Source organism: Jatrophihabitans sp. YIM 134969 (assembly GCF_054456675.1).
In genome coordinates this window covers 1-56,678 of record NZ_JBTJEQ010000027.1, presented here as the reverse complement: position 1 = coordinate 56,678, position 56,678 = coordinate 1, and the positions used below count along the sequence as shown (strand labels likewise).

General features: G+C 72.4%; 54 protein-coding genes, 1 tRNA gene and 1 pseudogene (1 of these 56 running past the window's edge). 22 read left to right on the top strand and 34 right to left on the bottom strand.

The genetic code is table 11. From position 1 onward, the window contains the following. The 3 genes in view from recD to recC are tightly spaced (each overlapping or abutting the next) and all read right to left on the bottom strand, a layout consistent with a single transcriptional unit that may run on beyond the window. Nucleotides 1–608, bottom strand: partial view of an exodeoxyribonuclease V subunit alpha gene (recD, locus tag ACXR2U_RS14960; protein ID WP_458825859.1) — the beginning only. It extends 1,213 nt beyond the left edge of the window; the window shows 608 of its 1,821 coding nt (coding positions 1–608); its start codon is at nt 606–608; its stop codon lies beyond the left edge, outside the window. Continuing rightward, entirely contained in the window at nt 605–3,907 is a 3,303-nt protein-coding gene (locus tag ACXR2U_RS14955; RefSeq protein WP_458825858.1) for a UvrD-helicase domain-containing protein, read from the bottom strand. Before ACXR2U_RS14955 ends, recD begins: the two co-directional genes overlap by 4 nt. Then, nucleotides 3,904–7,179, bottom strand: a complete 3,276-nt coding sequence (gene recC / locus ACXR2U_RS14950; RefSeq protein WP_458825857.1) for an exodeoxyribonuclease V subunit gamma — start codon at nt 7,177–7,179, stop codon at nt 3,904–3,906. The genes ACXR2U_RS14955 and recC overlap by 4 nt, the downstream gene beginning before the upstream one ends. 102 nt (nt 7,180–7,281) lie before the next feature. Between recC and ACXR2U_RS14945 the strand changes: the two genes are divergently transcribed. The 5 genes from ACXR2U_RS14945 (at nt 7,282) to ACXR2U_RS14925 (ending at nt 12,177) form a co-directional block, all read left to right on the top strand. After that, nucleotides 7,282–7,572, top strand: a complete 291-nt coding sequence (locus tag ACXR2U_RS14945; RefSeq protein WP_458825856.1) for a hypothetical protein — start codon at nt 7,282–7,284, stop codon at nt 7,570–7,572. Nucleotides 7,573–7,656: 84 nt separating this feature from the next. After that, the gene (locus tag ACXR2U_RS14940) at nt 7,657–9,423 is read left to right on the top strand and encodes a GAF domain-containing SpoIIE family protein phosphatase (RefSeq protein ID WP_458825855.1); all 1,767 of its coding nucleotides are present in this window, start codon (nt 7,657–7,659) and stop codon (nt 9,421–9,423) included. Continuing rightward, nucleotides 9,420–9,914: a polyketide cyclase gene (locus ACXR2U_RS14935; protein WP_458825854.1), complete on the top strand. Its 495-nt coding sequence runs from the start codon at nt 9,420–9,422 to the stop codon at nt 9,912–9,914. The genes ACXR2U_RS14940 and ACXR2U_RS14935 overlap by 4 nt, the downstream gene beginning before the upstream one ends. A 316-nt stretch (nt 9,915–10,230) precedes the next feature. Then, nucleotides 10,231–11,610: an HNH endonuclease signature motif containing protein gene (locus ACXR2U_RS14930; protein WP_458825853.1), complete on the top strand. Its 1,380-nt coding sequence runs from the start codon at nt 10,231–10,233 to the stop codon at nt 11,608–11,610. 342 nt (nt 11,611–11,952) lie between these two features. Further along, nucleotides 11,953–12,177 carry a hypothetical protein gene (locus ACXR2U_RS14925; protein WP_458825852.1) on the top strand — a complete coding sequence of 75 codons (225 nt, stop codon included), beginning with the start codon at nt 11,953–11,955 and terminating at the stop codon, nt 12,175–12,177. Nucleotides 12,178–12,191: 14 nt separating this feature from the next. Here ACXR2U_RS14925 and ACXR2U_RS14920 read toward each other — a convergent pair whose 3' ends face one another. Then, entirely contained in the window at nt 12,192–12,698 is a 507-nt protein-coding gene (locus tag ACXR2U_RS14920; protein ID WP_458825851.1) for a DUF4188 domain-containing protein, read from the bottom strand. 75 nt (nt 12,699–12,773) lie between these two features. On the opposite strand from ACXR2U_RS14920, the gene ACXR2U_RS14915 reads away from it, so the two are divergent. Continuing rightward, nucleotides 12,774–13,499 carry a hypothetical protein gene (locus ACXR2U_RS14915; RefSeq protein WP_458825850.1) on the top strand — a complete coding sequence of 242 codons (726 nt, stop codon included), beginning with the start codon at nt 12,774–12,776 and terminating at the stop codon, nt 13,497–13,499. Here the strand turns inward: ACXR2U_RS14915 and ACXR2U_RS14910 are convergent. Together ACXR2U_RS14910 and ACXR2U_RS14905 are read right to left on the bottom strand one after the other, a co-directional pair. Beyond that, a complete protein-coding gene (locus tag ACXR2U_RS14910) occupies nt 13,496–13,897 on the bottom strand; it encodes a hypothetical protein (protein WP_458825849.1) in 402 nt (133 codons plus the stop codon). The genes ACXR2U_RS14915 and ACXR2U_RS14910 overlap by 4 nt on opposite strands. Beyond that, nucleotides 13,890–14,252: a hypothetical protein gene (locus tag ACXR2U_RS14905; RefSeq protein ID WP_458825848.1), complete on the bottom strand. Its 363-nt coding sequence runs from the start codon at nt 14,250–14,252 to the stop codon at nt 13,890–13,892. Before ACXR2U_RS14905 ends, ACXR2U_RS14910 begins: the two co-directional genes overlap by 8 nt. A gap of 55 nt (nt 14,253–14,307) precedes the next feature. Between ACXR2U_RS14905 and ACXR2U_RS14900 the strand changes: the two genes are divergently transcribed. Next, a complete protein-coding gene (locus ACXR2U_RS14900; RefSeq protein ID WP_458825847.1) occupies nt 14,308–15,078 on the top strand; it encodes a siderophore-interacting protein in 771 nt (256 codons plus the stop codon). A gap of 29 nt (nt 15,079–15,107) precedes the next feature. Here ACXR2U_RS14900 and ACXR2U_RS14895 read toward each other — a convergent pair whose 3' ends face one another. Further along, a complete protein-coding gene (locus ACXR2U_RS14895; protein WP_458825846.1) occupies nt 15,108–15,428 on the bottom strand; it encodes a chorismate mutase in 321 nt (106 codons plus the stop codon). Between the two features lie 157 nt (nt 15,429–15,585). Between ACXR2U_RS14895 and ACXR2U_RS14890 the strand changes: the two genes are divergently transcribed. Beyond that, on the top strand, nt 15,586–16,887 hold the full coding sequence (locus tag ACXR2U_RS14890; RefSeq protein WP_458825845.1) for a multidrug effflux MFS transporter: 1,302 nt from the start codon (nt 15,586–15,588) through the stop codon (nt 16,885–16,887). Here the strand turns inward: ACXR2U_RS14890 and ACXR2U_RS14885 are convergent. Genes ACXR2U_RS14885 through ACXR2U_RS14875 form a run of 3 tightly spaced genes read right to left on the bottom strand, consistent with a single transcriptional unit; the run spans nt 16,809 to nt 19,303 of the window. Then, nucleotides 16,809–18,071: a divalent metal cation transporter gene (locus ACXR2U_RS14885; RefSeq protein ID WP_458825844.1), complete on the bottom strand. Its 1,263-nt coding sequence runs from the start codon at nt 18,069–18,071 to the stop codon at nt 16,809–16,811. The two genes, ACXR2U_RS14890 and ACXR2U_RS14885, sit on opposite strands and share 79 nt — an antisense overlap. Continuing rightward, on the bottom strand, nt 18,068–18,343 hold the full coding sequence (locus ACXR2U_RS14880; protein ID WP_458825843.1) for a hypothetical protein: 276 nt from the start codon (nt 18,341–18,343) through the stop codon (nt 18,068–18,070). The genes ACXR2U_RS14885 and ACXR2U_RS14880 overlap by 4 nt, the downstream gene beginning before the upstream one ends. A 39-nt stretch (nt 18,344–18,382) precedes the next feature. Next, nucleotides 18,383–19,303, bottom strand: coding sequence for a manganese catalase (locus ACXR2U_RS14875; protein ID WP_458825842.1), 921 nt, complete (start codon nt 19,301–19,303; stop codon nt 18,383–18,385). Nucleotides 19,304–19,539: 236 nt separating this feature from the next. On the opposite strand from ACXR2U_RS14875, the gene ACXR2U_RS14870 reads away from it, so the two are divergent. From ACXR2U_RS14870 to ACXR2U_RS14845, 6 genes are all read left to right on the top strand, one after another. Next, nucleotides 19,540–20,232 (top strand): AfsR/SARP family transcriptional regulator, encoded by a 693-nt coding sequence (locus ACXR2U_RS14870; protein WP_458825841.1) that lies wholly within the window; start codon nt 19,540–19,542, stop codon nt 20,230–20,232. 126 nt (nt 20,233–20,358) lie between these two features. Next, a complete protein-coding gene (locus ACXR2U_RS14865; RefSeq protein WP_458825840.1) occupies nt 20,359–21,720 on the top strand; it encodes an ABC transporter substrate-binding protein in 1,362 nt (453 codons plus the stop codon). Beyond that, nucleotides 21,717–22,670 (top strand): carbohydrate ABC transporter permease, encoded by a 954-nt coding sequence (locus tag ACXR2U_RS14860; RefSeq protein WP_458825839.1) that lies wholly within the window; start codon nt 21,717–21,719, stop codon nt 22,668–22,670. The genes ACXR2U_RS14865 and ACXR2U_RS14860 overlap by 4 nt, the downstream gene beginning before the upstream one ends. Continuing rightward, entirely contained in the window at nt 22,667–23,599 is a 933-nt protein-coding gene (locus ACXR2U_RS14855; protein WP_458825838.1) for a carbohydrate ABC transporter permease, read from the top strand. The genes ACXR2U_RS14860 and ACXR2U_RS14855 overlap by 4 nt, the downstream gene beginning before the upstream one ends. Before the next feature lie 92 nt (nt 23,600–23,691). After that, nucleotides 23,692–23,934, top strand: a complete 243-nt coding sequence (locus ACXR2U_RS14850; RefSeq protein WP_458825837.1) for a DUF6480 family protein — start codon at nt 23,692–23,694, stop codon at nt 23,932–23,934. Between the two features lie 43 nt (nt 23,935–23,977). After that, a complete protein-coding gene (locus ACXR2U_RS14845) occupies nt 23,978–24,817 on the top strand; it encodes an SDR family oxidoreductase (protein WP_458825836.1) in 840 nt (279 codons plus the stop codon). Nucleotides 24,818–24,826: 9 nt separating this feature from the next. Here the strand turns inward: ACXR2U_RS14845 and ACXR2U_RS14840 are convergent, their stop codons facing one another. Continuing rightward, nucleotides 24,827–25,528: a GAF and ANTAR domain-containing protein gene (locus tag ACXR2U_RS14840; RefSeq protein ID WP_458825835.1), complete on the bottom strand. Its 702-nt coding sequence runs from the start codon at nt 25,526–25,528 to the stop codon at nt 24,827–24,829. Nucleotides 25,529–25,717: 189 nt separating this feature from the next. Between ACXR2U_RS14840 and ACXR2U_RS14835 the strand changes: the two genes are divergently transcribed. Beyond that, entirely contained in the window at nt 25,718–26,902 is a 1,185-nt protein-coding gene (locus ACXR2U_RS14835; protein ID WP_458825834.1) for a zinc-dependent alcohol dehydrogenase, read from the top strand. Nucleotides 26,903–26,984: 82 nt separating this feature from the next. On the opposite strand, the gene ACXR2U_RS14830 is transcribed toward ACXR2U_RS14835, so the two are convergent. From ACXR2U_RS14830 to ACXR2U_RS14820, 3 genes are read right to left on the bottom strand one after another with little or no spacing between them, the layout of a single operon-like run. Next, nucleotides 26,985–27,626: a DUF3618 domain-containing protein gene (locus tag ACXR2U_RS14830; RefSeq protein WP_458825833.1), complete on the bottom strand. Its 642-nt coding sequence runs from the start codon at nt 27,624–27,626 to the stop codon at nt 26,985–26,987. Beyond that, entirely contained in the window at nt 27,623–28,030 is a 408-nt protein-coding gene (locus ACXR2U_RS14825; RefSeq protein ID WP_458825832.1) for a phage holin family protein, read from the bottom strand. The genes ACXR2U_RS14830 and ACXR2U_RS14825 overlap by 4 nt, the downstream gene beginning before the upstream one ends. Next, complete coding sequence (locus ACXR2U_RS14820; protein WP_458825831.1) at nt 28,027–28,725, bottom strand: ATP synthase subunit B family protein; 699 nt, start codon at nt 28,723–28,725, stop codon at nt 28,027–28,029. Before ACXR2U_RS14820 ends, ACXR2U_RS14825 begins: the two co-directional genes overlap by 4 nt. 304 nt (nt 28,726–29,029) lie before the next feature. On the opposite strand from ACXR2U_RS14820, the gene ACXR2U_RS14815 reads away from it, so the two are divergent. After that, nucleotides 29,030–30,199 (top strand): glycerate kinase, encoded by a 1,170-nt coding sequence (locus ACXR2U_RS14815; RefSeq protein ID WP_458825830.1) that lies wholly within the window; start codon nt 29,030–29,032, stop codon nt 30,197–30,199. Nucleotides 30,200–30,242: 43 nt separating this feature from the next. Here ACXR2U_RS14815 and ACXR2U_RS14810 read toward each other — a convergent pair whose 3' ends face one another. The 5 genes from ACXR2U_RS14810 to ACXR2U_RS14790 form a co-directional block, all read right to left on the bottom strand. After that, nucleotides 30,243–30,656 carry a hypothetical protein gene (locus ACXR2U_RS14810; protein ID WP_458825829.1) on the bottom strand — a complete coding sequence of 138 codons (414 nt, stop codon included), beginning with the start codon at nt 30,654–30,656 and terminating at the stop codon, nt 30,243–30,245. Next, nucleotides 30,653–32,089 (bottom strand): sensor histidine kinase, encoded by a 1,437-nt coding sequence (locus tag ACXR2U_RS14805; RefSeq protein ID WP_458825828.1) that lies wholly within the window; start codon nt 32,087–32,089, stop codon nt 30,653–30,655. Before ACXR2U_RS14805 ends, ACXR2U_RS14810 begins: the two co-directional genes overlap by 4 nt. Continuing rightward, entirely contained in the window at nt 32,086–32,832 is a 747-nt protein-coding gene (locus tag ACXR2U_RS14800) for a response regulator transcription factor (protein WP_458825827.1), read from the bottom strand. Before ACXR2U_RS14800 ends, ACXR2U_RS14805 begins: the two co-directional genes overlap by 4 nt. Nucleotides 32,833–32,844: 12 nt before the next feature. Continuing rightward, complete coding sequence (locus ACXR2U_RS14795) at nt 32,845–36,768, bottom strand: hypothetical protein (RefSeq protein WP_458825826.1); 3,924 nt, start codon at nt 36,766–36,768, stop codon at nt 32,845–32,847. Nucleotides 36,769–36,966: 198 nt separating this feature from the next. Beyond that, complete coding sequence (locus tag ACXR2U_RS14790) at nt 36,967–37,242, bottom strand: HU family DNA-binding protein (RefSeq protein ID WP_458825825.1); 276 nt, start codon at nt 37,240–37,242, stop codon at nt 36,967–36,969. A gap of 239 nt (nt 37,243–37,481) precedes the next feature. Here ACXR2U_RS14790 and ACXR2U_RS14785 point away from each other — a divergent pair. Continuing rightward, nucleotides 37,482–37,554: transfer RNA gene (locus ACXR2U_RS14785), tRNA-Ala, on the top strand. Nucleotides 37,555–37,968: 414 nt separating this feature from the next. Here the strand turns inward: ACXR2U_RS14785 and ACXR2U_RS14780 are convergent. Both ACXR2U_RS14780 and ACXR2U_RS14775 read right to left on the bottom strand, forming a co-directional pair. Then, on the bottom strand, nt 37,969–39,318 hold the full coding sequence (locus ACXR2U_RS14780; RefSeq protein WP_458825824.1) for a PP2C family protein-serine/threonine phosphatase: 1,350 nt from the start codon (nt 39,316–39,318) through the stop codon (nt 37,969–37,971). 20 nt (nt 39,319–39,338) lie between these two features. Continuing rightward, nucleotides 39,339–39,764, bottom strand: coding sequence for an ATP-binding protein (locus tag ACXR2U_RS14775; protein WP_458825823.1), 426 nt, complete (start codon nt 39,762–39,764; stop codon nt 39,339–39,341). A gap of 306 nt (nt 39,765–40,070) precedes the next feature. Here ACXR2U_RS14775 and ACXR2U_RS14770 point away from each other — a divergent pair, with 306 nt between their 5' ends. Continuing rightward, the gene (locus tag ACXR2U_RS14770) at nt 40,071–40,934 is read left to right on the top strand and encodes a 3-hydroxybutyryl-CoA dehydrogenase (RefSeq protein ID WP_458825822.1); all 864 of its coding nucleotides are present in this window, start codon (nt 40,071–40,073) and stop codon (nt 40,932–40,934) included. Nucleotides 40,935–40,956: 22 nt separating this feature from the next. Here the strand turns inward: ACXR2U_RS14770 and ACXR2U_RS14765 are convergent, their stop codons facing one another. Then, nucleotides 40,957–41,490 carry a cysteine hydrolase family protein gene (locus tag ACXR2U_RS14765; RefSeq protein ID WP_458825821.1) on the bottom strand — a complete coding sequence of 178 codons (534 nt, stop codon included), beginning with the start codon at nt 41,488–41,490 and terminating at the stop codon, nt 40,957–40,959. A 162-nt stretch (nt 41,491–41,652) separates the two neighbouring features. Between ACXR2U_RS14765 and ACXR2U_RS14760 the strand changes: the two genes are divergently transcribed. Together ACXR2U_RS14760 and ACXR2U_RS14755 are read left to right on the top strand one after the other, a co-directional pair. Continuing rightward, nucleotides 41,653–42,918 carry a glycoside hydrolase family 5 protein gene (locus ACXR2U_RS14760; RefSeq protein ID WP_458825820.1) on the top strand — a complete coding sequence of 422 codons (1,266 nt, stop codon included), beginning with the start codon at nt 41,653–41,655 and terminating at the stop codon, nt 42,916–42,918. Between the two features lie 36 nt (nt 42,919–42,954). Continuing rightward, the gene (locus tag ACXR2U_RS14755; RefSeq protein WP_458825819.1) at nt 42,955–43,266 is read left to right on the top strand and encodes an EthD family reductase; all 312 of its coding nucleotides are present in this window, start codon (nt 42,955–42,957) and stop codon (nt 43,264–43,266) included. A gap of 44 nt (nt 43,267–43,310) precedes the next feature. Here ACXR2U_RS14755 and ACXR2U_RS14750 read toward each other — a convergent pair whose 3' ends face one another. The 7 genes from ACXR2U_RS14750 to ACXR2U_RS14720 all read right to left on the bottom strand — a co-directional run bounded on the left by ACXR2U_RS14750 (nt 43,311) and on the right by ACXR2U_RS14720 (nt 47,968). Continuing rightward, on the bottom strand, nt 43,311–43,706 hold the full coding sequence (locus ACXR2U_RS14750) for a HEAT repeat domain-containing protein (protein ID WP_458825818.1): 396 nt from the start codon (nt 43,704–43,706) through the stop codon (nt 43,311–43,313). Then, nucleotides 43,703–45,019 (bottom strand): polymorphic toxin type 24 domain-containing protein, encoded by a 1,317-nt coding sequence (locus ACXR2U_RS14745; protein ID WP_458825817.1) that lies wholly within the window; start codon nt 45,017–45,019, stop codon nt 43,703–43,705. The genes ACXR2U_RS14750 and ACXR2U_RS14745 overlap by 4 nt, the downstream gene beginning before the upstream one ends. Before the next feature lie 5 nt (nt 45,020–45,024). Next, entirely contained in the window at nt 45,025–45,312 is a 288-nt protein-coding gene (locus ACXR2U_RS14740; RefSeq protein ID WP_458825816.1) for a WXG100 family type VII secretion target, read from the bottom strand. After that, nucleotides 45,309–45,620 carry a WXG100 family type VII secretion target gene (locus ACXR2U_RS14735; protein WP_458825815.1) on the bottom strand — a complete coding sequence of 104 codons (312 nt, stop codon included), beginning with the start codon at nt 45,618–45,620 and terminating at the stop codon, nt 45,309–45,311. The genes ACXR2U_RS14740 and ACXR2U_RS14735 overlap by 4 nt, the downstream gene beginning before the upstream one ends. 134 nt (nt 45,621–45,754) lie before the next feature. After that, a complete protein-coding gene (locus tag ACXR2U_RS14730) occupies nt 45,755–47,110 on the bottom strand; it encodes a MauE/DoxX family redox-associated membrane protein (protein ID WP_458825814.1) in 1,356 nt (451 codons plus the stop codon). A gap of 20 nt (nt 47,111–47,130) precedes the next feature. Next, a complete protein-coding gene (locus ACXR2U_RS14725; protein WP_458825813.1) occupies nt 47,131–47,475 on the bottom strand; it encodes a DUF3817 domain-containing protein in 345 nt (114 codons plus the stop codon). Nucleotides 47,476–47,485: 10 nt separating this feature from the next. Next, a complete protein-coding gene (locus ACXR2U_RS14720) occupies nt 47,486–47,968 on the bottom strand; it encodes a hypothetical protein (RefSeq protein WP_458825812.1) in 483 nt (160 codons plus the stop codon). Nucleotides 47,969–48,036: 68 nt separating this feature from the next. Here ACXR2U_RS14720 and ACXR2U_RS14715 point away from each other — a divergent pair, with 68 nt between their 5' ends. After that, the gene (locus tag ACXR2U_RS14715; RefSeq protein ID WP_458825811.1) at nt 48,037–48,717 is read left to right on the top strand and encodes a hypothetical protein; all 681 of its coding nucleotides are present in this window, start codon (nt 48,037–48,039) and stop codon (nt 48,715–48,717) included. On the opposite strand, the gene ACXR2U_RS14710 is transcribed toward ACXR2U_RS14715, so the two are convergent. Genes ACXR2U_RS14710 through ACXR2U_RS14695 form a run of 4 tightly spaced genes read right to left on the bottom strand, consistent with a single transcriptional unit; the run spans nt 48,714 to nt 53,953 of the window. Beyond that, nucleotides 48,714–49,589: an oxidoreductase gene (locus ACXR2U_RS14710; RefSeq protein WP_458825810.1), complete on the bottom strand. Its 876-nt coding sequence runs from the start codon at nt 49,587–49,589 to the stop codon at nt 48,714–48,716. The genes ACXR2U_RS14715 and ACXR2U_RS14710 overlap by 4 nt on opposite strands. 10 nt (nt 49,590–49,599) lie before the next feature. Next, entirely contained in the window at nt 49,600–50,418 is an 819-nt protein-coding gene (locus ACXR2U_RS14705; protein ID WP_458825809.1) for an HAD family hydrolase, read from the bottom strand. After that, the gene (locus ACXR2U_RS14700; RefSeq protein ID WP_458825808.1) at nt 50,415–52,799 is read right to left on the bottom strand and encodes a phosphoribosyltransferase; all 2,385 of its coding nucleotides are present in this window, start codon (nt 52,797–52,799) and stop codon (nt 50,415–50,417) included. Before ACXR2U_RS14700 ends, ACXR2U_RS14705 begins: the two co-directional genes overlap by 4 nt. After that, nucleotides 52,796–53,953, bottom strand: coding sequence for an HpcH/HpaI aldolase/citrate lyase family protein (locus ACXR2U_RS14695; RefSeq protein WP_458825807.1), 1,158 nt, complete (start codon nt 53,951–53,953; stop codon nt 52,796–52,798). The genes ACXR2U_RS14700 and ACXR2U_RS14695 overlap by 4 nt, the downstream gene beginning before the upstream one ends. Nucleotides 53,954–54,147: 194 nt before the next feature. Here ACXR2U_RS14695 and ACXR2U_RS14690 point away from each other — a divergent pair, with 194 nt between their 5' ends. After that, nucleotides 54,148–55,491, top strand: coding sequence for a VWA domain-containing protein (locus ACXR2U_RS14690; protein WP_458825806.1), 1,344 nt, complete (start codon nt 54,148–54,150; stop codon nt 55,489–55,491). An 8-nt stretch (nt 55,492–55,499) separates the two neighbouring features. Here ACXR2U_RS14690 and ACXR2U_RS14685 read toward each other — a convergent pair. Next, nucleotides 55,500–56,678, bottom strand: a pseudogene (locus ACXR2U_RS14685) (hypothetical protein); the annotation flags it as partial.

Below are 56,678 nucleotides of genomic sequence, written 5' to 3'. Positions count from 1 at the left end.
GTGGTGGTCTTGCCGGTGCCGGGCCCGCCCGCGACCACGCCGAACGGCCGCGACGCGACGACGTCGCACGCCGCGCGCTGGTCCTGCTCGTCCGCGCCCGGGAACAGGGCGGCGAGGTCGGCGCGCAGCCGGTCGAGATCGAGGTCGAGGAACAGGCGCGCGGCGCGGGCCCGGAGCTCGCCGGCGACCTGCTTCTCCTGCTGCCAGTAGCGGTCGAGCCACAACCGCGGCCCGACCTGACGGACGGGGGCGTCGTCCGGGTCGTCGCCGCCGCGGGTCAACGGACTGGTGCTGCAGGCAACGGTCCACGGCTCGGGGTCCGGCCAGGGCAGGTCGGCCGCGGCGGTGACCACTCCGGGCGCGGGTTCGGCGTCGGTGTCGACGTCAGCGGTGACCGTGGCGGCCGCGGTCTCGAGGTCGAGCACGACCGACCCGCTGCGCGTGCCGCGGACGGTGAGCGCGACGGCGAGCAGGACCCGGTCGTCGGTCTCACCGGCCAGCGCTCCGAGCCGACGCGCGACGTGGACGTCGGCCGGCGCGAGGATCCCGGCCGCCGCGAACTCCCCGAGCAGACCGGGGGCGTCACGGGCCAGCAGCGGCGTGCTCATCCCGCGGCCCCCGCCAACACGTCCGACGCCGCCACGACCAACCCGGCCGGCGGCCGCCAGTCGAAGACGCCGGGGACGCTGCCGTCGTCGAAGACGACCCCTTCGCCGGTCATCCCACGCAGGAACAGGTAGGCCACCCCGCCGAGGTGGACCTCGGGGTCGTAGTCCGCCACCCGCCACCGCAGGAAGCGGTGCAGCGCCACCTCGTAGAGCAGCGCCTGCAACGGGTAGTGGGCCTGGACCATCGCGTCGGCCATGGCGTCCGGGCGGTAGTCCCAGGCCGTCAACGGAACCTCGGGCACGCCGAGTCGGTTGGTCTTGTAGTCGACGACCACGTACCGCCCGTTCACCCGCAGCACGGCGTCGATGCTGCCGGTGAGGTAGCCGCGCAGGTCGGCCGCCCCCAGAACGGGATCGGCCAGCAGTTCGGCGTAGCGACGGAGAGGGTCCTCAGGGCCGACGTGGTCACGCCAGACGCGGGCGAGGTCACGCAGGGTCGACGACCGCCGTGGCCGTTCCCCGCCGCCGAGCGGCAGCTCGAACTCCAACTCGGCCAGCCGGTCGGCGGGCGCGATCCGCGCGAGCGAGCGACCGTCCAGCAGCGGACCGAGCGGGGTCCGCACGGCGGTGGCGAGCGCGGCGGCGAGCACCTCGGCGTCGATCGCGCCCACTCCGTGACGGGCGAGCGCCGCGCCGACCCGGGTGCGGACCTCGGCATCGAGATCCGCGGCCTCGGTGTCGAGTTCCTCGAGGGCGGCGTGCACGGTCGTGCCGAACGCGGCCCCACCGGGCAGGTCGGCCCACGGAGACGGCACGTCCCGCAGGTCCGAGGTCGTGGCCTCGCTCGGCGCGGGCGTCTCGGGCTCGTCGTCCTTCTCCGGGAACTCCGGTTCGCTCCCGATCGCCGGCCGGGAGTCGTGCACCGCGGCGGTGAGGGACGTGTAGGACGTCCGGCGCCACGCGGTGTCGAGGCCGCGGCCGAGCCGGGCCAGCTCCAGCGCCTGCGTGGTGTCGCCCGGTGGCTGCCACCGGGCGGCCGGGCGGGGCTCGACCTGGACGACCGACAAGGCGCCCTCGACCGCGAGGGTCGACGCCGCGGTGAAGGCCGCGGTGTCGTTCGGGACCGTCACCTGCTCCGGCGGACCGACGGCGGGGTCGGGGCAGAACAGCAGCCGGTGCAACGGTGCGTACGGGGTGTTCTTGCGCGACGGCGCCCACCACGCGGTCACCTGCGCCTGCGCCCTGGTCATGGCCACGTACGTCAGCCGCAGGTCCTCGCCGAACTCCTCGGCCCGGTGGCGGCGCAGGCTGTCGGGGAACCCACGGTGTCGGAACCCGCCGACGTCGCGGACCCGACGGCCGGCGTCGTCGTGGAACAGCGGGATGTCCTCGCGGTCGGGGACGAAGCGGTCCCACCCGAAGGGGACGTAGACGACGGGGAACTCCAGACCCTTGCTCGAGTGGATGGTCACGCACTGCACCGCGGCGGCGTCGGAGTCCAGCCGCCGGCTGCGTTCGACCGCCGAGTCGGTACCGGACTCCTCGACGTGGTGCCGCAACCACTCCAGACCGGCCGTGAGGCCGAGCTGCTCGGCCATCGATGCAGCATGCAACACTTCGCTGATGTGCCGGAGATCGGTGAAGTCCCGTTCGCCGTCGACCTGCGCCAGCAGACGGGCCGCGAGCGAGCGGTCGCGGCTGACGGTCTCGAACAACGCGGCCACGCCCCGCTCGGCGTGGACCTGGATCCAGCGTCGGAGCTGCTCCCCCAGCGCGTCGACGGCCGGTCGGTCCAACAACGCCGCGGCGTCCCACCCGACGAACGACGACACCGCGAGCCGCCGCAACCGGGCCGGGCGGTGCGGTTGCTCGAGCGCCTCCAGCAGCACCACCCAGTCGCGGGCGGCCGACGACCGGAACACGCTCGAGGTCGCCCGCCGGACCGCAGGCACCCCCGCCTCGCGCAGGGCGTCGTGCACCAGGTCCAGCTGAGCTCCCGTCCGCACGATCACGGCCAGGTCCCCCGGCCGCACCGGACGCGCCTGACCGCGTCCGCGCGGGGTCAGCGACGCGCGGGAGTCGAGCAGCGCGACGACCTCGGCGACCAGGTCGGCCGTGACGAGTTCGCGCAGCGGGCCGACGGCCGTCTCCGCGCCGGAGCGCAGCAGCCGCAACCGCACCGGGGCGCCGCCCACGGCGAGCGAGCGCCCGGCGCGTCCTGCGGCGACGTCGGACACGACGATCCGCGGATCGCCGAGGGCCGCGCCGCGGAACACCCCCGCGAGACCGCGTAGGACGTCGGGGTCGCTGCGCCAGTTGTGGTCGAGCGTGCGACGCTCGCCCGCCGTGGCCTCGGCCTCGAGGTAGGCGTAGACGTCGGCGCCGCGGAACGCGTAGATCGCCTGCTTGGGATCGCCGACCAGCACGAGGGTGGCGCGGCCGTGGAACGCCGTACGCAGGATGTCCCACTGCACCGGGTCGGTGTCCTGGAACTCGTCGACGAGCACGGTGCTGAACCGCTGGCGCAGCCGGGCCTTCGCGGGCGGCCCGGTGCGCGGATCGGCCAGGGTGGTCTGCAAGCGGGTGAGCAGGTCGTCGAAGCCGATGACCCGCCGCTGCCGCTTGCGGCGTTCCACCTCCTCACGCACGCCCCGGGCGAACGCGTACCGGGTCCGGGCGGTGTCGTCGTCGCTGGCGTCCGGGACGAGCGCGGCGCTCGGGTCACCGACGACGCGCCGGGCGAGCTCGAGGGCCTCGGCGAGCGTGATGACCGGCGGCGGGGCGTTCGGCACGCCCCACTTGCGCACGTAGAAGTCCTCGACCACCTCGACCGTGAGGTCGTCGAGGTCCTCGACGAGCACGACGTCGTCGTCGACGTCGCCCGCGGTGCCGAGGCTGCGCAGCACCTGCTCGCAGAACCCGTGCGTGGTGACGACCGTGGCGGAGTCGTAACGGGCGCACGACTCGACGAGTCGGTGGTGCCGTTCGGCGACGTCCGCCGCGGCGCCGGTCGCGAGGTACGCGGCGAGGGTGTCCCCGGTGGCGGCGCGGGCGGCCGCCGGATCGGCGAGGGCGTCGCGGGCGGTGACCAGCCGTTCGCGCACCCGCTCCCGCAGTTCCTGCGTGGCGGCGCGGCCGAAGGTCACGACCAGCAGCTGCTCGAGGGGGGTCACGCCCTCGGCGACCAGCCGCGTGACCAGTCCGGCGATGGTGAACGTCTTGCCGGTGCCGGCGCTCGCCTCCAACACCGTCGTGCCCGTCGGCAGCGGGCCGAGCAGGTCGAACGCCTCGCCGCTCACGACGCGCGCTCCGCCGCGAGCAACGGTTCCCACACCAGGCGGGCGAGCGCGCCGAACCGGGTGGCCTCACCCTCGTAGGTCGCGGGGTCGGCGGCGGGACCGCCGACGCCCAAGGCGAACTGGGTCAGCGAGGTCTCGGCGACGCCCGGGAAGGCCAGGACGTGCTCGGAGTCGCTGCGTTCGGTGGTGAACCGGTCGGTGGCCCACGACCGGTTGGCCTTGCCGAACGCGGTCTCGGCGTCGAAGCGGCGGCGAGCCTCGGCGTACTCGGCCGAGGTCCGCGCGAACAGCGGCAGGGGTTCGCACAACCCCAGTGCGCGGATGGTCACCAACCGACGCAGGATCTCGCGGGCCTCACCGGGCCGGATCTCCGCGAACGTCCGGCGACCCGCACCGTCGCCCCACCGGCCGACCACCACGGTCGTCCAGTCGTCCTCGCCTCGCGACGCGACGACGGCGAGGTGCCGGATCCACGCCGCCAACCGGTGTTTCGCGGCGATCGACGAGTACGACAGACACAGCACGGTCCGCCCGTGGACGCCGCCGACCGTGCCGACCAGTTCGCCGTGCTCACCGAGGTCGACCCGCACGTCGACGGGATCACCCGCCGGCCGTTGACGTTCCTCCCGTGACGCCGCGAGCAGCGCGACCACCCGCTGGCCGATCTCCCGCCACCGCGCCGCGCCGAGCGCACCGGGTGGCAGGTCACCGCGCAACATCTCGAGGTCCTTCACGTGGGGCAGGTCGGCGCCGGGCCGCGCACTCGCCGCCAGCACCCGCGCGCCCACCTTCCACTCGGGCAGGCCCCTGGTCTCGATCGGCAGCGAGTCCGACGGTTCGTCGTCGTCGAAGGCGGTCGCGATCTCCAGTCGCTGGCGCAGGAACGCCTTGACCGGGTGCTCGAAGAACCGCACGAGCTCGTCGAGTTCGACGGCGTGGACGGTGGGGTCGAGCTCGGGCGGCGGGAGTGGTGCACCGAGCAACGGTGGCGCGGGTGTGCGCGGGCCACGGGCGGCCTCCGCGCCGGCGAGCCCCGAGGGGTCGAAGGAGAACGGGGCGGGGACGGCGAAGTTCCGCGGATCGAACGGCTGCAGCGCGTGGGCCCGCACCACCGCGGCGGCACCGCCCTGCACGGTGGCGTCGAGAGCGTCCAGCAACTCCCCGACCGGGACGCACGGCGGGACGACGGCGCCGGTGCGGGGGTCGTGCCCGGTGTAGACGACGACCAGGTGGTCGGTGGCCGCCCCGATGGCGTCGAGGAACAGCTGCCGGTCCTCCGAGCGCGGGTCGCGCTCGCCGCTGCGGGGATCGCGGGCCAGCAGGTCGTCACCGTCGGGGGTACCGCGGCGCGGGAAGGCGGTGTCGTCCATGCCGAGCAGCACGACGACCCGGTGCGGCACCGCCCGCATCGGGACGAGCGTGCACACCGTGAGCGTCCCGGTGCGGAAGCTGGAACGGGTGGGCCGACCCGCCAGCCGCTGCCCCAGCATGGCGACGATGTCGGCCCGACCGAGTTCGACCGAGTCGGCGCCGCTCCCGACGGCCCCCTCGGCGATCTGGTCGAGCTCGCGTTGGACCTGCGCCGCCTGCCAAACGGCGTCACCCTCTCCGAGGTCGGTGACGATGCCGGTGAGGGTCTCGGCCCACGCCGGCACGGTCGCCCGGCCCGAGACCGCCCGCACCGCGGCGTCGACCCGGTCGACGAACTCGGCGAAGCGGCCGACGAGGTCGATGTCACCGCTGTCGACGTCGTCGACCGGGACGACGGTGTCGAGGTGACCGCCGGAGTCCTCCATCGTTGCACCGAGCAACAGACGGTCCATCGCCCACCGCCACGTCCCCTGCTCGACGGTGTCGAGGGACCACCGAACGCGGTCGGCGCGGTCGAGCCCCCACCGGGCACCGGCGCCGACCGTCCAGTCCCGCAGCCGTTCGAGGTCGTCGTCGTCGAACCGGAACCGACGCCGGACCGGGGCGGCGGACGCGAGGTCGAGGACGGCGCTGGCGGTGATCCGCCCGCCCGCGAGGTCGAGCAGCTGCAACATCAGACGCAGCAGGGGGTTGGTCTGGCGCAACGAGCGGTCGGCGAGGGAGACGCGCAGCGCCGCCGCGGGGTGGGCGCCGGGTTCGTCGGTCATGCCGAAGGAGGCGTTGACCAGCGGCGCGAAGGTCTCGACGTCCGGGCACATGACGACGACGTCGCGGGGTTCCAGCGTGGGGTCGGCGGCGAGCAGCCCGAGCACGACCTCGCGCACCACCTCGACCTGCCGCGCCGCCCCGTGCGCGGTGTGCACCTGCAGGCTGGAATCCGCCGGCACGCGGCGGGCCGGTGGGCGGTCGAGCCGCAGCTGCTCCTGCAGGTCCCCGAGCAGGGACGGGGCGGTGGGCGGCGCCGGGTGGTGGACATCGTCGAAGGGTTCGGAGGCGAGCAGCTGTTGCAGCTCCCGGACGTCGCGCGCGGTGCTGGCCAGCAGCGGGTGACGCGCACCGGCCCGGAGCAGCCGGCGGGGACCGGGCCGCTCGCGGCGGGCCGCGACCTCCGCCCACATCGCGGGCGAGGGGTGGTGCAGCCAGAGCCGGACGTCGCGCACGCGGCCCAGCGCGTGCAGGACCCGCACCCGGGCGGGCGAGAGCCGCGTGGCGCCGAAGACCGAGAAGCCCGGGCCCGGGGTGACGGCGGCGCAGGCCCGGTCGAGCAGTTCGGCGGGCGACGGCCCGATCGCCTCCCGCAGCCGCCGCCACAGCGCGGGCTGCCAGGAGAGGTCCTCGGGCAGGTCGGAGTCGTCGCCCGCGGCCCAGGCGACGAGCAGGTCGGGGCGGGAGCGACCGTACCGGTCGAAGAGCCGCGCGAGGCGCGACGCGACGCCGTAGCGGCGCCCGGAGTCGGCACCGCCGGCGCCCAGGTGGGCCGACAGGACGTCGTGCCAGGGATCGCCCGCACCCGCGGTGTCCAGGGCGCGCAGCAGGGGCCAGGTCGACACCGCGGGGTTCCACTGCTCGACCGCGCGGCCGTAGTCGGCGTCGGCCGTCGCCGCGGCGTCGTCGAGCAGCCGGGACGACGACGGGAAGGTGACGTTCGCGCACACGCCGTCCGCCCCCTCGGGGCCGGCGCCCAGCACGTGGCCGAGCCGCTGGGCGAGCCAGCGCTCGACCCCCTTGCTCGGGACGGCCACCAGCACCGGCTCGAAGGGGTCGCCCGGGACCACCCGCAGGTGGTCCGCGAGGGCCGCGACGAGCGTGTCGGAGCGCTCGGCGCGGTGGACGGTCAACACGGGTGCGGACACTAACGAGGCCGTCGGACAGTTTCGGCGGGAGCGCACGTGCCGGCGCCTCACACTCCGTGAGAGTCCGGCGTTCCCGGGTACGCCCTCGAGGTGACCGAACCGACCGACCAGCAACTCCCGCCCGAGCCGCACGAGGGCATCGACGCCGCGGCCAACCCCGACCAGCGCGCGTACGAGCGCGACCAGTCGTCCCCGCTCTCCCGGGCGTCGGACGGTGGAGCGCCCCCGACCGAGGCGCCGGCGGCGGGCGAGGCACCGACCGTCAGCGGCACCGGAGCGGGCGACCCGCTCGCCGGGGTGCACATCGACCCCGCTGACGCCGAGTCCGCCGTCGACGGTGACGAGGGCCCGGAGCACCCCGGGGTGCGTCGCTCGAGCTGATCGCGTGCCGGGCGGCGACCCCTCGCGCTCCGGTACGATCCTTCGACCGGAAGGGGCCCGGTTCGGCAACGGGGGGACGCGCACGTGACGGCTGGTCCGGGGACGACCGAGCACGCGGTCGACCCGCTCCTGCTCCCGGTCAGCACCCCGCTGCCGGCGGCGTCCGACACCGCCTTCGACCGGCTGGCCTCCGTGGTGCGGCGCGTGATCGGCGTGCCGATCGCGCTGGTCTCGCTCGTCGACCGTGACCGGCAGGTCTTCCCGGGCGTCGACGGTCTGCCGGAGCCGTGGGCGTCGAGCCGGACCACGCCCCTGTCGCACTCGTTCTGCCAGCACGTGGTGGCCCGGGCCGAACCGTTCGTCGTCACCGACGCCGTCCGCGACCCGCGGGTGGCGGGCAACCTCGCGGTCCCCGACCTCGGGGTCGCCGCGTACGCCGGCTGGCCGATCGTCGACCACGACGGCACGGTTGCCGGCTCGCTGTGCGCGATGGACACCGAGCCCCGGACGTGGACCGACGACGAGCTCGCGTTGCTGCAGGACCTCGCTGCTGCGGCGTCGGCGGAACTGCAGTTGCGCGCGGCCATCGAGGCCTCGGACCGCGCCGCGCAGCGGTGGCGGGTGCTGTCGGCGCTGTCCGAGGCGCTCGCCGCTCCGACGAGCACCGAGGAGGTGGCGGCAGCCGTCTCCCGTCTGGCGTCGACATGGCTCGGCGCGTCGTTCGGTGGCATCACGACGCTCGACGACACCGGCACGACGTTGTCCTACGTGGACCTCGCCGACGACATCGCCGACAACATGCCCGGTGGGCAGAGCTTCCCGGTGACCTCGACACGGCCGTCCGCTCTCGCCGTCGCCCGCCGCGCCCCGTTGTTCGTCCACTCCGTCGAGGAACTCGAAGCGTTGGCGCCCGGGTCGGGCGACGTCGCCCGTGCCGTGCACGGCACCGCGTTCGCGTACCTGCCGCTGCAGATCGGCGCCCGCCTGTTCGGCTCCCTCACGCTGATGTGGAGCACGCCGCAGCCGTTCGACGAAGACGAGCGCGACCTGCTGCTCGGACTCGCGCGGTACACGGCGCAGGCGCTGGAACGGGCGTCGCTCATGGCGGAACGCCGGGACGTCGCGCGCACCCTGCAGACCGCGATGCTCCCGGTCCTCCCCGAGGTCGGGTGGCTCGACGTCTCCGGGCGGTACCTGCCCGCCCACGTCACCGACGCCGTCGGGGGCGACTGGTTCGACGCGTTCACCACCACCGAGACCCCCGACGGGTGCGAGCACCTCACGGTCGTCGTCGGCGACGTCACGGGCCACGACACCGCCGCGGCGGCGGTGATGGGACGGCTGCAGGCCACCTTGCGCGCGCTCGCCGTGGACGTCCCCGACTCCCCCGACCGCCTGCTCACCCGCCTGGACCAGGTCATGGCGCGTACCGGTGTCGACCGCATGGCGACGGCCGTCGCGGCCACGGTGTCCTCGACCCCTGACGGCCGGACCGAGCTGACGTGGTCGAACGCCGGCCACCTCGCGCCGCTGTACCTGCCGCCGAGCGGGCCGGCCGAGTACCTCGAGCGTCCGGTCGACATCCTGCTCGGCATGATGACCGGCGCCCGTCGCGAGTCGCACACCACCACCCTCGCGCCCGGTTCGACCGTGCTGCTGTTCACCGACGGTCTCGTCGAACGCCGTGGTCAAGCGCTGGACGAAGGTCTCGACGCCCTGGCCGCCACCGCCGAGCACCACCGCGGTCAACCGCTGGAGGAGATGCTCTCGCTCATCGTCGAGGTGGCGTCCGCGGGCGGACACGAGGACGACATCGTGGTGTTCGGTCTGCGGGTGCCGGACACCGCGTGATCGCGGACCGCTGGGGCGTCACCCCGGCCGAGGTCGAGCGGCACTACCCGTGCGACGACGTCGTGCCGTCCCCCGTGCTCGCCGCGTGGCGGGGTGTGGACGTGCAGGCCACCCCCGAGGCGATCTGGCCGTGGCTCACGCAGATCCGGCTCGCGCCCTACAGCTACGACCTCGTCGACAACCTCGGCCGCCGTTCGCCGCAGACACTCGTCGACCTTCCCCCGCCTGCCGTGGGTGATCCGTTCACCGCCACCGCCGGCCGGCCGCAGGGCGAGGTGCTGCACGTCGACCCGCCGCACTCGTACACCGGCGTCATCCTCGGCGCCGTCATGTCGTACGTGGTCGACGCTGTCGACGCGTCCTCCTCGCGGTTGGTGGTGAAGATCGTGATGGGGCGGTGGCGGGTGCTCGCGCCGTTCGTCTCGCTCGGAGATCTGGTGATGGCGCGGCGGCAGCTGCTGAACCTGCGGGATCTGGCGGAGGGTCGCTGAGTTCCCCTCGCGTCGGTCTCCTGGACGCGACGGGTTGAGTGTGGGGGTGGCGCTCGCTCGCGGGTGGCGGTTCTCGCTCTGCAACGACGGGCTCCTACGAGAAGCTCGATGGGTCTCCGCTCGGCCTGGGTTCTGTGGGCGGGCGACGGTTCTCCTTTCGCAAGGACGGGCTCTTACGAGGTGCGCGGCGGGGTCTCGTTCGTTGGCCGTCTGCGCTTGCGGGCGGCGGCGCCGTCTCGCGCGCCGCGACCGGAATTGCTCGTGTTCATCGAGTGATTCTCTTGCCTCGACCGTCCGTTCGATATAGACTGAGGGCATGGTCGCGGTCGACGAGATGGTTCCCTCGCTCGACCTGCTGCGTGAACTCCTCGCCTTGGATCCCGCTGCTCTGGACGACGAGGAACGGGTCGCGTCGGTGGCCGGGTGGGAGCGGATGATCGCGTTCTGCACCGCGCACCAGAACGACGTCATGGTCGCCGCCTACCGCGACCACGCCGCCCCGGCCGACGGTGGTGAGCCCGACGGTGACGCCGGGAAGTGGTGGGCCGAACAACTCGGCCTGGCCCTCGGTGTTGCGGGGACGTCCGCCTACCACCGGATGATGCAGGCCGTCACCCTGGTCGAGGTCGCCCCGGCGATCTCCGCGCAGCTGCGGATCGGGGCGATCGGGGTGCACCACGCCCGCGTCGCCGCCAACACTCTGCGGGTGGTCGAGCCCGAGGTGGGTCGCACGGTGGAGCGTGAGGTGGTTGACGACCCGGGGTGGCGGACCCCGTCGCAGTTGGAGCGGGCGTTGCAGGCCGCGATCATCCGGGTGGACCCGGAAGGCGCGAAGGCTCGCAACCGGGCCCGTCGGCGGGAACGGGACGTCCGGGTCCGGGCTGAAGCCGACGGGATGTGCTCGTTGTGGGCGCTACTGCCGGCCGAGCAGGGTCATGCGGTCGCCAAGAGGGTCGATGCGCAGGCCCGGTCCATGAAGGCTCGCAACACACCCGGTGACGACCGGACGTTGGCCAACCTGCGTGCCGACGCCCTGGCCGCACTGGTGCTGCGGCCGATGCACCCCACCACCGTCGACACCAGCACTGAATCCACCACCGTCGACTCCGCCACGGCATCCACCGGCACCGAACCCAGCACCGAACCCAGCGCTGATCTGGGCTTGGCGCCGCGGATGCACGGGCAGCGTCCGGAGATCCAGGTGGTCGTCGGCTGGACCACCCTGATGGGCCTCGATGACCTGCCCGGGTTCCTGCACGGTCACGGCATGATCGACGCCGCCACCGTCCGGCGTATCGCTTACGACGAGTGCGCCACGTGGCGACGGCTGCTCGTCGATCCCGCGTCAGGTCAGCTGCTGGACTACGGCCGGAAGACGTACAGCCCGCCGCGGAACCTCGAAGACTTCGTCATCGCCCGCGATCAGTACTGCCGGTTCCCCACCTGCGACCGCCCGGCTGTCACCTGCGACCTGGACCACCGCCACGACTGGGACAGGGGCTGCCAGACCCGGGAGCAGTGCCTCGACGCGTTGTGTCGGCGCCATCACCGCCTCAAACACGAGGGCGGCTGGTCACATGAACGCGATCCCGACGACAACTCCAGCATCTGGACCGACCCCGCCGGCACGCAGCACCGCAAACCCGCGGCGAAACTCCCCGTCCCCGAACCGGAGCTCGGCGACCCACCCTTCTAGCCGTGGCGTCTTCGCTCCACGCGCCTCACGCGGTCCATGTCGTCATCCCGCGACTGGGACGGGCGGCAGCGTGCGCGTGTGCGTGACTCGAGGTACGCGTTCTCGCCGATGGCCGGCGGTTCTGATCCTCGTGTTCCGGGCCTCGACCGCTGCGGCTTCCCTGCCTCCTCGTGTCGATCGAGGCCCGCAATCGCACCGCGACCGAGAGTCTGCGCGGTCGCATCAGCGTCGACGCCGTGAACGGATCAGTGCTCATCGTGTCAGCCGCAGCGCAGGCGGAGCTCGACGCCAGCGTGGTCACTCCCGGTCAGCATCGAGGGCCGCTTCGCGGTCGGCGGGTTCATGATCGCCGGAGTCAACACGCCCGGCGTCCCCATCGCCTCGTTCGCCACCAGGGTGGCCGACCGCGTCCGCGACACCGGGGTGAAGGCGCAGGTGGCGACCGCACGTGGCATCAAGGCGCTCCGACGCCAGGTCGCCGAGTCGCCCGCGCAGCTCTGCTGGCCGGGCCTCGTTCCGCCACGGTGCGGACGACAGCAGTCCGACGACGGCACGACGCCCGGCTGAGACATACCCGCCCGTCAGTAGGGCTCGACCACGGGCTCGTCGGGGACGGAGGGGTCTAGGCGGTGCAGCGCGCGCTGGCCGCGGGAGCCGACCGGCTGGGCGGCGGTGGCGCCGATGAGCCCGAAGTTCTCGGGCATGTTGACGTAGATGGTCTCGTGGGTGCCGAGCACGTAGGTCTCGTGGAAGATGCCGACGTCGCCGTTGTCCTTGACCTTGCGGTTGAACTCGCGCCAGGCGGGCAGGTGGGCGGCGTCGCGGGCGGTGGCGTAGGCGTTGAGCTTCGCGGCCGACTCCCAGTACTGCAGGGTGAGGATCGTCAGGCCGCTGACGAACGATGACGCCTGCAACAGTCCCTGTTCCGGGCGGCGTGAGAGCTCCCGCAGCATGAGCGGCATCTGCCGAGCGACCGGGAGCCACTTCCACAGCTTCCACGGCCGGTTCACCCGCATGCCGATGAGGAACACCACGGTGCCGTCGGGCGCCACCGAGGTGCTCCGTTCCCGCCGGATCGCCTTCACCACGAACCTCCCCTGTCGGGAACGGAGTGTGCTCGCGTCGGGTGGGTGGTGTCGAGACCGACCCGGCAGGATGGGGACGTGACCGGACCGGACCTGCTCAGCCGCTACCGCGCCGGCGAACGGGACGGCGTGTGGCGGGAGCTGCGGGACAGCGGCACGGCCGCGGGTCCGACGGACCAGGTCCGGGCGGTGTGTGACGAGATGGCCCACCGGGCTCGCCAGAACGTGGAGGTCCTCGTCGAGCGGCTCACGGCGTCGGGCTACCGGTTCCACCTCAACGACGACGACCGCACACCGACCGTGCCGCACGTGCCTCCCACCGCAGGCGCGGTGGCGGTGGATCGTTGGTTGATGCAACGCTTCGGGGCCGTGCCGATGACCCTGCTGGCGTGGCTGGCGGTCGTCGGGGACACCTGGTTGGTCGGGACGCACCCCGAGTGGCCGGAGTCCGCGGCGGCCGATCCGTTGGTGATCGAGGTCGAGGGCACGCGCTACCCGGCCGGGTCGTGGCAGACGTCCCTCGAGGACGACGCCGCCGCGTGGGCGGAGAGCGGCGACGCCGAGCCCTTCGTGCTGACCCTCTCGCCGGACCGGCTGCACAAGGCCAACGTCAGCGGCGGGGACCCGTACGGGATCGTCGTGCCCGACGCCGGCGTCGACGGACGGTTCATGGGTGAGACCAGCACGTGGTTCGTCGACCACCTCAACGCGACGTTCGCGCGTGGCGGGTTCCCGGCGGCCCCCGGGAGCGGCCCGGGCGAACGGATCACCCGCGAGCTCGCCCGCGACCTGCTGCCGCTCTAAGCGACCGGGCGCGACGCCCGACGCAGCCACAGCAGGGCGAGGACGGGCAGGACGAGCGGGAGGTACCCGTACCCGTTGCCGTAGCCGGACCAGACAGTCGCGTCGGGGAAGTCGTCGGGGGCGGCGTAGCTCAACGTGCCGACCACGACGACGCCGACGAACTCGACGGTGCACGCGACGAACGCGAGCGGACGCGCGTCGCGGACCAGCGCGACGAAGGCGGCGATGTAGATGATTGCGGCGACCGCGGACAGCACGTAGGCGATCGGCGCCCGGTCGAACATCGTGGCGAGCTGGTAGGCCGATCGGCCGGTGGCGGCCACGGCGAGCACGCCGTAGAAGAAGGTGAGGAGTCGGCCCGGCCCCGTGCGCAGCGCCGGCCGTCGAGGCTCAACCACCGGGGCTCCAGAGCTGGTTGAGGCGCGCGAACAGCACGCAGACGACGAGCGCACCGAAAGCGAGCACGACCGGTCCCCACCGCGACTGCTCGGCCAGGGCGAGGAACCCGGCCACCGGCACCACCACGGCGATGCCGACGAGGTACACCACGACGATGCCCAGCCCCGAGGTCTCGTGCCCGCGGGCGAGGTCGACCACCCGGAGGGCCACGTAGACGAGCACCGCGAGTTCGAGGACACCGGCGGCGATCAGCTCGGTGCGCTCGACCGGTCGGTCGCGCGACGCCCGCCAGCCCGCCACGGCCATGACGACCACGGCCAGGGCGAGGCACACGATGGTCGCGACGCCTGTCACCGTTCACCCCGAAGTCGAGTTAGGCTTGCCTTGCCAGCAGAGAGGCTCACATCGTATGGCAGACGCAGGACGTCGACGCGAGGCCCGCCCCCCGGCGGAGCTCCAGGTGCTCGACCGCATCCAGCTCAACCCGCACATGGTGCGGATCGTTGCCGGCGGCAACGGTTACGCCCAGTACAACGACAACGACTTCACCGACAAGTACGTCAAGATCTTCTTCGCCGACACCGACGGCCAGCAGGTCACCCGCACCTACACCGTGCGGCGCAGCGACCCGGTCAACCAGCAGCTCACCCTCGACTTCGTCGTCCACGGCGACCTCGGCCTGGCTGCGCCGTGGGCGCGGGCCGCCGAGGCGGGCGAGACCCTGCGGCTGCGCGGCGCCGGCGGCGCCTACCGGCCGAGCGAGGAGCACGGCACGCACGTGTTCCTCGGCGACGAGTCGGCCCTGCCCGCGATCAACGCCGCCCTCGACGCCCTGCCTCGCGACGCCCGGGGTGTGGCGCTGCTGGAGGTCAGCGAGGTCGAGGGCAGCCTCGACGCCGAGGTGCCGTCCGGCATCGAGATCGTCTGGCTGGAACGGCCGGAACCCGGGTCGCAGCCGGGCCTGCTCGCGGACGCCCTGGCGGCGCGACCCTGGCCGACCGGCGGGGTCGATGTCTTCGCCCACGGCGAGCGGGAGTCGATGAAGGCCGTCCGCAAGGTGTTGCGCGACCTCACCACCGACGCGGACCAGGTCTCGATCTCCGGCTACTGGGCGTACGGCCGCACCGAGGACCGGTTCCAGGCCGAGAAGCGCGAGCCGATCGGCAACATCGACGGCTGAGCGACCACAGCTACACGCGGAGCCGCTGGTCAGGCGCGCTCGCGGGCGATCTGCTCGTGGTGGCGCACGACCTCACCGACGATGAAGGTCAGGTACTTCTCGGCGATGACGGGGTCGAGCTTGGCCGTGGCGGCCAGCTCCCGCAGCCGCGCGATCTGACGCTGCTCGCGGGCGGGGTCGGCGGGCGGCAGGCCGTGCTCGGCCTTGAACTCCCCGACGGTGCGCGTCAGGCGGAACCGTTCGGCGAGCAGGTGGACGAGAGCGGCGTCGAGGTTGTCGATGCTCGAGCGCAGCTGCTCGAGCGTCACCTCGGAACTGAACGTCACCGGCGCGTCGTCGGACACGGTCACTGCCTCCTGCTCGGGGTCGGATCCGCCGACGACCGTACGGCCCCACCCCGCCCGCGGACGCGGCACCCGCGCCCGAACGGACGAGATCGGTGCATTCGCGGTCTGACCTCCCACACCACCCCTCGGATCGGCGGTGCGGACGTCAGAGTGGGAACCCGTGCCGTCCGACCCGACCGTCCGCGCCCCTCACCTCGGTGCGCTGCTGCTGGTGACCGGCACGACGGCGTTGTCGACCGACACCTACCTGTCGTCGCTCCCGGCGCTGCAGACCTCGCTGCACACGTCGTCGTCGCTCGCGCAGTTGACCGTGACGGCCTTCATCGTGGGCATGGCCGTCGGCCAACTGGTGGCGGGCCCGCTCAGCGACGCCCGCGGCCGGCGTGGGCTCATCCTCGGAGCGTGCCTCGTGTTCACCGTGACGGCCGCCCTGTGCGCGGTCGCGACGGTCGACTGGGTGCTGGTGGCCGAACGGACCGTGCAGGGGATCGCCGCGGGAACGGCTCTGGCCGTCGGGCGGGCGGTCGTCAACGACACGCAGACCGGGCGGGCCGCGGCGGCCATGTTCGGCACGCTGTCGGCCGTCGGCCTCATCGCGCCCGTGGTCGGACCGGCCGTCGGTGGCGTCCTCGTGTCGGTGGGCGACTGGCGCACGGTGTTCTGGTTCCTCGCGTCGGTCGGCGTGCTCATGGTGCTCGCGGCGACGTTCGGACTGCCCGAGACACTGCCGCCGGCCCGTCGCCACCCGGGCGGCCTGGCCAACTTCGGGCGTCGCACCGCGGACCTGCTCACCGACCGGCAGGTGGTCACACCAATCGCGGTGCAGTGCCTCACCGTGGCCGGGTTCTTCGTGTACATCGGGGGTTCCTCGTTCGTCCTGCAGGACGACCTCGGCATCACGCCCGCCACCTACACCGCGGTGTTCTCGGTCAACGCCCTCGCCATGGTCACGGCCAGTGCGGCGTTCCGGATCCTGGTGGTGCGGGTGGGCGCCGTCGTGCTGCGCCGTGTGGCGATCGCGACCCAGACCACCGGTGTGGCCGCCCTGTTCGTCCTCACACTCACCGCGCCCGACCACCGGCCACCGCTCGGCGTCGTGTGGGCGTGCCTGGCCGTCATGACCGCGGGGCTCGGCCTGTACTACCCGTCGAACGCCACGATCGTGCAGCACGCCGGACGCCGGGCCGCGGGCACGGCGTCAGCCCTCGGCGGCGGTCTGCCGTTCCTCGCCGGGGCGTTCACCACGCCGCTGACGGGACTGCTGGGCCACCAGACCGTCATGACCATGGCCGCGTGCATGATCGTGTTCTTCGTACTCGCGGCGGTGGTCGCGGTGCTCGGGCGGGGCACCACGCTCGACCCGGACGCTCAGGACCCGGACGCTCAGAACCCGACCAGCGAGACGATCCCGGCTCCGCCGAGGGTGGCCACGACGACCGCGGCCGCGGCGCGGACCGGCTGAGAGACGGTCAGAGCTCCGCACAGGTCGCGACGGCCGGCGAAGACGACGAGCGGCACCAGCACCAGGGGCAGAGCGGCGGTGAGCACGACCTGACTCCACACCAGGACCGTCACCTCGGGCAGCCCCGTCGCCACCACGACCCCGGCGGGCACCAGGCAGAGGGCGCGCCGGGCGGGGTCGCCGAGCCGGAGACCGGGGAGCAGTTGCCGCAGGGTGTCGGCACCGACCATGCCTCCGGTCACGGTGGACGCGAGGCCGGCGGCGATGAGCGTGACGGCGAACAGCACCGTCGCGGCGGGCCCGAACGTCGCGACCACCGAGGCGAGCGAGCTGCCGGACGCGGACGCGCCGACCGGAACGGCCACCGACGTGATGCCGAGGTTCACGGCCAGCGCGAGGACGAGCGCGACCACGGTGGCGGCGACGCCTCCGCGGGCCGCCCGCCGCAGCGACGGCGGGTCCGTCACGGCGAGCTCGTGACGCGTGTCCCGGGCGAGCGTCGAGTGCAGCAGGATGTTGTGCGGCATGACGACGGCGCCCACCAGGGCCACCGTGACGGGCAGCCCGCCGGGTGGCAACGCCGAGGGCACGACGCCCGCCACGGCGCCGCCGCCGCTCACGGCGAGGACACCGACGTACACGACCGCGACCAGACCGAGGCAGCTCAGGACGACGACCCGCGTCGGTCCCGGCGGGGCGAGGCACACCGCGACGACCGCGATCCCCGCCACCAGCAGGCTGGGCAGTGTCGACCAGCCGGTGAGCAACTGGACGCCGACCACGACGCCGAGGACCTCGACGATCTCGGTGACGGCCAGTGCCGCCAACAGCGGTGGCACCAGGACCAGGCGTCCGCCGAACGGCACCCGGGTGGCGATGAGGGTGGCGAGGTCCTGACCGGATGCGATCCCCACCCGGGCGGCCAGCACCTGCAGGAACCCGGCACAGACCGTGGCGAGCCCGAGCACCCAGACCAACTGGTAGCCGAAGCGGGCGCCCGACGCGACGTCGGCGCCCCAGTTGCCGGGGTCGACGTACCCCGCGGCGACGAGCAGGGCCGGGACTATCGGCCGGACCAGGGTCCAGCGGCGGGCCCGCCCCGCCGCCCCCGCCCGCGCGGACGCGGACAGGGCGACGGACGGCGCGACCGACACGGCGCGAAGGGTCGGCTCGACGACGGTCACGGCCGGACCCGGAACCGGACCCGGAGGACGAGGCGCAGGACCGTTGCACCCAGCACCAGTGCCGTGAGGATCACGGCGCTGGTCGGGGCGCCGGCCGCGGCCGTCCCCACGAGGGCGACGAGCACCACCATCAGCCCCAACACCACCGGCGAGTGGCGACTTCTCCCCGCGAGTGGCGACCAGTTGGTCGCCACTCGACGGGTGAAGTCGCCACTGACCAGGTCAGGGAGGTGGGTGCTGGGGGTCCGGGCGGACGACGGGATCGACGACACGACGGTCTCCTCGGGACGCAGGGGTGGGCGGTTGCGGAGTCACTCGTCGTTGCCGAGAGCGCCCTTGACCTTGTTGACGACGTTCGCGACGCCCTGCGCGGTGGCACTCGCACCGGTGCCCGGCTTGCCCTTGCCCATGCTGCCGTCGTAGGTGGCGAACAGCTTGGGGTCGGGCGCGGGCAGCAGGCCGGTGTCGTCGCTCGCCACCGGGGTGGCCTGGTAGATGATCTCCTGCTCGTCGACGAGCGTCTGACCCTGCGCCCAGCGACCCTCGAACGCGGTGCTCTCGTCGTCGAAGGCCCAGTAGGTGTGGTCCTGGACCTTGTCCTCGTTCTCGAAGTTCGAGTCCTCGATGACGTCCGCGAACCCGTCGGCCTGCAACTGCTCGATGCCCAGCAGCCACTGCTGCTGGTGCCAGGTGTCACGGGCCAGGTTGTAGCCGAGCGTGGCCTTGATGCCCGGGTCGTCGGTCATGTTGTAGAGGCGGCTGGTCTGCAGCCGGCCCTGGCCCTCGGCGTGGGCGTTGGAACGGAAGTCGGTGAGCAGGTTGCCGCTCGCAACGATGTAGCCGCCGTTCCACGGGATGCCCTGGCTGTTGGCCGGGAGTGCTCCCCCACCGGAGACGATGGCGTGCTGCGGGTTCATCCCACCGAGCACCGCGGCGAGCACCGGGTTCGCCGCCGCCGCCTTCTCCGTGGTCTCGGACGGCGCCCCCTCGAGCAGCCGGGCGACGAGCGTCGAGAGCATCTCGACGTGGCCGATCTCCTCGGTGCCGATGTCGAGGATCATGTCCTTGTACTTGCCGGGGATGCGGCAGTTCCAGCCCTGGAACAAGTACTGCATCATCACGGTCATCTCGCCGAACTGGCCGCCGATGAGCTCCTGCACCTTCATGGCGTAGAGGGCGTCGGGCTTCTCCACCTTGACGGGGAACTGCAGGTTCTTGGTGTGTCGGTACACGGACGGGCTCCTCTCGGGCGGCCGCCGGGTGATCCAGCGGCTCGCGGTGGTGGACGACTCCGACCCTGCAGGCGGGGTGTCGCCGTCGCGTGCGCCGTCGTGTCTCCTCGACGTCCCCGTCGCGTCCCCGACGGGTGTTTCGCTGCGCAGCAGCGGGGGACATACTGCTGGAGTCGCCGTGTACGCCGTCGAGGGTTCGGCAGGACGTCACGGTGGTCGAACGAACGGACAGGCGCATGCCCTCTCCCTCGGGACCCGTCCGCCTCGCCCTGCTGCACGGCTTCGCGCTGTCGTCACCCGCCGGCGCGGTCCGCGTGCCCGGGCCGGCCCGCCGACTGCTCGCGTTGCTGGCGCTGCGTGGCCACCCGGTGCAGCGCACCACCGTCGCGGCGAACCTCTGGCCGGATCTCGACGAACGCCCCGCGGCGAGCCGCCTGCGCTCGACCCTGTGGCGGCTCCCGCCGCGCGACCGACCGCTCGTGGACCTCGACGACGGCCGGTTGGCGCTGGCCCCGGACGTCGACGTCGACCTGCGCGATCTCGAGGACGACGACCGGTTCCGGCAGCTGTCCGTGCACGCGCTCTGTGGGGAGGTCCTCGCCGGCTGGGACGACGACTGGGTGCTCGACGAGCGCGAGCGGTACCGACAGTTGCGCCTGCACCGCCTGGAGCAACTCGCTGCGACCGCCCGCCGCCAGGGCCGGTTCGGCGTCGCGCTGGAGGCGTCGCTCGCCGCGGTGCGCAGCGAACCGTTGCGCGAGAGCGCGCACCGCGAGGTCATGAGCGTCCACCTCGCCGAGCAGAACCCGTCGGAGGCGCTGCGGCAGTACGAGCACGTGCGTCAGGTCCTCCGCGACGGGCTGGGCCTCGCGCCGTCAGCCGCCACCCGCGCGCTCGTCGCTCCCCTGCTCGGGCGTCCGCTGGGCTGACCGGCGACACGCGGACGGCGGGGCTGGTCACACGCCGGGGGACGTGGCAACCTCGGTCGCACGGCACGACGCTCGAGATGACGGGTCTGCGTACCGGTACCCGCGCGCGAGGAAGTCGGCGGCCCGTTGCCTCGTTCCCACCGTCTGCGCGCGTGCGCCGCGGTCCTGCTGCTCGCGACGACCCTCACCGCGTGCTTCGGGCGCACCGCCCCCACACCCACCGACGTCGACTTCACCACGACGCCGTCCGGAACCTTGCGAGGCTGGGCGTTCGACAGCGCCGACGACATCGGCGAGGCCCGGATGGCCGACGCGGCGGACCACCTGCCCGGCGTGAGCGTCCGGCTCGACCAGACCGGCTTCAACGCCCAGAAGTTCACGACCCGCCTGGCGTCGGGCGACGTGCCGGACGTGGTGCAGATGGACCGGCAGTTCGTGGCCAACTACGCCGCGCAGCGGTTGATCATGCCGCTCGATCGCTGTTACGACGCCGGGAAGGTCGATCCCACCGAGCGTTTCTACCCGAACGTCACCAACGACATCAGCTACGACGGCCACATCTGGGGCGTTCCGCAGTTCTTCCAGCCCCCGGCGATCATGCTCGACGAACGGGTGCTGCGGGCGGCGGGCGTCAGCGACGACGAGATCGACACGTCGCGCCCCGACGTCCTGCTGGGGGCGATCCGCAAGATCTACCGCAGCGAGGGCGGCAACCCCACGGTCCTCGGCCTCGACCCGGTCGCGAGCGGTCAGACCAACCTCTGGGTCCTCGGCCTGGGCGGCCGTCTCGTCGACGACCAGGGCCGGCCGACGCTCGACGACCCTCGCAACGAGTACCCGCTGACCGTGCTCAAGCAGATCACCGACGCCCAGGGCGGTTACGCGAAGCTGAAGAGCTACACCGACACCTTCGACGCCTTCGGTGACGACAACCCGTTCGTGGCCGACCAGGTCGGCGCGCAGATCGTCAACCAGTGGTACCTCAACGTGGTGGCGCCGTACGCCGGCGAGATCGACATCCACGTCGTGCCGTTCCTCGACCGCGGCGGTGAGCCCGTGACGGTCACCGGCGGACAGGCGTTCGTCATCCCGGCTCGGGCGAAGAACCCCGCGGCCGCCTGCGCGTGGGCGTTGCGGCTGACCTCGGTCGACGACTGGACGGCGGCGGCCGACGCCCGCGCGGCGACCCTCGCCGAGGACGGCACGGCGAACACCGGCGTGTTCACCGGCTCGCCCGCGGCCGACCGCGCCATTCGGGAGCAGCACGTGCGCCCCACGGGATCCGCGGGGCTCGACCAGGGCATCGCGGCGTTCTACGACGTCGCCGACAAGGGCCTGACGTTCGGCGCGTCCCCCGCGGGCGAGGCCGTCCAACGGGACCTGGCCAACGCCGTGGCGGCAGTGTGCCTGGGCGACAAGTCCCCCGCCCGAGCCCTGGCCGACGCGCAACGCAGTTCGTCGCAGGCGTACGAGACGGCGACCCGGTGACGGCCGTGGCGTCGGACCGCGGACGCCGCCGGCCGCGCCGGCGCGACAAGGTGCGCTACAACCGACGCGAAGCCGTCTCGGGGCTGCTCTTCATCGCGCCCTGGGTGATCGGGTTCTGCATCTTCACCGTCGGCACGATGGTGAACAGCTTCGTCATCAGCTTCACCGACTTCAACCTCGCGGCCGGCACCGCCCGCGCCGCGGGCTTCGAGAACTACCGGCGCCTGCTCGAGGACCCGTTGGTGGCGAGATCGCTGGGCAACACGTTGTTCTTCGCACTGTTGGCCGTGCCGTTGGAGATCGCGTTCGCCCTGTTCCTCGCCCTGCTCCTGCACCACGTCGGCCGTGCTGCGGGCGTGTTCCGCACCCTGTACTACCTGCCGAAGATGACACCGGCCGTCGCCACGGCGGCCGTGTTCCTGCTCCTGCTCAACGGCAACAACGGTGCGATCAACGCGGGGCTCGGGTTCTTCGGGATCGACGGGCCGCAGTGGCTGGTCGACCCGGCGTGGCTCAAACCCTCGATCGTGGTGATGACCCTCTGGGGGGTCAGCGGCACCATGGTCATCTTCCTGGCGGCCCTCAAGCAGGTGCCCCGGGAACTCTACGAGGTCGCGGAACTCGACGGCGCCGGTCCGGTACGGCGCTTCTTCTCCGTCACGCTGCCGCTCATCTCCGGGGCGATGCTGTTCAACGTCATCGTGTTGACCATCGCCGCGTTCCAGGTGTTCGACCAGGCGTACCTGCTCTTCTTCCGCGACAACTCCGCGGGCTCGCCGGACCAGGCGTTGTTCTACGCGGTGTACCTGTTCCAGCGCGCGTTCCGCGACTTCGACTTCGGCTTCGCGGCCGCCATGGCCTGGCTGCTGTTCGTGATCCTGGTGGCGCTCACGTGGATCCAGATCAAGATCGGCAACCGCTACGTCTACTACGAGGGTGACCGGTCGTGACCGACGTCGCGCGCGAGCAGTTCCAGGCCACCGAGCGCCCGGCGCCCGATCCCCTTGCGCCCCCGCGACGGGGTCCGGCGCCCGTCGGGCTCACCGCTGTCGGTCGTGTGCTGCGCGGTCTGCTGCTCGTGGTGTTCGCCGCGCTGTTCCTCTACCCGTTCGTCTGGCTGCTGGCGGCCAGCCTGAAGCCGCGTGGCGAGGTCTTCGACAACCGGCTGTGGCCGAGGACCTTCGTCTGGTCCAACTACAGCGAGGTGTGGCACCAACTGCCGTTGGTGTCGTGGCTGGTCAACAGCGTGCTCATCGCGTTGATCGCCGCCACGTTGGTGTCGGTGTCCAGCTCGATCGTGGCGTTCGGGTTCGCGTACTTCCGTTTCCCGTTCCGTCGCAGCCTGTTCGCCCTCGTGCTCGGGACGATGATGCTGCCCGCCTCGGTGACCATGATCCCGACGTACCTGATCTGGCAGACCACCGGTCTGCTCGGTACGTGGGTGCCGCTGTTCGGGGCGAACCTGTTCGGCTCCGCGTTCTACATCTTCCTGCAGCGGCAGTTCTACCTCGGACTCCCACGCGAGGTGTTCGAGGCGGCCCGCATCGACGGCGCCAGCTACTGGCAGTTGTTCTGGCGGATCGCCATGCCCTTGTCGATCCCCTCGTTCGTCATCGTGTTCCTCTTCGAGTTCCAGGCCAGTTGGAACAACCTGCAGGGAGCGCTGATCTACCTCAACGCCGGCAGCGTGGACGGTTTCACCGTGCCGCTCGGGCTCTCCTACGCCATGACCAGGTACAGCCCCACCAACGGCGGGCAGGGCGACTACCAGTACGTCATGGTGGCGTCCCTGCTCGTCACCGTGCCGCTGCTGCTCGTGTTCGCCTTCGGACAGCGCTACTTCACGGAAGGGGTGGCGACGCAAGGCCGGACCGGCTGACCCCGTTGCGGCGCGGCGAGGGGTGGGTACGGCTGACACGAGGACCTGCGCCGATCGAGACACCGGCCGCTGTGCGGGTACGAGAGGAACCTGTGCCCGACGAGCACCGCGCGTCACCGACCTCCCCGGACCCCGATCCCGACGAGACCCCGAGCCTGCCCGGCGGTTCGGTGTCGCCAGGCGACACGCCACCGTCGTCGTCGCAGACCAGTGGGGTCACGCACCAGGAAGCCCCGCCGGCATCGGGCATCTCCTGGGGGTTCGTGATCGCCATCCTGCTCGTCGTCGTCCTGATCGGCGGCGGCGCGATCGCCGCTGCCATCAGCTACCTCTGAGCACCCCACCTCTGCCGAATTCCGACCCGACCGGGAGAACACCGTGAACCAGCCTCAGCAACAGCAGACCCCGCCCGGGACCCAGTCGGAGATGACGCCGCGCCCCGACTGCGGCGAGGACTCCTACGAGGGACACGGCAAGCTCACCGACCGGGTCGCGGTGATCACCGGCGGTGACAGCGGCATCGGTCGGGCGGTCGCGATCGCCTACGCCCGCGAGGGTGCGGACGTCGTCATCTCCTACCTGAACGAGCACGACGACGCCCGTGACACGGCGTCCTGGGTGGAACGCGCCGGACGACGCGCGGTCCTGGTGCCCGGCGACGTGTCGGTGCCCGCGCACTGCCGCGAGATCATCGCGACCGCCGTGAGGGAGTTCGGGCGGGTCGACGTGCTGGTGAACAACGCCGCGTTCCAGATGGAGCACCCGACCCTGGAGGAGATCCCGGACGAGGAGTGGGACTTCACCCTCGCGACCAACCTCTCCGCGTACTTCCACCTGGTGAAGGCGGCGCTGCCCCACATGTCGTCGGGGGCGTCGATCATCGGGTCGTCGTCGGTCAACTCCGACATGCCGAAGCCGGAACTCGCGCCCTACGCCGCGACCAAGGCCGCGATCGCGAACTTCACCGCGAGCCTCGCGCAGATGCTCGGCGAGCGCGGGATCCGCGCCAACAGCGTCGCGCCGGGGCCGGTGTGGACACCGCTCATCCCCGCGACCATGAACGCGGAGAAGGTGGCGGAGTTCGGCGCGGAGACCCCGCTCGGTCGCGCGGGCCAGCCGGCCGAACTCGCACCGGTGTACGTGCTGCTCGCCTCCGACGACGGCAGTTACATCTCCGGGGCCCGGGTGGCGGTGACCGGCGGCAAGCCGATCCTCTGACCCGAACGCCTACCGCGCCGCCCGTTCCGGCAGCTGGCCGGTGGCGACGAACTCCTCGGCGACGACGAAGAGCTTGCGGTTCAGGCGTTGCGACGCCCACGACAGACGCTCGAACGCCTGGTCGGCCGTCAACCGGTCCCGCTCCATGAGGATGCCCTTGGCCTGACCGATGACGTCGCGGCGCTGCAGGGCCTCGCGCAGCTGTTCGCTGCGGCGGGCGTCGGCGACGGCCGCCGCTGACACCACCGCGCAGATCTCGGCCACGTGCCGGTCGGTGGCCACGAACGCGGCCGGCCCACTCGCGTAGAGGCTGAGCGTGCCCATGACACGTTCGTCGACCCAGAGCGGGACGCAGATCATGCTGGCCACGCCGAGCTCGCGAGCCCGGGCACCGAACGGTGCCCACCGGTCCTCGACTCTCGTGTCCTCGACCACCACGACGTCCTGGGTGCGAGCCGCGTCGAGACAGGGGCCGGCGCCGAGTTCGAGTTGCAGGACGTCGAGGGTGTGGGGAGCACGCCCGGTCGTGGCGGTCGGGGCGAGCACGCCGTCCTCGACGAGCGCCAGCCCGGTCTCGTGACCGGTCACCTGCGTGGCGGCCTCGACGACGGCGTCGAGGGTGGCCTGCAGGCGGCCGTCGCCCCGCCGCAGGGTGTGCGTGATCGCACGCGTCACCCGCGTCAGTTCGTCGCCGATCTCGTCGACGTCCACGAAACCCTGCTGTGTCACCTGTGCTCCCCCCGAGTGGTCCCTCAGGAGCGGTACCCACCGACCGCGTCCCTGATGCCGTGACGAACGGGGCAGGTTGGGCAGGCCTTCCACGAGGCTGCCTCGAACTGGTTCAGAACGGAGCGGGTCCGTCAGTCCTCGACCCGAACCGGACCAGCACCGAGGAGACCCGTGCGCGCACTGACCTGGCAAGGCCGCGAGAAGGTCGTCGTCGACGACGTTCCCGACCCCGTCATCCGAGAACCGAACGACGCGATCATCCGTGTCACGAGCACGGCCATCTGCGGTTCGGACCTGCACCTCTACGGCGTGCTCGGCCCGTACCTGACCGTGGGCGACGTGCTCGGCCACGAGGCGATGGGCGTCGTCGAGGAGGTCGGTCCGGAGGCGGGCGACCTCGCCGTCGGCGACCGGGTCGTCATCCCGTTCAACATCTCGTGCGGCACCTGCTGGATGTGCACCCGCGGGCTGTTCGCGCAGTGCGAGACGACGCAGGTCCGCTCGCAGGGCAAGGGTGCGTCGTTGTTCGGCTACACGTCGCTCTACGGCTCGGTGCCGGGCGGGCAGGCAGAGTACCTGCGGGTGCCGCAGGCCCAGTTCGGCCCCATCGTGGTGCCGGAAGGTCCGCCCGACGAGCAGTTCCTGTACCTGTCGGACATCCTGCCGACCGCGTGGCAGGCCGTGGCCTACGCCGACGTCCCTCGTGGCGGCACGCTCGCCGTACTCGGCCTCGGACCCGTCGGACAGTTCGCCGTCCGCATCGCGCGGCACCTCGGCGTGGAACGGGTCATCGGTGTCGACCTGGTGCCGGAGCGGCTCGCGCTGGCCCGCACCTGGGGTGCCGAGACGCTCGACCTCACGACGGTCGACGACGTCGCCGAGGCGTTGATCGAGCTCACGGGCGGTCGCGGGCCGGACGCGGTGGTCGAGGCTGTCGGGATGGAGGCGCACGGCCAGACCGCCGTCAAGCTCGCTCAGACCGCCACCGGCCTGCTGCCCAAGCCCCTCGCGCAGAAGCTCACCGACACGATGGCCTTGGACCGGCTGTCGGCCTTGCACGCGGCGCTCAAGGGGGTGCGACGCGGCGGGACGGTCTCGATCAGTGGTGTCTACGGCGGTGAGGTCGACCCGATGCCGATGATGGAGATGTTCGACCGCGGCATCCAGATCCGCATGGGCCAGTGTCACGTCCGCCGGTGGAGCGACGACATCCTGCCGGTGCTGCTCGACGACGCCGACCCGCTGGGCACCCGGACGCTCGCGACCCACCACCTGGGGCTCGAGGAGGCCGCACACGGTTACGAGATCTTCCAGAAGAAGGAAGACGGCTGCGTCAAGGTCGTCCTCACGCCGTAGGGCGACCCCACCCAGTGGTCCGCACACGGCGACGGCCGCCGCTCCCCGAGGGGAACGGCGGCCGTCGTGGTGACGGGGTCGGTCAGCTCCGGGCCTGGCCCTGCACGTCCGAGACCGCTCCGCGAGCGTCGTCGGCGACGTCCGAGGCGTGGGACTTCGCCTCCTCGGTGACCTGCTGGGCCTTGTCGGTCACGGTGTCCTTGAGGTCGGCGACCGCCTGCTGCGCCGGCTCCTTGACCTGCTCCGCGACGTGCTTGGCCGCGTCGGTGAGGGCCGGCTGGGCCCGGTCCTTCGCCTCGGCCGCGAGTTCACGTTCCTGATCGCTGGGTGAGATCAACGAACCGACCAGCCACCCGACACCGAACGCGATGAGCCCGGCCGCCAAAGGGTTTCCCTGCGTCTGCCGGGTCACGGTGTCGGGGGCGTTGGTCACGGCGTCGGAGGCGCCGGACGCGGCCGACTTCACCGACGACGCGGCGTCGTGGACCGTGCTGCTCGCCTGGTCGCCACCACTGTGCAGCGTTCCCATCACGCTGTCGCGTACGCCGCCCGCGGCGGACTTCACACGCCCGACGCGACGCTCGACGATGCGCGAGGGAGAGACCTTCTCCTCGAGGAGGTCGACGTTGCCGGCGAGGTCCGCCCGCGTGGCGTCGATCTGACGACGGATCTCGTCAGGGTCGTCGGCGATCGGGGTGGTTCCGGGAGGTGGGGAGGTGGTCATGACGCATTTCCCTTCATCGCATCAGGAAGCTTCTGCACGGTCTCGATCGTGCGTTCGGGCTTGGGGTCGACGGTCTTGAGGCGGTTGCGGCCGAGCAGCGCGAGCACTCCCGCGATCAACCCCCACACCACCGCGGTGATGAGGGCGGCGAGGCCCGCATCCATCACGTTCTCCAGGGCCCACCAGAGCGCGTTGCCCAGGAACAGCAGGAAGAACCACCCCGCGACTCCAGCGCCGCCGAGCATGCCGGCGCCCTTCGCGGCCTTGCTGACCTCGACGCGTACCTCGGCCTTGGCCAGGGCGAGCTCCTGGCGCATCAGCGTCGACAGGTCCCGACTGACGTCGCCGACGATCGCGCCGACCGACACGTCGGCCACGTCGCGGTGGCCGCCCGGCGCGGTCACAGCGGACCGTCGGTGCGCGACGTCCCCGGCACGCCGAGGTCGTCCGCGAGCGGCGTCGAGGTAGTTCCGAGGCCGGTGGAGCTCGCGATCGGGCGCACGTCCGGCGTGGGCGCGGAAACCGCCGACGGCGCCGGGGTTCCTGCCACGGCTGAGCGGTCGGGGGTGTCGCTGGCCGGCGCACCCGCCTTCACCGCACGGGTCAAGCGTCCGGCGACGACACCGGCCACGAGGGCACCGAGCAGGAACGTGCCGGGACGCCGACGCGCGAAGCGGCGGACGTCGTCGAGCACCTCGCCGGGCTCGCGGCCGTCGAGCCAGTCGGCGGTCTGCCGGACGTAGCCACTGCCCCGCGACGCCAACTGGGTCGCGAGACCCTTGTCGCCGCCGTGGTCCTGCATGGACTCGAGCTCGTCGTGCAGCGTGCGCAGGGTGGACACGGCCTGGTCGCGGCGGTTGGCCGCCTCGGTGCGGGCCTGGTCGCGGGTCTCACCGAGGAGGTCCCGCGCCTTGTCCGATGCCTCGGACACGACCTCGGACGCCTTGTCCGATGCCGTGGAGGCGACCTGCTGGGCGTGGTCGGCGGCGCTGCTCGCCACGGCCTGACCGGAGTCGCGGGCCTGTCCGGCGGTGTCGGCCACCTTCGAGGTACCGCCCGGGTCGTCCTGCTCACGGGCGGTCGACAGGGGTGTTGACATGGAACATCCTCCAGTGGGAGTGGACCTCCGGCGCGGGACACGACCCGAGGGGCCGTGGTGCGGCTGCGCATGCGGAGGAGGTGCGGCCGGATTCTCGACCGAGGGGCGGGCCAGGGCTCGCCGGGCGGGCCGGGTCGACACCGGCCTTGAGGTCGGCATACCCGACCTCAGGGCGGCATCCCACATGTGCGCCCGCCAGTTCCGACGTCACTGCTGCACCGGGCAACAGTTTCCTGACACCGGCTCCCTGACACCGGCGGCCTCCTGCTCACGCCGATCCCGCGCGACCTGGGAGGGTGGGTCGGTGACGCAGACCGGGACGTCGGGCGGGGCGCCCCCGGCGCCGGTTCCCCGGGTGCTGGTCGCACCGGACAAGTTCAAGGGCACGCTGACCGCCCTGCAGGTCGCGGACGCCCTCGCAGCCGGTGTGCGCGCCGCCCACCCGGGGGCCACCATCCGGTCGTTCCCGGTCGCCGACGGGGGTGAGGGCACGGTCGACCTCGCCCTGCGCCACGGCTACGAGCGCGTCACGGCACGGGTGACCGGTCCACTGGGACTGCCGGTCGAGGCGGTGTACGCACGACACGGGGACGACGCCGTCGTCGAGATGGCGTCAGCCGCGGGCTTGGCACAGCTGGGCGGTCCGCCGACCCCGCACACCGCGGCCGTGGCGACCTCGAGAGGCGTCGGCGAACTGGTCGCCCACGCGGTGCGGGCCGGAGCCCGCCGGGTGGTCGTCGGCGTCGGCGGGAGCGCGAGCACCGACGGCGGGGCCGGGGCGCTCGCCGCGTTGGGCGCGCGGATCCTCGACGGTGGAGGCCGCGTCGTGGCGCCGGGCGGGCTCGCGCTGTCCGAGGTCGCGCGACTCGACCTCGGCCCGCTGACGGCCACGCTGGGCGGCGTCGAGGTCGTCGTGGCGTGCGACGTCGAGGCGGTGCTCCTCGGCCCGGGTGGCGCGGCGCGGGTGTTCGCGCCGCAGAAGGGCGCGGACGACGCGCTCGTCGGACGCCTCGTCCGGGCGCTCGCCCACTGGGCCGACGTCGCCGCGGCGACGACGGGTGTCGACGGGCGGGACCGGCCGGGCAGCGGCGCGGCGGGCGGGACCGCCTTCGGGCTCGGGCTCGCCGGCGCGACGTTCACGTCCGGGGTGGACCTGCTGCTCGACCTGGCCGGCTTCGACGACGCCGTCCGTTCATCTGACCTGGTGTTGGTCGGCGAGGGATCACTGGACGAGCAGAGCCTGCTGGGCAAGGGCCCGGTGGGCGTCGCGCGGCGGGCCGCTCGTCACGGGGTGCCGACGGTCGCCGTGGTCGGCCGCACGTCCGTCACCGCGGACCAGGCCCGGCACGCGGGCCTCGCCGCCGTGGTCGCGTTGACCGACGAGGTCGGCGCGACCCGCAGCCTCGCCGACCCCGCGGGAGCGGTGGTGGACGTGGTCAGCCGGAGGTTCCCCGCGTGGTGGCCGTCCGCTTGACGTTGCACCCTGCAACGGTGGCGGTGGCCGACCGCCGGAGCGGTCAGCCGCGGCGCGTGGCGCGCAGCGGCAACCAGACGGCGAGGCCCATGATGACCATCGCCAGCGGGAAGTGCACGACCGTCAGCGACGACGTGTCACCGATCAGACCGCCGATGTAGGCCTCCACGACCAGCGCGATCACGAACAGCACCGTGCCGATCTGCAGGTCCCGTCGGCCGCGGAGCTTGACGAACGCGACGATCGCCGCGACGACCCCCAGCCCGATCGCGACGTCCGCCCCGCGGGCGTGGACCTCGACCCACCCCTCCGAGTAGTCCTGTCCCTCGTGGATGAACAACCCGGCCCACACCGCCTGCAGCAGCACGACGAGCGACGCGACCCCGATGATCGCGGAGTACAGCGGGCTGCGTTCCACGGTGGCGGAGGGGCGAGCAGGGGCGACGGCGCGGGTCATGTGCCGAAGGTAGGAACGCCTTCGTGTAGCTGCGGTGTACGCGGCAGGGCGACCGTGAAGCAGGTGGCACCGGGAGCGCTGGTCAGCGTCACCGACCCGTCGTGGGCGCTCACCACCCGGTCCACGATCGCGAGTCCGAGACCCGCGCCGACGTGCGACGAGGTCCGAGCGGTGTCGCCGCGGGTGAACCGGTCGAAGACCTTCGGCTGCAGCGTGGCGGGGATGCCCGGCCCGTCGTCGGCGACCTCGAGACGGGCGCCCGAGCCGGTGCAGCGCAGCGCGACGGTCACGGTCGTTCCCGACGGCGTGTGGTGGGCCGCGTTGCCGACCAGGTTGGCGACGACCCGACGCAGCTGCTCGCCGTCGGCCGCGACCTCGACCGGGTCGTCCGGCAGGTCGAGCCGCCACCGGTGCCCCGGCGCCACCCCGCGGGCGCCGTCGACCTCCTCGACGACCAGCCGGGACAGGTCGGTGACCTCGGGCGCGCGCGGACCGGCGTGGTCGAGCCGGGCGAGCACCAGCAGGTCCTCGACCAGCGAGGCCATGCGGCGGGTCGCGTCGTCGATGCGGTCCAGCGCCTGCGCCGACGTCGGGTCGTCGCGCAGGGACTCCGCGTGCGCGCGGATGCTCGCCAGTGGCGTCCGGAACTCGTGGCTCGCATCGGCGACGAACTGCCGCAGCCGGTCCTCGGTGAGGTCGCGCGTGGCGAGGGCGTCGCGGACGTGGTCGAGCATGTGGTCGAAGGCGGTGGCGACGTTGCCGACCTCGGACGTGGTGTCCGGGCCGAACCGCAGGGCGGGGACCGCCACCGCGGCCGAGGTGAGCGGGAGCGCCGCGACCTCGCGGGAGGTCTCGGCCACGAGCCGCAGGGGTCGGAGCGTGCGGCGGACCAGCAGGGTCACGACGCCCGCGGCGACCGCGATGACGAGGACGAACAGCCCCACCTCCACGGCGATCAGCCGTCGCATGGTCGCGTCGACCTCCGCCTCGGGCAGCCCGGTGACCTGGACGGCGCCGTCGGGCCCGGGCCGGGCCTGCAGCCGGTAGTCGTGCAACCGGTCGAGGTCGACGGTGTGGCTCGTGCCGTCGACGGGCAACCCGGCGAGGTGGCGCACGTCGGCGTCGGTCAGCTCGACCGCCACGCCGCGGCCGTCCCCGCCCACCACTGCGGCCTCGTCCACCCGGTCGTCGAGCAGTCGGACCCCGAGCGTGCCCACCGCCTGGCCCGGGACGACGTCGTCGCCGGTGCCCACCTCCAGGCTCGCCGCGAACCGGCCGCCCGCGGCGGTGATCTGGTCGTCGAGGCGTCCGAGCAGGAACAGGCGCAGGCCGAGGGCCGTCGCCACGCCGGCCAACGCCGTCGCGACCACGAGGACACCCACGAGCAGCAGGGTGATCCGCCCCTGCAACGTCCGCGGACGCACCGATCTCATGGCGCCGCGCGCACGAGGTACCCGGACCCGCGCACGGTGTGGATCACCGGTTCGCGGCCGGCGTCGATCTTGCGCCGCAGGTAGCTGATGTAGAGCTCGACGACGTGGGCGTTGCCGCCGAAGTCGTAACGCCAGACGCCGTCGAGGATCTGCGCCTTGGACAGCACCCGCCCGGCGTGACGCATCAGCAGCCGCAGCACCTCGTACTCGGTGGCGGTCAGCCCGATCTCGACCCCGGCGCGGGTCACCCGGTGCGCGTCCTCGTCGAGCACGAGGTCGCCGACCTCGAGGACGCGCGTGGACGGTCCGAGCCGGCCCGAGCGCCGCACCAGACCGGCGAGCCGGGCGAGGACCTCCTCGGTGCTGAACGGCTTCACCACGTAGTCGTCGCCGCCCGCGGCGATCCCGGCGACGCGGTCGGCCACCTCGCCACGCGCGGTCAGGAACAGCACCGCGACGGTGTCGTCCTGCGCCCGCAGGCGGCGCAGGACCTCCAGGCCCTCGACGTCCGGGAGCATCACGTCGAGCACCACGACGTCGGGGCGGAACTCCCGGGCCCGGACGAGTGCGGTCTCACCGCTCACCGCGGCCCGCGCCGACCACCCGTTGCGGGCGAGCGAGCGCGCCACGACCTCGGCGAGACCGGGCTCGTCGTCGACGACCAGGGCCCGGGCCGCGGTGCCGTCGGAACGGACAGGGGCGGGCACCCGTAGGTGCCCGCCCCCGTCAGCGTCGTGGTCCACGACGCCAGCATGTCATCCCAGGTACGTCAGGACGTTCTGCATGAGCGTCGCCTTCTGTGCAGCCGTGCCGTACGCCTCGAACGGGAAGGCGAGGAAGACCACCGCGTACCCGTCCGTCTTGACCGTCAGACCGTCGGTCGCGCCGGTGTCGTCGGTGAAGGCCGACGCCGCCGGGTCGATCGGGGTGATCTCGTCCTCGTAGGTGGCGCCGAGGACGTCGTGGTCGAGCGGCACGGTGCCGACACCCGCCGTCACGGGGTTGGCGGCGACACCGCTGACCGTGGCGGTCTCCTTGTCGTTCTGCCGTTCGGTGCCGTCCCAGTCCACGTGCAGGTAGTTCCGCACGAAGGCGGTGGTCCCGGCCGACTGGTCGAGGACGTCCTGCCCGGAGAGGAACAACCCGCCGCCACCGTTGAGGAAGGCGGTGAGCTGCGGCTCGTACGGACTGACCGGGGCCGGATAGGTGTTCCCGGTCCACCACACCACCTTCTCGTGGGTCGTCAGCACCGAGGCCGGCAACGTCGGGTTCGCGGTGAGGTCCCAGGTGTCGTAGGCGACGCCGGCCGCGGTCAACGCGTCGGTGTAGTAGCTCGCGACGTCCGGCGCGTTGCTGTCACCGTCGACCACCAGCACCGGGTCGCTGTACGCGATGGTGGTCAGCGTGACCGACGACGTCGCGGTCGGAGCCGTCGTGGACTTCGCCGTGACCGTGCTGGGCTTGGTCGCGGAGTCACCCGCACCCGCCGGCACCTTGACCGTTGCACACAGCGACAGTGATGCGCCGGGGGCGACGGTCGCGGTGGTCGTGACCGGCGTCGTGCAGTCGGCCGCGAACACCTTGGTCGTCCAGGTCCCGTTGGCCGTCAGCGTGAACGCGCCCGCCTGGTACCCGGTGTTGGTCAGCACGAGCGGGTAGCTCACGGTCGCGCCCGGCTTGGCCGCGGCCGTCTGCGATGCCTGCAGTGTCACCGCGTCGGGCTTGGCGAAGCGGGTCGTCAGCGGACTGCCGACCGTGCCGGGGCCTTCGGCCGAGGTCACCCGCGGGCCGTCCAGCACGACACCCGTCGCGCCGGCCGGTTGTGTCCCCGACAGCTGCACGCTGAACGTCAGTGTCAGGGTCGCACCCTTGGCGATGCTCTTGCCCGTCCAGGTGACGGCGTCGCCGACGACCGTGCCGCCCCCACCCGCCGACACGAACGCCGACCGCGGCGGGAGCGGCGCCCGCACCTTCACGCCGGTCGCGGGTCCGCTGCCGAAGTTGCGCACGGAGATCGTGTAGTCGACCTGCGAGCCCGGACCGACCGGCTTGCCGGAGGTCGTCGTCGACTCGACGAGCGCGGGCGTCGGCTTGCTCGACGTCAGCGTGTACGCACCGCGGCCGTGGGTCCCGGCGAGCAGGACGCCGTTGGTCGCGTCGTAGTCCAACGACCACGTCGACACCTTCGGCATCCCCGTACCGAGCTTGGCCCAGGTGCGGCCGGCGTCGGTGGTGGTGTAGACGCCGACGTCCGTGCCGGCGTACAGCGCCTTCGGGTTCGACGGGTCGATCTGCACCGAGTTGACCGGGACGTCCGGCAGGTTGCCGGTCACGTTGGTCCACGACCGACCGCCGTCGGTGGTGTGGAAGACGTGCCCGGGCTGCTTCGGCGTCGCGGCCGAGAAACCGTTGTAGTAGGCGTACGCGTTCAGCCAGTTGCTCCGGTCGACCGCGAAGCCCGCGACCGGCCGCTTCGGCAGGACACCGACACCCACCCGTCGGAACGTGGGCTTCGCCGCGGTCACGGCGTCCGGCGAGACCTGCAGGTAACCGTCGTCGGTGCCGACGTACACCCCGCTCCCACCGTCGGCCACGCCGATCGCGCTGATGAGGCATCCGCGCGCTCCGTTGGGCGCGGTCTGGGTGCACCCGCCGGTGAGGTCACCACTGATCGGCGACCAGGTGACGTCGGCCGCGTTGGCCGTCTCGGCGTTGTCGGTGCGGTACAGCCGGTAGGTGCCGAGGAACAGCTGGTTGACGCGGCCGCGGTTCTGCACCATCGGCACGTAGAACTCGGACCGGTCCGTGGTGTCGATGCCGCCGTCGATCGCCTCGTTGCCGTTGAACGAACTCACGGTCGAGGGGCTGAAGCGGAACGGCGAGATCGAGTAGTACTCGCCGAACACGTAGGCGGCCGCGGCCGGGTTGACCGTGTTCTGCGTGGTCTGGTCGACGATGAGCTTGCCGCCGTCGCCGCCCGCCTGGTCGAACCAGCGGTTGTTGAGGGTGGACTTGCGCTGCGTGCCGTTGTCCTGCGTGCCGCCCCAGTACTGGCCGGGGACCTGCGGGACGGTGGCGGCGCTGACGAACTGTCCGATGGTCAGCTTGGTGTCGTGCACCAGGGCGCCGGTGGCCGGGTCGACCTGGCCGTTGAGGTTCTCCCAGTCCGCCGCGCTGAGCGGGTCGTCGGCCTGGTTGCGACCGCCGCCCTTGTGCGACTGCCACACGCCGCCGTCGTTGCCGAGGACCACGTGCTTGCGGTCGTTCGGGTCGTAGGCGAACGCGTGGTAGTCCGGGTGCAGGTCGTAGCCGAGGTTCTTCCAGGTGGCGCCGCCGTCCTTGCTGCGGAAGATCCCGCCCGACTGCGGGCTGTTGTCGTAGCCGTAGAGCCCCAGCAGGTAGACGGTGTCCGGGTCCCGCGGATCGGGCCGGACGAGGTTGTCGTAGAAGCACTGCGTCCCGCAGTACCCGACGATGGAGTCGATGCCGGTGCCCTGCCCGGTCAGGGCGTAGTGGGCGCCGTCGTTCGTCGTCTTCCACAGCTGCGACTCGTGGTAGACGTCCTTGCTGTCGAAGTAGTCGAAGCCGACGTAGACGGTGGCCTTCGCCGCGCCGCGCGGGTGGGACAGGCCGAGCGCGAAGCGCGTCCCGCCCTCGAGGAAGTTGCCGTGGGGCAGGTCGCCCATGACCGGCTGCCACGTGGCCCCGGAGTTGGTCGTGCGGTAGATCTGGTCGCCCCAGAACGACGCCCACAGGGTGGACGGCGAGGTCGGGTCCATCACCAGGTCTGTTGCACCGTGCAACTCATCCGTGGTGCCCTTGCGCAGCGCCCACGTCGTGCCGCCGTCCTTGCTCTCGTAGACGCCGTAGACCTTCGCCCCCGGCGGGGTCACCCGCTGGGCGCCCGCGCGTCCGCGCAGGGTCGCGATGAACAGGTGGTCGGCGTTGCGCGGGTCGACCACGATCTGCGAGGTCGAGACCCCGACGAACGAGTCGCCCGAGACCTTGCGCCACGAGACCCCGCCGTTGTCGGAGCGGTAGACGCCGTTGCCGTAGTAGCTGTCGCCGGCCAGGTTGCCCTCACCGGTACCGAGGTAGACGACGTCCGGGTTCGACGTCGACTCGGCCAGCGCGCCGACCGACTGGGTGTCGGTGTCGGCGCTGCGGGAGGTCCAGACCTTGGTCGTCTGGTCGTAGGTCCAGACCCCGCCCTGCGCGCCGCCGGCGATGACCGTGCCGTCGGGGCGGATCACCAGGGCCGTGACCCGGCCCGAGACCGCCTCGAGGGTGTTGCTCGTGCGTGCGACCTGGACCACCGGCGACTGACCCTGGTTGGCCCAGGTGCCCGACGGCCCGCCCGCGGCCTTGCTGTCCGACGTCGCCGTAGCGTTGTTTTCCTGGACGGCCTTCGCGCGGAGGGCCGCCGCCTTGTCGCCGTCGATGCCGCCGTCGTCGCCCGCGAGCAGGTCGCTCCAGTAGTAGGCGTCGCGGAGCTTGTCGAAGCCCTGCTCGTCCGACCCGTCCTCGCGGTCGCCCTTCGGCGTGAGGTAGGTCGGGGCGTCGTCGCCGGGCACCGGCGCCGCCGACGCGGGCGGTGTCGCGACGACCAACCCTCCTACGGCCAGCACCGCGGCGATGCCCGCGGTGACAGAGGCGTGACGACGGGAGGGTAATCGCATGGAAGCTCCTGGGGGCAGACCGCGTCACGGACGGCTGGGCGTGACGACGGGAGATTTCCACAGGAACCGGGCCGGAGGAACCACTCCGAAGCCATCGGATCCTCTGCATCTGCTCTCAGGACCCGGGTGTAGGGCCCGGGGAACGCGAACGGCCCGGCCCTCCGGTGGGAGGGCCGGGCCGTTCGGCCGTGCGAGGTCCTACTTGTTGGCGGCGTCCTTGAGGGCGCTGCCGGCCGAGAACTTGACCGTGGTGGCGGCCGGGATGGTGATGGTGGCGCCGGTGGCCGGGTTGCGACCCTCGCGGGCCTCCCGCTGGCCGGTCGACAACGCGAAGAAGCCGGGGACGCTGACCTTCTCGCCCTTGCTCACGGCGTCCTCGAGGACGGTCTGCAGTCCACGCAGCGCGGCGTCGACGGTCTTCTGCTCCAGCGAGGCCGACTCGGCCACGGCGGCGACGAGTTCCTTGCGGTTCACGAAGCTCTCCGATCTGTGCTCGTGTGCGTCCGGCGGTGGGGCCGGGATGGCCGTTTGGGGTGGCCACCGGACGACCGACCCCCCGTTTTCCGGGAGGTCCAGAGCCACCAGTATGGGTGATCGACCCTCGGAGCCGGTGCAGGAGCCCCCGGACGGGCGGCTCGGCGCGTCGCGCGACCCCGACCGGCGGCCCGCTTCCGGCCGGCTCGACCCCGCTGTGTAGGCTCGTTCAGGTTCTCGGGGCTGTGGCGCAGCTGGTAGCGCACCACACTGGCAGTGTGGGGGTCAGGGGTTCGAGTCCCCTCAGCTCCACCCGTACGGAGGCCCCGGATTCCGGGGCCTCCGTTCTCATGTGCGGCGCGACTGCGCGCCAACTGCTCCCCGGTGTCCCGGGTCGCGGCCACGGAACGGCCCCCACTGAACGGCCCCCACTGGACGCCCTCACAGCCGACCGCGTCGGGGACACCGTGGCCGGACACCGGTGATCGTCGGGCCGGAGGCGACGGGACCCTCGCGCGGCGGGAGGGTTGTGAGCACGCCCCGCCCGGGTCGCGCACTACCGGGGCTTTCCGAGCGGGGCGGCTGTCCGGAAGGCGGGCGGCGCTGGGCCTGACCGACGTTCCCCCGTGTGCTGCGCTCATCCCCCGATGGAGCGCAACACTCTCCTGTGTACAGCAGCTACCGGCGGTTGCGGGTACCCGCAGCAGAACGTGCGGGGCGCCGGCGTCAGGGATGCGCCGGTCCGGCTTCGGCCGGGCGGGGTCGGTCCTCGGGGTGGAACCGGACGGCGAGCACGGCGACGTCGTCGTCCGGGTGCTCCCCCACGGTGTCGGCCAACACGGCGTCGAGCAGGTCCTCGGTCGGCAGCCGGTGGTGGCGGGTCAGGCTGGCCCGCAACAGGTCCAGGCCGTGATCGAGATCCTCGCCGCGGGTCTCGATCAACCCGTCGGTGTACAGCAGCAACGTCGACCCCGGCGGGGCCGGATGCGTGTGGTCCGAGCGGCGCAGGTCCGGCCGGATCCCCAGCAGCGGCTCGCTGACCGCGCCGTGCAGGACCGTGGTGTCGCCATCCGGTCCCACCAGCACCGGTGGCGGGTGACCGGCGTTGGTCCACCGCAACGTCCGTGTCCCCGCCGCGGCGTCCTCGGCGTCCTGCTCGATGCACAGCACCACCAACGTGGCGAGGGTGTCGACCCCCAGGTCGCGCATCGACCGGTCCAGCAGCGACACGATCCGCGACGGCGGATCGCCGTAGTCCCAGGTGAACGCCCGCAGCATGCTGCGCAACTGCCCCATCAGGCCGGCGGCGTCGATGTCGTGCCCGACGACGTCACCGATCATCACCGTGGTGGCCCCGCCCGGGGTCAGCACGGCGTCGTACCAGTCACCGCCGACCTGCTCGCCACCGGTCGCGGTGAGGTACCGCGCGGCCAGGTGCAGGTGGTCCGGTTCCGGCAGCCGGGTCAGCATCGCCGACTGCAACGCCTGCGCCACGCTGCGGTCGTGGTCGCTGCTCAACCGCAGCCGTTCGTTGAGCCGTTGCAGTTCCGCCGCGCGCAACAGCAGGTCCGCCTGCGCCGACGCCACCTGCACCTGCAGCTCGCCGGCGCGGGTCCGGGCGACGTCGTGGGCCTCGAACTCCGCTCGGGCGACGGTGACGTCCTGCACCCGGTTCAACAACCCCACCAGCACCCCGTCGTCGTCGAGCACCGGGACGTTGGTGATGTCCCAGTACCGCGTGACGAAGCCGTCCGGGCTCGGGATGTCGTAGCGCAGGCCGAGCAGTTCGTCCGGCTCACCGGTGTCGCGGACCCTGGTCAGGGACGCTCGCACCGCGGCGGCGTGGTCCTCGCCCACCAGGTCGGGGTTGTTCGGGAACGCCTCGAACAGGTTCTTGCCGACCAGGTCCGCCGCGGCTCGGCCGGTGGCGGCGGTGAACGCGGCGTTGACGTCGAGCACGACCAGGTCCACCGACAGCAACGTCACCGCGGTCGGCGTCGACCGGAACGCCGCGCGGTACGTGCGGGCGGCGGCGGAGTCCGTCAGCAGGGTCGACGCGCTCGCGGGGTCGGCCACCGGGGAACCGTAGCCCCCGCTCAACCCTTTCCGGAGCGGCGGCAGTCGAAGCCCAGAGCGGCAGCGGGTCCCACGGTGAGGTCGGCCCACACGTTCTTGCCGCCGGGTGTGATCTCGACGCCCCACCCGCTGCCCAGCGCGGCCACGATGAGCAGCCCCCGCCCCGAGGTCTGATCCGGATCGACGGTCAGCAGGTGGGGCACACCAGGAGCGTCGTCAGCGACCGTGACGGTCATCGCGGTCCGGTGCGAGGTCGTGGTCACGACGACGTCCGACGCACCCGCCTCGAGTGCGTTGCTCACCAACTCCGACGCCACGGTGACCGCGTCGTCGGCGAGTTCCGCGCAGTCGGGGTAGTCGACGCCCACACCCGCCCGGATCCAGGTCCGGACCGCGCCCACGGCGGTGTCGCCGTGGGCCACGACCGATCGGGTGGTGTGACACATGTGGTGGTGCTCCTCAGCCGCTCCTCGACGCGGCCGACGGATGTCGGTGTGGCGTTGTACCGCTGGTGTCGTCCTACCCGTCGGCGGCCCGGATCACCACAGCCACTCCGACGCCGTGCCGCTCAGCGCACCGTTCACGCTGCCCGGACACGCCGTCCCGCGCCGCGTCAGGTCTCCAGAGCTCGCACTCGTGGTCACCGGCGGTCCGACCCGCACGCAACTCCGGGTCGGCGCGGGCGCGGCACCGACCGGTGGCCATGATGGCTGCAGGCGAGGGACGAACCAGACGAGAGAGGCGGGGGCCGGATGAACCGGGTCGGCGTGGTCGGTTGTGGACTGATGGGGGCGGGCATCGCCGAGGTGAGCGCCCGCGCGGGCCTCGACGTGGTCGTCGTCGAGGGGTCGGCCACCGCGGCCGACTCGGGACGGGCACGGCTGGAGAAGTCGCTCAAGCGGGCCGAGAGCCGCGGCAAGCTCGACGGCGCGGGCGGTTCCAGCGCCGACGCCGTGCTGGGCCACATCCGGGTCCTCACCGACCTGGAGGCGCTCGCCGACCGTGACCTGGTGGTCGAGGCCATCGTCGAGGACGAGGCGTCGAAGACGGCGCTGTTCCGTCAGCTCGACGACATCGTCACCGCCGGGGACGCGCTGCTCGCCTCCAACACGTCGTCGATCCCGATCATGAAGCTCGGCGTGGTCACCCGGCGGCCCGAGAGCGTCATCGGCGTGCACTTCTTCAACCCGGTGCCGGTACTGCAGCTGGTGGAGTTGGTGCCGTCGCTCATGACGGCCCCGGCGACGGTCGAGAAGGCCCGCTCCTTCGTGGAGACGACCCTGGGCAAGAAGGCCATCGAGTGTCAGGACCGCGCGGGTTTCGTGGTCAACGCGCTGCTGATCCCGTTGATCCTGTCGGCCATCCGCATGTTCGAGTCGGGCTTCGCCACGGCCGAGGACATCGACCGCGGCCTGGTGCTCGGCGCGGCGCACCCGCAGGGACCGCTGGCGCTGGCCGACCTCATCGGCCTCGACACCACCCGCGCCGTCGCGCTCTCGCTGTACGAGGAGTTCAAGGAGCCGCTCTACGCGCCGCCGCCGCTGCTCGCGCGCATGGTCGAGGCGGGGCTGCTCGGGCGCAAGACCGGGCGGGGCTTCTACGTGTACGACGACTAGGACCCGGCCGGCCGGGAGCGCCTCAGGGCAGGTCGGCGGCGGGGACGACGGTCGCCCCGGCGTCGGCGAGCGCGGCGAGGAACGCGGTGTGCACGGTGGCGCCGTCCACGGTCGTGCCGCCCCACGCGAGGTCGGACGCCGCACAGCCGTCGGCGACGAGGACCGTGTCGATCCCGCGGTCGACCGCCTCGCGCACCGTGGCGTCGACGCACATGTTGGTCATCATCCCGACCACGACGATCCCGTCGGCGCCGTCGAGGCGTTCGGCCAGGTCGGTGTGCAGGAACGCGTTGGGGAACTCCTTGGTGACGACCGGTTCGCCGTCGCGCGGGAGCACGCTCGGGTGGATCTGCGCGCCGGCGGAACCCTGGCGCAGGTAGGGCGCATCGGGCTCGTCCCACAGGTGCTGCACGAACACCACCGGCTCGCCGCGCTCACGGAACCGCGCGAGCAGGTCGGCGACGACCGCCGCGGCGGCGTCCGGCCCGACCAGCGGGTGGGCGCCGCCCGGGAAGTAGTCGTTCTGCACGTCGATGACGACCAGGGTGCGAGGCACCCCTGCATGGTGCCCCACACCCGGCAACTCCGGTTCGGGTACGGATCACGTTCGAGGCTCGCCGGGGAGTTTCCCCTTCGCGCACAGGGGGTCACTCGGGCCTTGGTGCCGTGCTCCGACGTGGTGGACTCCCGCACGGCCGCCCCTCGAACGGAGAACCGCATGGGACAGATCCGCACCCGCCACGGACGCCGACGGGCGGTCCTCGTGGCCGTCACGCTCGCCGCTGGGGCAGTGGTCGGCACCACGCCGGACACCGCGACCGCGGCCGTGCCCCTGTCCATCACCGTGGTCGGCAACCACTTCGTCAACGGCGCCGGGAAAACCGTGCGGTTGCTCGGCGTGAACCACCCGAGCACCGAGTACGCGTGCGTCGACGGATACGGGTACGACGACGGCCACTTCGACGGCGCCGACGCCAAAGCCGTCGCGTCGTGGGGTGCCAACGCGGTCCGCGTGCCCATGAACGAGGACTGCTGGCTGGGCATCAACGGCCAACCCAACAGCAACGAGGGCGCCGACCCGGCACTGACGCAGGCGGGCTACCAGCAGGAGATCGTCGACTACGTCGCCGCCCTGCACCGGCACGGGCTCTACGCGATCCTCGACCTGCACTGGTCGGCGCCGGGAAGCCAGGTCGCGCTCGAGCAACAGCCCATGCCGGACCTCGACCACGCGCCGGCGTTCTGGACGTCGGTGGCCACGCGCTTCCGTTCCGACCACGCCGTGGTGTTCGACCTGTTCAACGAGCCGTACGACCCCACCGACCCCCGCTCGGGCGACGACCAGGACAGCGCCGACACCGTCACGTGGAACTGCTGGCAGACCGGCACCACGGCCGGCACCGCGGGCGGCGGCCCGTGTTCGACCACGTCCTACGACGAGAACGACAACCCCGCGGGCCGCTACACCGTCGCCGGCCTGCAGACGCTGGTCGACGCGGTCCGCGCGACCGGTGCCCACCAACCGGTGCTCGCCGGCGGCCTCGACCACGCCAACGACCTCGGCGACACCGACCACGGTGGGGACTGGCTGAACCACGGGCTGCAGGACCCGCGGCACGCGGTCGCGGCGTCGTTCCACAACTACATGGGCAAGGCGTGCGACCACCTCGGTTGCTGGCAGTCGGCCGTCGCCGGCGTCGCGGCGAAGGTGCCGGTCGTGACCGGTGAGTTCGCGGAGGACAACTACCTCGTGAGCACCTGCTCGGTCCACACGGCGAACACCTTCGACGCCACCTACATGAAGTGGGCCGACTCGGCGGGCGTCAGCTACCTCGCGTGGGGCTGGGTCGTCGAGAGCCCGGCCGAGATCGCGGCCGACGGCTGCAGCGCCTACACCCTCATCAAGAACTACACGACCCACACCCCGGCCAAACCCCACGGCGTCGCGGTGCGCAACCACCTGCAGGCACTCGCCAGCGGGTAGGCCCGAGGGGCCTGCGGACGGCCTAAGCTCGGGCGGGTGACGACGAAGATCGAGTTGATCGTGGACGACCTCGACGACCAGGCCGGCTTCGAGGCGGCCCTGCCCGGGCTGATCGAGAAGGCCCGCAAGCTGCCGGCCCTGCTCAAGCTCGAGTCGGGCAAGGTCTGGCCGAAGGAGGACGGCACGCCGACTCCGAAGTCGCGCACGCTCGACCTGTACTTCGCCGGGTACGACGAAGCCTCCGCCGCGACCTCCTCGCCCGAGGGCGCCGAGTTCTTCCCCGCCTTCTTCGGCGCGGCGCACGGCGCGGTCACCGGGTTGTTCACCGACGTCGAACTGGATTCCTGAGCCCGGTCCGCGCTCCCGGCCACGAGGCCGGCCCCGCGGCGGGGTCAGTCGGTGTGCAGGTACTCCCGCAGCTCCGCGGCTCCGCGGACGACCTCGGGGTCGTCGGAGGTCGCGAGCGCGCGCAGCTCCGCGGGCAACACCGGGAGGGCGTCGGTCTGCCACAGGTTGCCGAGCGCCCCGGCGATGAAGTAGCCGATGTCGTCCTCGAGGGTGCCGAAGGCCCGGGCCACCGCGGCGAGACCGGGTCGGCCGCCGCGCAGGGTCAACTCGATCGCAGCCTGCTGCCCCACGGCGGTGTTCTCCGGGTCGTCGACGAGCTCGACGAGCCGCGCGAACGCGGCCGGCTCGGGCAGTAGCGCGCCGAGCGCGCTGGCGCTCGCCTTGCGGACCTCCCACGACGGGTCGTGGGACCGCTCCAGGACCTCCGCGGTGCCGGTCACGGGATCTCGTCCGGGGTCGCGGGCCGCACGTTGCCGGTGTCGTTCACGAACACCTTCCCGGTCCTGGGGTTCACGTTGTGGCTGTACTCGAGCGTGTGGGGTGTGGGGTACGGACCGTGGGCGCGGCCGGTGAGGTCGACGCGCTTGATGGCCAGGCCGTTCTCGTCGTACACGGTGTAGTTGCTGACCTTCCCGTCCGGTCCGATCTTCTTCACGATGCCGTTCGGCGGCCCCTCGACCGGGATGTTGCCCTTGCCGTGGACCACCGCTTCGTCGAGCTTGCGGCCGATGTTGCCACCTCCGGGCAACTTCGACCCGACCTTCTCGATGGCCTTGCTGATCCCCTTGGACAGCAGGTTCTTGAGCTTGGCGACGATCTCGGCGATCTTGGTGAACGCCTTGCTGACGACGCCGACCACCGTGCGCACCAGTTCGGCCAGCTTGGACAGGACGTTCGCGACCCGGCCGGCCGTGACGCTGATGCGTCCGGCCTCGGCCGCCTGGGCCGCGGCCTCCGACCCACCGAGCGTGAACAGGGCCCCCAACGCGCCGGCCGCCTCGATCCCGATCGTCCACTCGACCAGGCTCTCCAGCTCACTGACGACCTCGTGGTGGGCGTCGTCGAGGTAGCCCGCGTAGTCCTTGCAGGCCTGCCCGATCTCCCGGTACGCCCCGCCGAGGTCCTGCATGTGGGTCTGGGCGTCCGTGCACGCCTGCACCACCGACGGCACCTCGGGCGAGGTCACGGAGCGGATGTGCGACAGCGCCTGGGAGAGGCCGTAGCTGTGCGTGTCGAGCTGGTCGCCCGCGGTGATCCAGCCGTCACCGACGCTGCGCAGGGTGTCCTGGTCGCCGTTGGGCCAGGTCCACGACATGACGTGGGCGATGAGCCCCCAGCCGGTCGGTTCGTTGCCGGGCGAGCCGTCCGCACTCGGCGGCGACCCGACCGAGATGGTGCAGCCGTCGCCGCGGCCGCCGCTCGTGGTGCCGGGGCCGTACGGGCCGCCGCCGTACCCCGGCGGCACGGACGACGAGTCGGCGTCGGCGTGGTTGGTGCCGGTGGCCGCGAGCAGGCTGCCGAGGTGACCGAGGGTGGACACGAGCGTCTCCCCCGCCACGAGGGCCTGCTGCGCGGCGGCGTCGTACTGGGCCGCCCACTCGACACCGCTGCTGTCGCAGCCCGCCATGCCCCCGCCGGCGTCCGCCGACGTCGCCGCCTGGATGACGTCGTCGGCGGCGTCGTCGTTCGCGTCGTAGAAGCAGTCGGACGCGCTCTCGTACGAGGTGGTGTCGACGTCGATCGGGATGCCCACGCCCGTCAGCCCCACATCTGCTGGTTGGCCGCCACGGCGTTGCTGTAGTTCGTGTGCGCGGTGCGGGCCGCCTCGCGCATCGCGTCGAGCGCGGCGCGCATCTCGGCCGCGCCCGCCGACCACTCCTGGTGGGCGGCCCACTGCGCGCCGGCGGCGTCGCCGGACCAGACGTCGTGCAACTGCGCGATGTGGGCGTCCAACGCGGCCAGTTCCGCGGCCACGGTGTCGGACGTGCTCTGCATGAACGTGATGGTGTCGTCGAGGGCGTCCAGGTCGACGCGGTACGTGGTCACGAGAGCCGCCCGCCGAGCCGCTGCATGCGCTCGCTCGCGCCCGCGTCGGTCACCGCGTACTCCTGCTCCGTGGTGGCGAGCAGACCCGACATCGTCGCGAGGGCCGCGAGGACGTCGCGAGCGCCGTCCTGCCAGTCCTCGAACGCCTGCTGGTACGCGGTCGCCGCCGGTCCCGACCACCCGCTACCGAGCAGCGAGGTCACCTTCGCGGTGACGTCACCGAGGGCGGTCTGCAGCCGGCCGTGGACCTGGTCGGTCTCCGCCTTCGCCGCGGGCAGGGCGGCGAGTTCGACGTCGAACGCCGACATCGGAACCTCCTCGGAACGACGGGGTCAACAGGTACGAGCTGTGTCGTACCCGTGTTCCTACCGTGAACCGGGGGGTGGGTCACCGTCCCGCTCCCACCGGTCGCATCCTCGGAAGCGACCGGTGGGGGTGTGGGTCAGCTGGCGGCGCTGGGCGAGGACGTCGGGGACGGCGTCGCCGTGGCCGAACCCGTCGGCGTGCTCGTCGCGGAACCGGTCGGGGTGGGCGACGGTGTCACGTTCGTGTCGATGCCGAGCTCGGCGATCGCGGGCAGCAGGTCGGTGACCGGCGTCTTGAGCTCCTGACCGTTCAGGAACACCGTCGGGATCGAGTTGATCCCCTTCTTCGAGGCGTTGTCGGTGAGCTTCTGCACGAACGCCTTGTGGTTGTCACCGGTGACGCAGGCGGTGAAGCCGGTCTTCTGTTCGTCGGTGGCCGTGGGGACGGCCTTGGCGAAGTAGCCGATCAGGTCGGCGTCGGTGCGGCCGTCGGTGCCCTCGGCGGGTTGGACGTCGGTCCCGTCGACCTTGCCGTAGAGGTAGGCGTGGTACTGCTGGAAGAACTCCACGCTGTAGTCCGAGGCGCAGATGGCGGCGTTGGAGGCCCGCGACGAGTACTGGTTGCCGTTGGACGACCGGTCGAGGAAACCGACGGGGTGGTACTGGATCTGCACCTTGCCCGCCGCCACCAGGGCCGACAGCTTCCCGCCGACCGTCTGCTCGAAGTTGTTGCAGACCGGGCACTGGAAGTCCTCGTACGCGACGACCTTCGCCGGCGCCGACGCCTGCCCCACCGTGACGCCGGTGACGACCGAGGCGTTGGTCGCGGTCAGCTGCCCCGCGACGTCCGCGCGCTTGGCCTGCACGCCGATGCCGATGATCCCGACGAGCAGGACGACGACGCCGATGCCCGACAGCAGGTAGACCGACCGGCTCTGCGCCTGCTTCTTACGGGCGGCGAGCATCGCGTTGTACTTCTTCTGACCCGCCTCGGTGCGCATGCGCTTGGCCGACGGCAGCGGCACGGTGTCGTTGCGGCCCAGGTACGAGTCGACCGACAGCTTGGTGATCGGCCACAGGACGAGGTAGACCGCGAGGACCAGCAGCCCGACGTCACGCAGGATGTCGAGGGTGTACGTCGTGGCGCCGTCCGTGGCCCCGCCGCCGCCGAAGCAGCCGCAGTCGAGCTTGATGCCCCGCGCCGCGGCCTGGATGAGCCCGACGAGGAAGACCGCGAACAACAGTCCCGACACCGCCGCCGCGGCCCGGGTGACCAGGCCCAACAGCAGGAGCAGGGCCAGCATGAGCTCGAGCACCGGCAGGCCGTACCCGATGGCCTGCGAGAGCCACTCGGGGGTCGCGTCGTAGGCGCGCACCGCGCGGACGAACTCGTTCGGGTCGGTGAGCTTGGACCACCCGGCCCACACCCAGATCGCCGCGAGACCGAGCCGGATCAGCGTCCCGAGCCACGCACGCGCACTCTGCAGGTTCACGGGGCCAGAGGATAACCCCGTCACCTCGGGGAGCGACCGGCGACGACCGCCTTCACGGTCGACCTCTCAGCGACGAAGGTGAGCACGGGGATGGTGCCGCACGCGGCGACGGCGATGATCCGCCACCAGTTCATCCGCGCCTGGATGGCGAGGTCGACCACGGTGAGCAGGTAGATGATGAACAGCCAGCCGTGGGCGATGCCCACCACCGTGGTGATGGCGTCGGCGACGTCGCCGCCGAGGGTGTACTTCCAGATCACCGCGACGGTCAGCACGATCAGCAGCGAACCGGTGACGTAGGCCATCACCCGGTACCGCGTCAGCGCACCCCGCAACCGGGGCTTGAGATCGGCGGTGGTCGTCACCGGATCGACGCTACCGGCCGCCGCTGTGCCGCTCGGCGAGGGCGGCGTTGTAGCGGGCGCGCATCACGTCGTCGGGGTCGTCGGCGTCGATCTGCCCGGAGGTCGGCATGACGTAGGGGCGGTACCCGGTGGGTGCGCCGGCGCCGAGGGTCTCGGCGGCGGGAGCCGCGGCCGGGCCGGAGTCCGAGCTCTCGACGGCCTGCGGCTCGAGGTCGCGGACGGCGCGGTCACGCATGATGCGGATCCACATGGCGATGCCGAACGCGCAGAAGATCCACCACTGGAACGCGTACGCGTAGTTCTGCACCGAGCCGTGGTGGACGTGCGCCGCGTGCCACTGCCACCGCCCGAGCCAGATCGTGGTGACCGCGAGCACGACCACGACCAGGTGACCGACCACGAACCCCGGCCGCACGGCGACCGCGAGGATGCGGCCCACCGGCACGCGGACGCGCGGGGCGGCCGCCTCGGTGTTCGGGGCCGGTGCGGTCATGGTTCGACGATACCGGTCGCTCGGCGCGCCAACGCCGCTCGAACGCCCGGTCCCGCGACACTGCGGACGTGGCCGAGCCCGCCGACGACCGCCCGCTGTGGCGGCAGGCCGCGCGGGAGTCCCACCTGTGGACCTCGGTGGCGATGGTCGCGATCGGCCTGCTGCACCTGCTGCTGCCCGACCGGCTGGCCGCGCTCCAGGCGCCCGAGATCGTCGGGTGGACGATCGTCGTGCTCGCGGTCGTCCTCTACGTCGCGAAACGAAACCTCCCGCCCGAGGCGGAGAAGCTCGCGCGCGGCCTGTCGATCGGCCTGATCGCCCTGGTCGTGGTGACCAACTTCGTCTCGCTCGGTCTGCTGGTCCACGACATCGTCAGCGGCGGGGCGCTCACACCGGGCGACCTGTTGCTCGGCGGCGTGGTGGTGTGGGTGACCAACGTCGCCGCGTTCGGGTTCGTGTTCTGGGAGGTCGACCGGGGCGGACCCGCCGCACGGGCGCGCGGTACGGGCGACGACACCGTGCCGGACCTGTTGTTCCCGCAGATGAGCGACCCCCGCTTCGAGAAGGGGTTCCGGCCGGAGTTCGTGGACTACCTGTTCGTCGCGTTCACGAACGCGCTGGCCTTCTCCCCGACCGACACCATGCCGCTCTCACGGCCGACCAAGGCCTGGTTCACCGTGGAGGCGGCGATCTCCTTCGGCACCATCGCGCTGGTGGCGGCCCGCGCCGTCAACATCCTGCCGAGCTAGACCTCGGGGGTGACCCCGGTGAGCCGCTCGCACAGCTCCCACAGCGCGCGGGCGGTGACGACGTCGCGGCTGCGGCGGCTCGACGTCACGGGGGTCGGGTACCCGCCGATGCCGCCCGGGCCGTCGGGCCCGAGGTACCACCCGCCGGGCACGTCGGCCACGGTGGCGGCGTAGAGAGTCGGCAACGCACCCATGTCGGCGCTCTGGCCGACCACCCGGTTCGCGACGGCCATGACCCGGTCCTGGAACGACTCGGTGTGGGACTGCAGGTTGGTCGACGCGTACCCGGGGTGGGCGGCGAGCGACCGCAGCGGCGACCCGGCGTCGACCGCGCGGCGCTGCAACTCGTACGCGAGCACCAGGTCGGCCAGCTTGCTCTGCCCGTAGGCCGCCCACCGGCGGTAGCGGCGTCGCTCCCAGTTCGGGTCGTCGAGGGAGATCTTCCCGATGCGGTGGGCCTCGCTGGACAACCACACCACCCGGTCGGTGAGGCGCGGCAGCAACCGACCGACGAGCGCGAAGTGGCCGAGGACGTTGACGCCGAACTGCGACTCGAACCCCTGCGCCGTGCGCGCGAGCGGGACCGCCATGATCCCGGCGTTCGCGACGACGACGTCGACCTCGCCGTCGAGGTCCTCGACGAACCGTTGCACCGAGGTCAGATCGGCCAGGTCGAGGTGGCGGACCTCGGTGTGGCCGGTGATGCCGTCGGCCGCGGCCCGGCCCTCGTCGACGCGCCGCACCGCCATCACCACGCGTGCGCCGGCCTCGGCCAACCGCCTCGACGTCGAGAGACCCAGGCCGCTGTTCGCGCCGGTGACGACGAAGGTGCGACCGCGCTGGTCGGGGATGTCGCGTGCGCTCCAGGGCATGGACGCGACGCTACGCGGGGACGCCTTCCGTGACCGCCCGGCGGGCGAGGGCCACCGCGATCTGCTCCCCCGCCGCGAGCCCGACACCGTCGGTGACCTCGACGTGGGCCGCCCGCCAGCCGGCCTGGGCCAGTTCGCCGTGGCGGGGCAACCACCCGGCGTCGGCGACCTCGAGCAGGTCGCGGTCCAGGTGGGAATCCCCCGCCGCCAGCAGGGTTTCCGCTCCGACCCGCTCGGCGAGCTCGCGGGCCGCCACCCCCTTGCTGACCCCGCGGGGGATCCAGTAGAGCTTGCGGCCCTGCGCGGAGAAGGCCCAGTCGTGGTCGGCCGCCCACGCCGCGGCCCGCGCGACGACGTCGGTGGGCATCCGGTCGAGGTCGACCACGGCGTAGACGAACAGACCCTCGGCGACCCGGCGCGCGGTGGTCCACTCCGGGCGGCACAGCTCGGCCACGTGACGCTCGACCTCGGCCAGCGGCGTGCCCTCGGCCGCGCGTCGTTCGACGGCCCGGGACCAGCCCAGGTCCTCGACACCGTCGACCAGCAACCGGCCACCGTTCGCCGCGACGGCGAAGCGCGGGGGCGGGCCGGGCAGCGTGATCCGGGCCAACTGCTCGCGGGTGCGCGACGTGACGGCGGCGAACACCCCCGCGGCGGTGAGCGCACCGATCGCGGCGGCGGCGACCGGCGTGACGAACGACTGCGGCCGGTCCTGGTAGATCTCGACGCACACGGCGTCGTCGACCGGGGCCGCGGCGCTCCGGCGGGAGTAGACGAGGGTCTGGTCGAGGTCGCAGGCGACGAGGACCACGCCCGGTGTGGGCGTCACGAGGCGGCCGTGCCGTCGGCGCCGGTCGCGCCCCGCGTGAAGCGCGGGTGGATGAGGCCGACGCAGCTGTAGGCGAGGCCGTCGACCTCCTCGACCGGCACGCCGCGTTCGTCCGCCAGCAGCCGGACGTGGGCGGTGTCGGCCGCGGCGTCCGGGCGCACGAGGATCTTCCACGGCACCCGGCGCAGCAGCACCCGGGTGGTCTCGCCGACGCCGGGCTTGACCAGGTTGACGTCGTGGATGCCGTAGGTCTCGGCGATCTGCTCCACCGCGCGCCACCCCGCCCAGGTGGGGGTGCGGTCGGCGGTGGCGGCCCGCTCGACCTCGGCGGCCACGGTGGCCCGGACCTCGTCGAAGCGGTCGCTCACGGCGTCGACGAACGCGTTGGAGACGTCGACCGGCGCGAGGTCGGCGTAGAACTTCGCGCCGTGGAACTGGTGGGGTGCGAGCAGGTCGCGGTTGAGGACGGTGCGTGACACCAGGCCGGAGACCGTCGAGTTCAGGCACGCGGACGGGATGAGGAAGTCGTCGCGGGTGCCGAAGGTACGCACGCAACTGCCGGGATCGGCGAGGACCGCGAGGTCGGACGAGAACGCCGTGCCGTGCTGCGCGTTCGACTCGGCCACCGCCGCGTCGAGTTCGCGGGAGATGGCCCCCTTGCCGGTCCAGCCGTCGACCCACACGACGTCCGCGGAGTCGTGGTGGGCGGCGAGCCAGCGCATCGCGGTCTGGTCGAGACCGCGGCCGCGCACGATGCTCACGGCACGGTGCGGCACGTCGAGGCCGTGGACCCGCGCGGCCCACCGGCGCATCAGCACCCCGATCGGTGTGCCGGCCCGGGCGAGCGAGGCCAGGACGACACCGCGGCCGCGTTCGGCGAGCACCAGCTCCGTCACCACGCCGACGGCGACCGCGAGCCGGGCGGCGGAGTCGGCCAGGGCCCGCTCGTAGAGGCGTTGGTACGCAGCGCTCGGCTGGTACTCGATCGGCAACGACTCGGCGTAGTGCGCGCCGCCGGACTGCACCGCCTCCTCACGTTCCTCGGTCGGCGCCTCGAGGTCGACACCGGACAGGTCCGTGAGCAACCAGCTGACCTCGTCGGCGGCGTACGACCCGAACGTTGGCCCATGCAACGGTTCCGGCAACGGGACGTGGAACGGCAGCACGACCAGGTGCACCCGGTCGGTCACCCGACGCACCTGGTCGAGCAGACCACCCGCGGCGTGCAGGGCCGGGGTGTCGCCGACCTCGTCGACGACGAGCACGACGTCGGTGGGGCGGCCGTCCGCGTCGAGGTTGTAGACGAAACGCGCGGCCGCGTCGTCGGTGTCGTGGGCGGGGAAGGTCAGCGCCCGCTTGATCGCGTAGCCCGGCCGGTCGAGCGGCAGCACCGGCGAACGGGTGGTGGCGGAGAAGCGCACCCGGGCGTCCGGTTCGCGATCGGCGAGGGCGGCCGCGACCCGCAGCGGCGCGTACATGAGTTCCTCGGTGCCCAGCACCACGACGTCGCCGCCGACGGACAGCTGGTGCGCGACCCTCGTGGCGGCGGCGGTCAGCCGTCCGGTGTCCGGCGCGGTGATGCCGTGCCGGCCGCCGTCGGCGAGCTCGCGCGGCCAGTCCACCTCGACCCGCACGAGTTCGCCGAGCGGCCCGTCGACCGTCGCCGGCGGCGCGATGCGGTCCGCGAGAGCCACCCCGCGCTCGAGCACGTCCGCCGGCAGGGCGACCCGACCGGTCGCGAGCGCGACGACGTCGAGGTGCACGCCGAGGTCGGCCGCCGCCTTGGCGAACGCGTCGCGGTCGGTGTCGCCGCGCAGGTCGACCAGGGCGGCCACCACGTACCGCTGCCGCGGGAACTGCTCCTGGAGCGCTGCGATCGTGGCCAGCGCGGTGCGACCGGTCGAGAGTTCGTCGTCGACCAGCACCAGGGCACCGGCGCCGCGGAGCCACGAGGCGTCGCCCGGGCGCACCAGGTGCGTGGTGGCGTGACTGTGGGCCTCCTCGAAGCGGAGCGCGTCGGGCACGCCCGCGACGTCACGACGCGTCGAGTGCAGGTACCAGGCCCCCAGGGCGTCGGCGACGCCGTGACCCAGCGCGGTGGCGGTCTCGGCGTACCCGAACACGACCGCGCCCGCCGCGTGGTCGCCCAACACGGACGCCACCGTTGCACCCAGCAACGACGACGCCGCGAGCACCGTCCGGGGATCGGTCGGGATGTGCTTGCCCAGGACCGTCGACACGAGCAGGTGGGCGCGCTTGGGGTTGCGGCGCACGGCCAGGCCGACGAGATCCGGCAGCGAGCGACCGTCGACCCCGTGTTCGGTGACCAGGTCGACGCCGAGCTCCGCCGCGACCCACGAGCCGTCCCAGACGGGCGTCACTTCACCAGTCCGACACCGAGCAGGTCGACCACCGAGATCTCGGGGTGGGCCACGCCGAACGCCGCCGCCCGCTGCAGGGTGCGTCGCGCCCACGCCATGTGCGGCTTGGACTCGTTCATCTTGTTGCGGTAGCTCGAGGCCGTCGCCCCGCCACCCTGGGTGACGAGGATGTCGGTGGCGTCGCTGTACTCCTCGTGGGTGACGACCGACAACGCGTGGACGGCGGCGATGTGGGTGGGGTGGATGACGGTCTTGCCCATGATGCCGTTGGCCTTGTCGAGGGTGATCTCGCGCAGGAGACCGTCGAGGTCGTTGCGCAACAGGCGGGCGCGCAGGTGCTCGGCCTCGTGCTCGTCGAACGGCGACTGCCGCAGCAACGGCTTGAACAGCCGCTCCTCGTTGGCGTAGTGCTCCCACACGGCGCCCGTGACGACGTAGCCGGTGCCGTCGGCGCGGCCGAAGACGTTGACGATGTCGGCGATGACGTCGGCCACGGCGCGGACGTCCCACACCGTCAGGTCACGCCCACGGCGCAGTCCGTACGCCGACGACAGGTCGGTCGCCCCGACCCGCACCGCGCACACGTGTTCGCGGACGTCGTCGAGGACTGTCTTGATGTCGAGCAACTGGCGGGTGCGGTTCTCGACGAACGCCAACTCCGGTGACTCCAACACCGGCATGAACAGCATGGTGCGGCCCGCCTGCTGCGAGGCCTTCCCCACCGCGTCGAGGTAAACATCCGCGGAACGCGCGGTGAACTTCGGGATGACGAAGCCGGAGAGCACCCGTTCGTGCTCGCCGAGGGCGTCCATGAGCATCGGGATCTGGTGCGGCGCACGGACCCGCACGAACACCAGCGGTCCGTCGTGGCGCTCCTCGGCGAACAGCCGCAGCTGCCGGATGGCGTTCTGCTCGGCCGTCTCGAGGTCGTGGTCGGCCACGGAGTCCTCGAGGCACACCACGGTGCTCACGACGCCGTGATCGCTCTGTTTGCGCAGGTCTTTCGCGATCTCCGGCCGGGTGGCGGGGACGTAGAGGGTCCCGCCGAGGGCCACGGCGAGCGTGTCGCGGGGCGCGTCGCGGTCGAACTGCTCCGGCTCCCGGAAGAACAACCGCGAACGTTCCGTCGCGGTGAGGTGGTCGAAGTGTCGCATCGGCGACGTCCCCTCGGCTCGGCCGACGCTGGGGTCGGTGGGGCCGCCGCGCAGGAGCGCGGCAGCGACACGGTAGCGGAGGGAACACGGCGGCGGTCAAGTCGGAGCCCGCAGGCTGTGGACCCCCACAGGAGTCGTCCACAGCGAACGGGTCGCGGTGGCCGTCGCGGCGGGGACTTGGCAGGGTGTGGTGGATGAGCACGCTGCAGCTGGGTCAGAACGCGCCGGTGCCCACCGCCACCCTCCGGGCGGTCCTGCGGTGGCAGCCCGGACCGGTCGGGGTCGACGTGTCGGCCCTGCTGCTGACCAGCACCGGGAAGGTCCGTTCCGACGCCGATTTCGTCTTCTACAACCAGCCGCGGCACGGATCCGGTGCCGTCACACACCAACCGGGTACCCCCGGTACCGACGCTCTGGGCATCGACCTCGGGGCCGTCGAGGCCGACGTCGAACGCATCGCGGTGGTGGCCTCGGCCGACGGCGGGACCTTCGCCCAGGTCACAGGTCTCACGCTCACCGTCGAGGGGCCCGGCGGCCCGTTGCTCGACACCGCGCAGCAGGGCGACACCGAGACCGCCTTCCTCACCGGCGAGTTCTACCGGCGCGGCGGCGAGTGGAAGTTCCGGGCCGTCGGCCAGGGCTGGGCGGCGGGCCTCGGCGGGCTCGCGCGCGACTTCGGCATCAGCGTCGACGACGACGCCCCGGCCCAGACCACGCCGGCCGCGCCACCGGCGGCCGCGGCCCCGCCCGTTGCCACTCCCCCGGCCGCGCCGCCCACCCCGACGGTCTCGCTGAAGAAGCAGAAGCTCGTCGACATGGAGAAGAAGGTGGGGGCGAAGGCACCGGCGCTGCTCGACCTCACCAAGAAAGCCGCGATCTCGTTGGAGAAACGCGGTCTGGGCGAGCACACCGCGAAGGTCGCCCTGTGCCTCGACATCTCCGGTTCGATGTACCGGTTGTACAAGACCGGCAAGGTGCAGCAGTTGGCCGAGCGGGTCCTCGCACTGGCGTTGCGCTTCGACGACGACGGCGAGGTCGACGTCTTCCTCTTCGGCGCCCAGGCCTACCAGGACGCCCCGATGAACCTCGACAACCACCACACGTACGTCGACGACATGCTGAAGATGCACAAGCTCGAGGCGGGCACCCGGTACGGCCGGGCGATGGAACTACTGCGGCAGCACTACACCGGCGACGCCTCACCCCGCTCGACGCCCGCACCGCAACCGCTGCCCACGTACGTCATGTTCGTGACCGACGGCGCGACCACCGACCAGGACCTCACCCGCGAGCAGCTGACCAGTTCGTCCTACGAGCCGATGTTCTGGCAGTTCATGGCCATCGGGCCGCCGGGCAGCCGCGACTTCCAGTTCCTCGAGAAGCTCGACGACCTGCCCGGCCGTCACCTCGACAACGCGGACTTCTTCAGCGTCGAGGACCCCACCACCATCTCCGACGACGCCCTGTTCGACCTGCTCATGACCGAGTACCCGGCCTGGCTGGGACAGGCGCGTGCGAAGGGGTTGTTGCCGAACTGACCGTGCGGTCAGGTGACGGGCGTGCGGTCGTCGAGCCAGGTGATGCGGTCGTAGCCGAAGGCCCGGCAGGTGTCGCGGACCGTGCCCGCCACGGGGTCCATCTCGGCGCGCACCACGAACTCGCCGTCGACGTTGTAGACCGAGAGCAGCGCCAGGACGGCGGGTGACGGCGGCGACGTGATCGGGGCGTCGACCCGGTCACCGCCGTAGGTCGTGACCACCATCGTTCCGCCCCACGCGACGACCGCCTTCGACGGCGAGAACCCGTACACCAACAGCCGGGCGAGCGACGGGCTCTGCCGCAGGTCGATCGCGATGCGCTCGAACCGCCCCTCCCGCTGTGCCCACACCACCGGCCGGTGGTCCGACGGCCCGTGGCGGCGGTGGGCGTCGAGTTCGACGGTGCCGGTCCGGCCGTCGGTGGTCGCGTACGCGGCGCCGATCCGCAGGTCGCCGACCTCGTCGCCGACCACGGCGTCGAGCGTGAGCGCCCCGATGCCGCTCTGCAGCCGGTTCAGGGTCACCACCGGCGCGCTGAAGTCGAGCAGGGTGGACGCGCCCCGCCGGGTGCGGCGGGTGACGTGGTGGCGTGCCGGGCGGGCTGGCGGGGCCGGGCGTCGCTGACCGCCGCCGGGCGCGGTCGGCCCGGCGTCGCCGCCACCGCCGAGATCGAGCGACGTCGATGTCGACGACGACGACGGGGCGGGCGTCGGCGTTCCGCCGAGGTCGAGCGAGGTCGACGACGTGGCGGGCGACGGGGCGGGCGGTGCTGGCGGTGGGCCACCGCCAAGGTCCAGGGAGGTGGACGCCGTCGACGACCCGGACGAGGTCGGGCGGGGCGAGCCACCCAGGTCCAGCGACGACGAGGCGGAGGACGCCGGCGTGGGCGGCTGCGGGGCGGGGGTCGGCGGGCCGCCGAGGTCGAGTGAAGTGCCGGATCCCGACCCCGGCGCCGGTGCCGGTGCCGGTGCCTCGCGCGGCGGCGCCGGACGCGGCGGCGGACTGGTGGGGGCCGACAGGTCCAGGGCGTTGTCCGCGGACGCGACCGGGGTGGGCGTGGGCGTCGGACGCGGCGGAGCCGGGGGCGGCGAGGCCGCCGCCGGGGCGGGCCGGTTCCGGTCGCGCCTGGTGTAGTCGATCTTCCCCGCGGTCGGGCGCGGGGCGTCGGCGGCCGGTCGCCGGGTGGG

What these genes read in the sequence shown, in the direction of transcription:
- ACXR2U_RS14930 (WP_458825853.1), top strand. Translation starts at nt 10,231, where the DNA reads ATGGTCGCGGTCGACGAGATGGTTCCCTCGCTCGACCTGCTGCGTGAA.
- ACXR2U_RS14925 (WP_458825852.1), top strand. Translation starts at nt 11,953, where the DNA reads ATGATCGCCGGAGTCAACACGCCCGGCGTCCCCATCGCCTCGTTCGCC.
- ACXR2U_RS14900 (WP_458825847.1), top strand. Translation starts at nt 14,308, where the DNA reads ATGGCAGACGCAGGACGTCGACGCGAGGCCCGCCCCCCGGCGGAGCTC.
- ACXR2U_RS14870 (WP_458825841.1), top strand. Translation starts at nt 19,540, where the DNA reads ATGCCCTCTCCCTCGGGACCCGTCCGCCTCGCCCTGCTGCACGGCTTC.
- ACXR2U_RS14830 (WP_458825833.1), bottom strand. Translation starts at nt 27,626, where the DNA reads ATGACCACCTCCCCACCTCCCGGAACCACCCCGATCGCCGACGACCCT.
- ACXR2U_RS14820 (WP_458825831.1), bottom strand. Translation starts at nt 28,725, where the DNA reads ATGTCAACACCCCTGTCGACCGCCCGTGAGCAGGACGACCCGGGCGGT.
- ACXR2U_RS14810 (WP_458825829.1), bottom strand. Translation starts at nt 30,656, where the DNA reads ATGACCCGCGCCGTCGCCCCTGCTCGCCCCTCCGCCACCGTGGAACGC.
- ACXR2U_RS14805 (WP_458825828.1), bottom strand. Translation starts at nt 32,089, where the DNA reads ATGAGATCGGTGCGTCCGCGGACGTTGCAGGGGCGGATCACCCTGCTG.
- ACXR2U_RS14795 (WP_458825826.1), bottom strand. Translation starts at nt 36,768, where the DNA reads ATGCGATTACCCTCCCGTCGTCACGCCTCTGTCACCGCGGGCATCGCC.
- ACXR2U_RS14775 (WP_458825823.1), bottom strand. Translation starts at nt 39,764, where the DNA reads ATGTGTCACACCACCCGATCGGTCGTGGCCCACGGCGACACCGCCGTG.
- ACXR2U_RS14770 (WP_458825822.1), top strand. Translation starts at nt 40,071, where the DNA reads ATGAACCGGGTCGGCGTGGTCGGTTGTGGACTGATGGGGGCGGGCATC.
- ACXR2U_RS14760 (WP_458825820.1), top strand. Translation starts at nt 41,653, where the DNA reads ATGGGACAGATCCGCACCCGCCACGGACGCCGACGGGCGGTCCTCGTG.
- ACXR2U_RS14735 (WP_458825815.1), bottom strand. Translation starts at nt 45,620, where the DNA reads ATGTCGGCGTTCGACGTCGAACTCGCCGCCCTGCCCGCGGCGAAGGCG.
- ACXR2U_RS14720 (WP_458825812.1), bottom strand. Translation starts at nt 47,968, where the DNA reads ATGACCGCACCGGCCCCGAACACCGAGGCGGCCGCCCCGCGCGTCCGC.
- ACXR2U_RS14710 (WP_458825810.1), bottom strand. Translation starts at nt 49,589, where the DNA reads ATGCCCTGGAGCGCACGCGACATCCCCGACCAGCGCGGTCGCACCTTC.
- ACXR2U_RS14695 (WP_458825807.1), bottom strand. Translation starts at nt 53,953, where the DNA reads ATGCGACACTTCGACCACCTCACCGCGACGGAACGTTCGCGGTTGTTC.
- ACXR2U_RS14690 (WP_458825806.1), top strand. Translation starts at nt 54,148, where the DNA reads ATGAGCACGCTGCAGCTGGGTCAGAACGCGCCGGTGCCCACCGCCACC.